This window comes from Mycobacterium sp. IDUB_39, from assembly GCF_055419205.1.
Genome location: NZ_JBVAXF010000001.1, coordinates 917061 through 974731 on the forward strand (window position 1 = coordinate 917061; position 57671 = coordinate 974731).

Genomic DNA, 57671 nt, shown 5'->3' on the forward strand with positions numbered 1-57671 from the left:
TCGACGTGCGCATCCTCGAGACCGGCCGCCGCCTGGCCACGTTGCGCATCGTGGTGTCGCTGGCGCTCGGGCGACTGGTGCGCAGTCCGCTCTATCACGAGATGCGGGTCCCCGAGTTCCGCTTCACCGCCGTCGACGGCCCCACCCCGCTCGCTCACGACGGGGAGGTCGAAATGACCTTGGAGGAGGCCAGTTTCAGCGTTCTCTACCGTGCGCTTCCGGTGTTTCGGCCTCTCCCGTGACAGCCCTGGACCCGCCGGAGAGCACAGGCAGGCAGGCGAGGAACCACAGGTAGCCGAGCGCCCATCCCGCCACCACGTCGGAGGGGTGGTGCACGTTCAGCGCGACACGGCCCACACCGACCGCGATGACCACGATCACGCCCGCGACGACGAGCCACGGCCACAGTCCCCGTCGCACGTAGGGGGCGAGGACCACCGCGAGCGCCAGCACGCTGACCATCACTCCGAGCGCGTGGCCGGACGGGAAGGACGTCGACAGCGCGTGGACCATCGCCGTGGCGGGCCGGGGTCGGTCCGCCAGGTACTTCGCCGCCTCGGTCAGCACGCCCGACAGCTCGATGCTGAGGATCAGGAACACCGCGATTCGGCGCTGCCGTCGCATGAACGCGTACACGATCAGGCCAACTGTGACGAGCCGGAACACCAACGGGGAGAACACCGTGCACACGGTGTTCCAGAACGTCACCCACATGTGGTTCTCGACGCCGGCCCGGTGCGCGGCGGCAAGTGCGGACGCATCGACATCGGCGACCCACGCCCACGGCGTCGTCCATCCGATCCACATCGCGACGTATGTCGCGGCGGCCAGAACCGCGAGGCCCAGCAGCACGGGCTTGCTCTTCGTCACTCGCCGCCTCCTAGCCGCACGTTTTCGCCTCTGCTCGCAGCGACGGCGTTAGTCTGCGCGAATGGCCGTATTTCTGCGCAGGCTACTAGGTATCGGCAAACTGCCCGACGACGTGCGCGGCGCGGTCGAGTCCGAGGGCGTGATTCACCTCGCCGAGTTCGTCCCCGTGACGTTCCGGTTCTCGGGGCGGATCCCCGGCAAGACCGCCCGGGGCAACCTTCGCAGCGACGTCGGCGCGCTGGCGCTCACCAATCGTCGCGTGCTCGGCACGTTGTCGACGGGGCCGAAGAAGGCGGGCCGCTCCGTCGACCACCAGTGGAACGACCCGGCCGGTTCGATGGTGCACGCCACCCTCGACGAGAGCGGGTTGACGCTGGATCTGCCCGATATCTCGACGGTGGACCCGACCCTCACCGGTTCGGTGTCGCTGCACTACAAGTCACCGCTGACGCAGGATGTTCTGCTGCGCCTGCCGGAGCGGTCCTTCACCTTCGACGTGCCGCCCAAGTTCGTCTACTCGATGTGCGGTGTGCCGCGCGGCTAGTCGCCGACGTCACCGTCGGTGTAGAACCACCGGCCGGCGCGACGTTCGAACTGGCTGCGCTCGTGCATCGCGGCCGCCCGGCCGTCGACGTTGTAGTGGGCGGTGAACTCCACCTCCCCACGATCGTCGCCAACCCCGCCGGCCGCGGTATCGGTCACCTCGAGACCGCGCCAGACGATGTCGGCGTCGATGCTGACGTCCGTCGGGCGCGTACGCGGGTGCCAGGTGCGGAAGACGTAGTCGGCATCACCACGCGCGTAGGCCGCGTATCGCGACCTCATCAACTCCTCGGCGGTCGCCGCATCGCGCCGGCCGTCGTGCAGTGGTTCACAGCAGGCCTCATAGTCGGCGCCGCTGCCGCACGGGCAGATCACGTCACGGGAGCAGGATGTAGGTCATCGTGGGCACGTGCTTGACGTCACGGGTGTGCCAAGCGCCGACGCCGCCGTATTGGGCGTTGTTCATCTCGGTGATGTTGAGGTAGAGGCCGTCGGGGCGTTGGCTCGTCGAGTTCACCCACGCGACGTGTCCATAGTCGGAAGCACCCTGCACACCTGGCTGGAACACGACCAACGAGCGGGGTTGGGCATCGTCGGTCACAGTCCACCCGCTGGCTCGTGCGGATGCCGGCCAGTCCTTGGCATTACCGCTCAAGGCCGGATAGCTGCCGGCCGCCTGGAACCATTTCTGCATCGCGCCGTCGGTGCATTGACCGGGCGTCGCACGGTTGACGTTGGTCGTCCGCCCTGTTGTTGGCCCATTGGTCGATGCGGGTTCCGATTCGAGTACCGGTTCGCCGTCGCCACAGTCGGGTGCGACGACACCGAGTGCGCCGGTATCGATGTATACCTCGGGGACGAAACTGCCGTCAGAGGTCTTGTACCACAAGTCATTCCACCCACCGGTGGGGACGCTGGGATTGAGGTGCCCTGTGACGGACTGCCCTCGCTGCGAACACACCAGCGTGAGCTGATCCCCCTGGTCGTACCAGGCATTCTGCGCGACGTTCAGGTTGGCATCCGCCATACGCTGCGTGTGCACCTTCACCGTGGCCGAGGTCTCGGCCTGCGCAGGCGCTGTGGTCATCGCCGCACACACCACGAACACACCGCCCAGCGCCGCCCCCGTCATAACTGTCCTGCCGGCGACCATTGTCCAGCCCCTTCCCGCTCGCGACGGATCGCGCGAGATCGTTGCCCCGGCTGGATGCCCCAAGGTCACGCCGACTCGCCCGTACCCAGGGCATATAGACGTCCGTATCCAAAACGTTACAAACGGGTCAGAAGTGACCATCGCGGCGTCAGAACGGTGGCGGGTGAGCTTGGATTCGCGCCCGGTTGACCCCGCGTTCCCAGGCGATCCGTGCGGCGCGCTCGGCCGCGCGGAGGCGTCGGCGCCGCGGCATATTGGCACCCCGCGGCCCGTTCGTCGGCGGTGGTTCACCGAGCGGCACGTGCCTGCCAGTGGGCACTGCCAGCTGCGGGAAGAACAGTGACCCGAGCGGCTTGGTCCGGTATCGGCGCCCACTCGGCGAGTCGAACTCGATGGTCCCGTCCGCGAGCTGAGTGTCGCGCCATCCGCCGGGCCCGCTCCAGAACGTCTTGAGCAGGTGATGGTGACGGCAGTACTGCTTCGCGTTCGACGGGTGGGTGCGCCCTCGGGGCCACGCGATCGTGTGGTCGGTGTCGCAGCGTTCGGCGGGATGGCAGCAGCCGGGGAACCGGCAGATCAGGTCACGGCACAACAGGAAGTCGGCCAGCCTCCGCGACGGCCGGTAGCGCGGTTCGGCGCCCAGTACGTCCGGGTCCGCGACAGGCCGGGCCTTGGCGCGGCCGGAGCCGATCAGCGTGCGCACCGTGCTGGCGGCGATGGGCCCCTGGCCGGGAAGGTATGCGGGCTTGTCGCTCTGTCCGGTGACCGCGGACTGTTCTGCGAGCACGTGCACGATCACCTGGCTCGGCGGTGCCACGGCGTCGTCGCCGGTGACGACTGGGCAGTCGGAACCACCGCACGCGCAGATCAGGGCGACACGACCCTCGACGAGGGCGATCACCGCATCGGCACGACGCTGGGCCTTGGTGCGGGGATCGTGGCGGCACACGGTGTCGGCCATCTGGTCGAGTCGCTTGTCGAGGGTGGCGGCATCGACGGCCGGCAGCCGGCCCGACACCTCGCTCAGTCCGTCCCGGTCGCCGGTGATGTCGATGTGGCGGTCACCGTTGCGTTCGCGGGCGACGCGACGTGCTTCGGGGTCCAACTCGATGACCAGCCAGTCGATGACGTCCTTCAGCTTCTCCTGCGATAGCGCGTTCCAGCTCGCCGCATTCTCGGCGAGGGCATCGTCGAGGCGGGCCAGGATGTCGGGGTCTTGGACCAGCGCGGTGCGAGTATCGATCGCCGTGACCACGCGCACGTCGAGGTCACCGGCGAGGAATCGTCGGGCCAGCTTGGGCAGGCGCGCGACCAGCGTCTGCCCCAGCGACATGTTCGCCGACGCCCGGAAGCGGCTCAGACCCAGCTCTGCGCCAACCTCGGCAGCCGCGACATCCCAGTCCTCCACACACCACATCCGGGTCTCCGCATCGGCTGCGCTCTCGCGGCGGACAGCGAACACACCCGCAGCCACGATCCGGCGGGCGGCCGCAGCGCGCTCAACCCGCAGCGCCTCGCTCATCGCCGCGAGCAGACTCGCGTCGTCGAGGCCAACCAGATCTTCGAACACACATTCGATATTGCTCGATCCGTCGTCTATCCGCCATGGGCCCAGAGCAATCTGTGGATGAATTTCGGACTGTGGATAACCGGGCTCGCGATGAACGCAACGGTTGCCGATCTGTCGCCCGACGTGTTGGGTGGACCCCCGATGAGAGACGACCGGTGAGCGGACCCGAACCCGACAACATCCTGTTGATGCACTGGCACGACCTGGGCCGCCACCTCGGGGCCTACGGTCACGCCGACGTCTCCAGCCCCCGGCTGGACCAGCTCGCCGCCGAGGGCATCCTGTTCACGAGGGCGCATGCAACAGCCCCGCTGTGCTCGCCGTCGCGCGGGTCGCTGTTCACCGGCCGGTACCCGCAGAGCAACGGCCTCGTCGGCCTCGCCCACCACGGCTGGGAGTACCGCTCGGGAGTTCGCACCCTGCCACACCGCTTGGCCGAATCTGGTTGGCACACTGCACTATTCGGCATGCAGCATGAGACGTCCTACCCGCCGACCCTGGGATTCGACACCTACGACGTGTCGAACTCGTACTGCGAGTACGTGGTCGAGCACGCGACGACCTGGTTGACACAAGCGCCCGAGGATCCGTTCCTACTCGTCACCGGCTTCTTCGAGACCCACCGCCCCTATCCCCCCGAGCGCTACGAACCCGCCGATCCCGATGCCGTCACCCTGCCGGACTACCTGCCCGATCTGCCCGACGTGCGCCAGGACCTGGCCGACTTCTACGGTTCGATATCGGTGGCCGATGCCGCCGTCGGTCGACTCCTGGACACGCTTGCCGAGACCGGACTGGACCACTCGACCTGGGTGGTGTTCCTCACCGATCACGGGCCGGCCCTGCCGCGCGCGAAGTCGACGCTGTACGACGCGGGCACCGGCATCGCGATGATCGTGCGGCCTCCGACGCGCTATCGGGCGCCCGGTCGCGTGTACGACGAACTGTTCAGTGGCGTGGATCTGATGCCCACGCTGCTCGAATTAATGGGCCTGCCGGTCCCCGAGGATGTCGAGGGACTCTCACACGCCACGACACTTCTCGAGCCCATTACGCATTCCACGCCCGTGCGTGACGCAATTTATACGATGAAGAACTATCACGATTCCTTCGATCCCATTCGAGCGATCAGAAAAAAGGAATTCAGCTACATTGAGAATTACGCGAATCGACCCATTCTGGAACTCCCCCTCGATATCGAGGAGAGCGCCCCGGGAAAGGTGATGGGCCCCTTGAATGCCGCGCCGCGCCCGGCACGCGAGCTCTACGATCTGCGCACCGACCCCACCGAGCGAGACAATCTGCTGACCGGCACCGTAACGCCGGATGTCGAGGCCATCGCCAGCGAGATGGCCCTGCTGCTCAACGACTGGCGCGAGAAGATGAACGACGTCATCCCCTCCGATTTCGCCGGCTCCCGCATTTCGGCCAGGTACACAGAGACATACCTGAGAATAAAGGGAATGGACCTACCCAGCCGTTCGGCAATCGCGACCGAACGCGGCGTCGACGACGCGCTCGGAACAAATCAATAGTTCGGCTCACCACGAATTAAAATTCAGCTCCGCTGGTGGACATGCGGGGTCATTTCGATGGCGTTAGGCTCACGCGCATGTCAGCCCCGCCTGCGTATCTGGTGCTCGCTTCACAGCGCAGTGGCAGCACGCTGCTCGTCGAATCTCTTCGGGCGACCGGCGTCGCCGGTGAGCCCGGCGAGTTCTTCCAGTACCTACCGAGCACCAGCCAGTCGCCGCAGCCGCGGGAGTGGTTCGCCGGTGTCGAGGACGAGTCGATCCTGCGTCTGCTCGACCCACTGGACGAGGGCCGGCTCGACCTCGCACCGCCCGAGATCTGGCGCGACTACATCCGCACCGTCGGCCGTACACCGAACGGCGTGTGGGGCGGCAAGCTGATGTGGAACCAGACGCCGCTGCTACTGCAACGTGCCGAGGGACTTCCGAACCGTTCGGGCACCGGCCTGCTGTCGGCGATCCGCGACGTCATCGGCGTCGATCCCGTGCTGGTGCACGTGCACCGTCCCGACGTTGTCTCCCAAGCGGTCTCGTTCTGGCGCGCGGTGCAGACCCGGGTGTGGCGGGGGCGATTGGACCCGGTCCGCGATGCGCGTGCCGAGTACCACGCGGGCGCCATCGCGCATGTCATCAGGATGCTGCAGACCCAGGAAGTGGGCTGGCGCAATTGGTTTGTCGAGGAGAACGTCGAGCCGATCGAGGTGCCCTACCCCCTGTTGTGGCGCAATCTCACCGAGATCGTCGGCACCGTGCTCGACGCGCTCGGCCTCGACCCCCGACTGGCCCCGGAACCGGTGCTGGAACGCCAGGCCGACCGCCGATCCGACGAATGGGTGGTCCGGTACCGCGCCGACGCGCAACGCGAGGGACTGCCGCTGTGACAGGCGAACCCGGCTCTAACCGCCCACCCGGGCGACCACGAAGACGCGGCGGAACGGGAAGAACGTGGTGCCGTCAGGACGCTGCGGGTAGGCCTCGGCCAGCAGCGGGGTGATATCCCGCAGATACTGCTGCCACAGGTTCTCGGGCAGCCGGCTCCTCACCTGGGTCAGCGCCGTGCCCATGATCCAGTCCAGAACCGGTGTCTGGCCAGTCAATTGATGGACATAGGTGGTCTCCCAGGCATCAACGGCGCAGCCCGCCTCGGTCAGGATGTCGGCGTAACCCGCGGGTGTGTTCACCACTTTCTCATCGCGGAACGGCATGTCCCGCAAGGGCTCGGCGAACGGTTCGGTGCGCGCGAGCGCCTTGACGGCCTCGTGCGAGGGGGCATTGAAGTTCCCCGGCACCTGCATCGCGATCCACGACCCGGGCGCCAACTGCCCCGCCCACCGCACCATCAGATCCGTGTGGCCGGGTACCCACTGCAGCGCCGCGTTCGACACGACCACGTCGGTGTCGGGTTGCGGTGACCACTCCTCGAGGTCCCCGACGACGGCGCCCAGGCCCCGATCGCGCGCAGCGGCCACCATCTCCGGTGAGGAGTCGACGGCCTCGATCGCAGCGTCGGGCCACCGCTTCGGCAGGCTGAGCGTGAGGTTGCCCGGCCCGCAGCCGAGGTCGACGACACGGCGTGGGTTCGTCGCTCCAACCCGCGCCAGCAGGTCGAAGAACGGGCGTCCACGATCGTCTGCGAAGGCCAGGTACACGTCGGGATTCCACATCATGCCATCCTCTCTGATGATGGAAACCTCAGACGCCGTACGTTCGATCTGGACATCGCTCGGGTTGCCCGGCATCGTCGACGTCCACACCCACTTCATGCCAAAGCCGGTGATGGACAAGGTGTGGCGGTACTTCGACGACGTGGGGCCGCTGGTTGGGCGGCCCTGGCCGATCACCTACCGCACTGACGAGGCCAACCGCCTGGCCACGCTGCGCGACTTCGGCGTGCGGGCCTTCACATCCCTGGTCTATCCGCACAAACCGCAGATGGCAGCCTGGCTGAATCAGTGGGCCACCCAGTTCGCGGCGGACACCCCGGACTGCCTGTCCACCGCCACGCTGTTCCCAGAACCCGGCGTGAGCGGTTACGTCGCTGAGGCGATCGACCGTGGCACCCGTGTGTTCAAGGTCCACGTCCAGGTCGGACAGTTCGACCCCAGCGATCCCCTGTTGGACGACGCATGGGGCGTGATTGCCGACGCCGGCGTCCCCGTCGTCATCCACTGCGGTTCGGGGCCGGCCCCCGGCGATCACACCGGGCCCGGGCCCATCCAGGCGTTGCTCGCGCGCCACCCGCGGCTGCGGCTGATCGTGGCGCACATGGGCATGCCCGAGTACACCGACTTCCTCGATATCTGCGACAGGTACGACGGGGTGCACCTCGACACCACCATGGCGTTCACCCCGTTCGTCGAGGAGAACATGCCCTTCCCCGCCGACGCATATCCACGCCTGCGCGACCTGGGTGATCGCATTCTGTTCGGTAGCGACTTCCCCAACATCCCGTACGGCTACGCCGACGCGCTCACCGCGGTGACCCGGCTGGACGATTTCGACGATGACTGGCGTCGCGACGTGCTGTACGACAACGGCGCCCGATTGTTCGACCTCGACCGCCAGGACAGTTTGCCGGGATAGCATCACGTGTGGCCAGTGTCGCCCCGATCGATCCGCCGATTCCGGTTCCCGATGTCGAGGGTGCCGACGCCTCGGCCCGCGGCTTACCGAGTCGGGACGACCTGAGCTGGCATCAGAAGCTCATCGTCGACTCCTCGGCCGTAGCCGACCTGGGCCTGCGCACGGCCATTGCGTCCGTGATCGGTACCGCCATGTTGCCTCGCGTCGCGGCGGCGACACTGCGCCCGTCGCAGACCAGAGCCGAACGCGAGGCACTCGAGTTCTACGCCGAACTCGGTGCGGCGAGCGATCCCGTCGCGTCGTTTCCGGCACCCACCGAGATGCCGCGCGTCTCGACGCGCGCGGCGAACCCGTTCGCCGAGTGGATGGCACACGGGCGGGTGGAGAACATCCGCTTCACCAGTAGTCATCGGGCGATCAACCCGGCTATGCGGGAGCGGAGGAGCGCCTACACGCGCAACAACATCGTCCACGCACAGCATTGGCTCCACGATGACGGTCCTCGTCCCACCCTGTGTCTGATTCACGGTTTCATGGGATCGGCGTATCTGTTCAACGGGTTGTTCTTCTCGCTGCCGTGGTTCTACCGGTCGGGTTACGACGTGCTGCTCTACACGCTGCCCTTCCACGGTCAGCGCGCCGAGAAGCACTCCCCCTTCAGCGGTTACGGCTACTTCGCCGACGGTCTGGGCGGCTTCGCCGAGGCAATGTCACAGGCCGTGCACGACTTCCGCTCGGTGCTGGACTATCTCGAGCACACCGGTGTGGACCGAATCGCCCTGACAGGAATGTCGTTGGGCGGCTACACCTCGGCACTCATCGCAAGCGTCGATGACCGGGTTCAGGCGGTCATCCCCAACGTTCCGGTGGTGACGCCGGACGCCGCGTTCGACGACTGGTTCCCGGCGAGCCTGCTGGTCAAGCTGGGTAACCGAATGGCGGGAACCGACCGCGACCTGATGTCGGCCGCGTCGGCCTACCACTCACCGCTGAACTACACCCCGCTGGTGCCGAGGGATCGCCGTCTCATCATCACCGGCCTCGGCGATCGTCTCGCACCGCCCGAGCAAGCCGAAATGCTCTGGGAGCACTGGGATCGCTGCGCGTTTCACTGGTTCCCCGGCAATCACATCCTGCACGTAAGCCAGCCCGACTACCTGCGCAGGATGACCCGCTTCATGCGGGGGTTCATGTTCGGCTAGGCCCGGCTCCGCTACACCCGCGCGTGCGCGCCCACCCTCAAACCATCCGAACCGACCGGCCAGGTCACCTGATCGAGCACATCCGCGCGCAACGGGGCGGCATCGATGTCGAGGCGATCGACCGACCGGGGGTCCAGTGCGCTCAGAAGCGGCTTGTGGCGGCCGTTCTGGGACTTCAGTCCCGCGACCGGCGGACCCGCGGGGGCTTCGCCGGTGCGGAACGCGGCCACTGCGACGACGCGGGGATTCGCTGCGGTGCCAGTGAACTCGAGGGCGGTCCAGATCTCCCCCTGGTCCTGTGACCAGACCTCGGCCAGGCGTTCCGACAGCCCCGCGTCGGCGGGTATCGCGTAGGCGGCCAGATACCCCTGCTCGTCGCGCATTCCGCGCCACGTCTCCTTGGCCTTCGGCGTCCACGGTGCGTCGGCGGTGTCGACGATCGTCGTCTCGAGTCCGAGTTCACGGAGGTGATCCGCCAGCCGCCGCCCGACGACCTCGGCGGTGTCATACAGCGGCAGCTGCGGTGAGCGCGCCTGCAGCGCAGCAAGGTTGTCGCTGGCCGCCAGCGTCACGCTGATCCAGGTGCGTCGCGTGCCGGCGCCGTCCAGGTTGGTGAGACGGACCTTGGCACTGCGGATTCCATATCGCTCGACGTATCCGGCGACCGCCGCCAGCGGCGCCGTGGCTCCCGTGGGTGCCTTGACCGACAGCAGCATCGCCACCTCATCGGATGGCGTCCGCGGGGACCGGCCGCGGTTGCGGCGCCATATCGCCAGCCTCCGCCCGAGCGTGGTGGTGAGGAACTCGCCACGCCACCAGGCGAACACGACGAGCACGACGACAATCGCGACGCCGAGTACCCAGCGCTCGAAGGTTGTCTGGAACGGGTAGGACATCGCGGCCGAGATGATGGCCAACAGTGCCAGGGTGATTCGGGCCGTCATCGGGCCTCCCTCCGATCTGCGGCCTCAGCCGTGTTGTCCTTGCGACGTTGCGTGGCATAGGCCGCGGTGGCCACGGCGACCAGCATGAGGACGCCGGTGCCGATGAACGCAATCGTGCGGGGGGTGTTGTCGGTGGCGCTGGGTTCTGCCGGTGCGGCGACAGGTGTGGCGGGGGTCTGTGCGGCGTCACCCAACTCGGCGACGTCCCACGTCAGAGCGGCCACCGGATCCACGAGACCGGCGCCGACGAGGTTCGAGGGTGACCGGGCCGCGCCATGTGAACTCGCGGTGATCCGATGGACCACCTCGGCAGCACTGAGGTCGGGGAATCTGCTGCGGACCAGCGCGGCGATCCCGGACACATACGCCGACGCGTAACTGCTCCCGCTGATGCCGAACAGCTGGCCCTGATCATTGGGCAACGCATTGGCCAGTCCGCCACCATCGGCGTTGCTCACCGAGGAGACGTTCTCGCCAGGCGCCGCGACGCCAACCCACGGACCCGCGGTGGTGAACGCCGACGGTTGACCGTCGGGGGTCAACGAGCCGACGGACAGCACGTACGGCTGCCACCACGACGGTATCGACACCGACGTCACACCCGACCAGTTGCGGGGGTCCTCGGGGCGCGCGAGATCCGACAGCGGGTTGGACGGGCAGTCCGACCCGGCGTTCAGACCGGTGCGGCTGTTACCCGCCGCGGCCACGATGACGACGTCCTTGTCGACGGCCGCATAGCGCAGCGCCGCACCGAGTTCCGCCTGGTCGGCGATCTTGTCGGCCGGCAAGCATGTCACGGCGGAGATGTTGATGACCCGGGCACCCAGGTCCGCTGCGCGCACGACGGCGCGAGCCAGCGTTGCGACGTCCAGCGCCGCCCGGGCTGCGACCGGGTCCTCGCCGGGACTGCGCGGGGCGAACCTAGCCGAGGTCTGGCGGATCGAGATGAGGCGGGCCGCGGGTGCGACACCCGAGAACCCATCCTCACCTGGCTGACCGGCGATGAGACCGGCGACCAGCGTGCCGTGGCCGTCACAGTCGGTGAGGCCGTCGGTGCTCTCGACGTAGTCACCGCCTCCTTCAACGTTGGGCAGCCGAGGTCCGGGCCGTACCCCCGTGTCGATCACCGCGACCGTCTGGCCCTCGCCGCGGCTGTAACCCCAGGCGCCGCTCAGATTCAGTAGCGACGTGTTCGGGTTCACCGCACCGGGATTCGTGCCGGGGAACACGCCGGAGGTGATGCAATCGCCGCGCTGCGTCATCGGCGCAACAGGTCCCGCCGTACCCGGTGGCGGCGTCACGTCGGGGGGAACCGTCGGCGGTGTGATGGCCCCTGCCGCAGGACAACTCGTCACCGCGACGGCAACAGAGACCGCCAGCGCCGAGATGCCGGTACGCAGTCGCGTGCGAGTCACCGATTCAGCACCCAGGCGAACAGACCGACGAGGTAGGCCAGGACCGGGATCAGCGAGGCGTCCAGAGCCGAGGCCAGGAAGCCCGTGAGCCGCCGCATCGGCAGCGAGTAGGTGTCCGGCGACGCGACCACCGGGTTCAGCGCGGCGATCGCCCACACCACGGCCAGGATCGCCAGCGCGATCAACGCCCACCACGCGGCGGTGTAGCGCTCGTCGAGCAGGAACACCACGGCCAGCGCCACGGTGACCAGGTAGGGCTGGCTGAGCAGCCACGCCTTGCAGGGTGCGGAGTCCCACACCCGGGCGCGCAGTGCGGTACCGAGTGCTGCGGCGCCGAGCACGTACCACGCCCACGGCGAAACACCCTGGGGCACGACCAGTGTCAGCGATCCGGCCACGGACAGCAGGACGCCAGCGGCGATGAATCCGGTCTGGTGCGAGTCGCTGACTCGGACGCGTCGCGGCAGGTCCTCGAGAAGCCGCTGCGAGGGTGCCGACGGCGCGGGGTCACCCGGTGCGGGAAGGACGGGTACCGGGAAGCGGGCCCACAGCGCGGACAGCGAGGCGGCCTGCACGGTGACGATCAGGGCAAGCACGATGAGGACGGCGGCGATCGCCACGGAGTTCAGGCCCCAGATGGCGGCAGCGCCCGCGGTCAGGACCGCGGCCCCACCAACGGCGACGACGGCGGTGAACAGCGCGATCGCCCGCTCACCGATGGTGATGCTGATGATGGACCACGCCGTGACACCCGCGGCTGCGAGCAGGATCTGCGCTGCCCCGAACTCGCCTGGCACGGAGAGCGCGAAGGCCGCCGCAACTGGCACGAGGGCGCTCACCGACAGCGCCGTCGAGAGACGCGGTGAACGAGAGCGGGTCACGAGCGCACCCAGCACCGTCAATGCGGCGAGGCCGCTCACGGTGAACAGGCCGGCGTACTCACCGGTGACGACGCGATGCACGCTGGCCACGGCCGTGGCCAGCAAGATCACACCGATCACCGCGATGGCAGCGGCCCGCTCGACGTGCGCAGCACCCCAGGGCCTTTCGCGCGCCGCGGAGAAGATCACCGCAGCGTCGGCGATATCCTCGACGATGCGCGGAGCCGGGGTTCCGACGGGCACGGGCTGCAGTGCGAGCAGATCACCGTCGACGACGCCCACGGTGTCCAGGGTGGCGTCGAGGCTGAACGACGCACCGCCGACCGGCGCTAGCGACAGCACGACGGGCGTGCCGCCGTCGTCGTTGACCTCGGCCTGGTGCGCCATGCGACGCACCGCGGGCAGGATCTCGCGCAGCGGCAGCTCGGTCGGCAGGGCCATATCGGTGATGCGGCCGCCGCTCTCGCCGGTGGCAAGCACCGCGACGCGGACGATCGGCATCACCGACGATCCGGAGGGGGCGGTCACGCCCGGTGTGATGGTGTCGGACATTGCTGATCTTCCGTTCTCTGGTCGAAGTCTCTAATGAGGTGGGCCTCGGGGAACCACTCCCCGTCCGGCAGTGTCGCGGTGAGTCGCTCGACGGCGGCGGCGATGGCCAGCGGGGTGCCCGGCGCGAACGTTGACACCCATTCGCCGTCGAATGCCTTTGTGGGGCTCACGACTACGCGCCCCGCGGAGGTGTCGACGACGCTGACGCCGACGTCGGTGCTGACCCGATGACCGTCGCGGTGGTCACCGGCCACGATCTCCACGTAGGTCCGGTCGGGCGCATACGCCGCCTCCACCACGTGCCGCGCCCCGGGTGGGATGCCCAGGAACTCGACGACGTCGGCCAGCGCGGCGCCGTCGCGCAACTGCGCGTCGGCCTTGGCACCGATCCGGACCGGGATGGTGAACTGGTCGAACTGGGCCGGCGAACGCCCGGACAGGCCTGCGGTCAGAACCGGCACCAGTGCCTCCGGGTGGTCGACGTCGAGTTCGGTGAACGTCACCAGCTGACCGTTGCGCAGCGCCACCACCGTGTGGCCGTCACGCCGAGCGACCAAGCCGCGCAGCACGTCTCCGCGCGCGGACACGAATCGCAGCTCGAGCCAGCGCCGCGCTCGGCATGCCGTCGTGACCCACCGGGCGACCGGCGGGATGACGCCGTCGCCGACCAGCACACCCAGCTCGCTCAGCTCGGCGCGGCGGTCCGCGTCGAACACTGTGCGCTCGGATGGGTCGGCATACGGCGGCGTGATGGCAAGTACCCACGGAAAGCTCCCGGCACCAACCGTTTCCGCGATGAACCAGGCCTGCTCGACGGTCAGCTCGACCGCGTTAACGCCCACAGCTCATCAGGCGCCGACCCACTTGGCGCCCTGGGCCGCGTCGCGTGCGCTCATCGACATGGTGTTCATCTCATGGGTGCTGGCCATCGCCCGGTAGGCACGGACCAGTTCCTCGAGCGAGGTGTTCCACTGGGCCTGCCATGCCTGGTAGGTCATTCCGGTGTCACCCTGCCAGCCGGCGGACAGTGCCGCCTGCTCGCTCGCGACGTCGGCTCCCACGGCGTGCAGCGCACCCGAGTACGTGTTCATCTCGGCGGACAGTGCCATCATCGCCGGGTAGTTGTACATGATCTGAGACATCAGATGTTCCCTTCAGCTCTGCTCGGCGATTCAGATGGCGGTGTAGCTGCTGGACGCGGCGGCATCCTCGGCGACGTAGGTGGAGGCGGCGTCGCCGATGTTGGCCTGCGCGACGTCGAGCAGTGCGTTCACGCGTGCCGACACCTCGATGAAGCGTGCGTGCGCGGCCTGGAACGCGGCTGCCGACTCACCCATGTGGAAGGCCTGCGACGCCTGGGCCGCCTGCTCGGCCTGGGCGATGGTGCTGCGCATCAGACCGGCCTTCGCCGCGAACGCGCCCTCCGAGGCGATGAGTTGTGGGATGTGAGCATCAAGGAGGCTCATGCTGGTTCCTTTCGGATCGTGGATTGTGCTTCAGGTGACGTGCGATTGCGTTGTGGCCCTGTTTTATTCAGATGCGTGGTTGCGGTCAGCTGCGTGATCCCCCCTCCGGATCCCAGTTGCCCGGAAGCATCGGGTCGACCGGGCCGCCGCCGTAGCGGTCCTCGGGCAGCTGGGCCAGACCCGCGGCCGCCGACTGGTCGGCGTCCTGCGTACCGAAGGTGCCCCCGAACCCCATCGCCCCCGCACCGCGCGATGACGCGGACACACGCGGTTCGGGCTGGGGTGCGGGCTCCGGCGCATCGGGTTCGGGTTCGTAGTCCATGTACGCGTCGGCGTGTCCGCGTTCCTTCACCGAGGCTCCGCGCTTGCGACGCGCCTTGCGCTTGGCCAACGACGACGCCGCGGCGGCCGCGACTGCCGACGCAGCTATGTCCGAGGCGGCCGCCTTCGCACCGGTGCCCTCCCGAAGCGTCGGCGAGGCACCGGGTCCGGGATCCCCGCCGGGAACGATGTAGGGCACCACGGGCGCGGCGGCAGCCGCCGCAGATCCGACACCGGGTGCGGTGCCGCCCGGCACGGACGCCACCGACGTCGCGGGCGTGGTGGGCACGGTCGGCGCTACCGTCGCCACCGGCATCTGGCTCTGCACATCGACTCTCGGTGCCGGCGCCTGCGCGGGGACGGCAGCCTCGGCGGGAACATACGGGGGGAAGTTCAGCAGATCCATGATCTGCCGCAGGTAGGGCACCGCGATACCCAGGCCTATCGCCAACAGGGGCTGCAGCAGCAGCTGCGGGTAGGTCGATAACGCGCCCACCCACGAGATCGCCTGGTAGGCGAGGGCGAACAGGAACGGCCCGTACTGGACGAGCGTCGGACCCGGGTTGGTGAGCAGCCCGGTGATCAGGTTGACCGTGTTGCCAATCGGGTCCTGGAAGAACTCGGTGATCGGCGCGAACAGCGAGTTAGTGAAGTCGGTGTAGGTCTGAAAGATCTGCTGGATGAACTTCAGCAGCTGCGAGAGGATGTCCGAGTTGTTCAGCGCGGCACCGGCATCGGTCGCCTGAGCCTGTGCCATGACCTGCTGGGCGCTGGCCGCTGACGAACCGGCCTCACCGACCCCCGGGGCCAGCAGCATGGGCGCGGGTGCCATCGTCGGCGTCGCGGCCACCGATGCGCCCGCCACAGCCTGATAGGTACTCATCGCGGTGGCGGCCTGAATCCACATCCGCACGTAGTCGGCTTCATTCAACGCGATCGGAATCGTGTTGAGGCCAAGGAAGTTGGTGGCCAGCAGCACACCATGCGTGGCGTGGTTGAGCGCCAACTCCGGCAGCGTGGGCATCATCGCCAGCGCCGTCGTGTAGGAGGCGGCCGCGGTCTCGTGCTGCACCGCGGCGGCCGCACTGTTGGCGCTGGCCTGGGCCAGCCACGCCAGATAGGGCGCGTGGGACGCGATGTACTGCTCGGCGCTGGGCCCCTCCCAGGCGCCGGACTGAACCCCCGCCAGCAGCGCGGTCAGTTCAGCCGCCGCCGTGGAGTACTCGACGCTGAGTGCCTGCCATGCCCCTGCGGCAGCGAGCAACGGCCCGGGGCCGGGGCCGCTGCTGAGCAGCCCCGAATGCACCTCGGGCGGTAGCGCCATCCAGACGGGGGCGGTCATGATCGGTCAGCTACCTGCAATGAGGTAGGACGAGGCAGCCATGGCATCACCCGTCGCGTAACTCGTGCCGGACTCGCCGACGCCGATACCCGCGCGGCCGAGCTCTTCCGCGCCCTGTGCCGCGATGGCGTTGTGCGTACTGCCGTGGGCGCTGAACGCCGCGGCGGTCTGCAGCGAGACCGGGTCTGCCGCGGGCGGCAGCACCGCGGAGATCATGGGTGCCGCCGCCGCGTGAGCGGCGGCGAGCTTCGCCGTCAGCGCCTCCACCTGGGCACTTGCCGCGGTGAGACCTTCGGGAACCACGCGCAGAGTCATCAGCTGAACTCCCTTCCTCGGTTAGTGGGTGCCGCCTCGTTGGCGAACGGATTCACCAGTTGAACGAACGTTGCCTCATCACCATCGTCGAGCAGGATTCCGCGTCCTGCCGGCTGACGGCCGAATCGGTGCCCTCGGATCTTCCCGCTGTCCTGCGGGCTGCCCGACAGCATGACCGTTGTCGCCTGCAGTTCGTTGAGCCTTCTCAGCAAAGGTGCCGTCATGATGGCGTGAGCAGAGCCCGTGGCCCGAGCGGTGACGATGACGCGCAGTCCCAGTTCAGCGGCTTGAGACAGCAGACCGATGAGGCCGGTCCACGGACGCTGTCCCACATAGGGACCGCTGACCGCGGGCGCGTCGGGGATCTGATCGAGATCGTCGATGATCAGGTAATGCGTGTGCCCCTCATAGGTCCAGCCGCTGAGCTGCGCCGCAGTGAGTCCGGCCGGCGGCCGACGCTTCTCGAGCAGTGCGGCCAGCCCCAGCATCGCAGGCGTCACGCGGTCAATGTTGGGCGTGTACTCGTTGTCGGGGAACAACGGTTCGTCGACGAGGTGAAGCCTGCGGTCGATCACCGTGAACGCGACGCGGTCCGAGCTGGAGTTCACCCGGATCGTCCGAATCAGGTGACGCAGCAGCGTCGTCTTGCCGGACTTGGAGTCGCCGAACACCATCAGCAACGGGTTCTCCGCGAAGTCGACCGACACCGGCGCCAGGTCCTGCTCGCGCTGGCCGATGACGATCCGCTCCGGCGGCGAGTACAGCGGTCCGAGGACCTCCGGCGCGAGGTCCGCGGGTAGCAGCCGCACCCGCGGTGCGGACAGGCCCGGGTACCGCGAGTTGACCATTCCGATGGTCTCCAGCGCAGGCTTGGCGAACAGGAAATGCTCGGCGGCCATGGTGAGGCCCCGGCCCGGCTGGTCGGCAGGCACACCGTCGGCCGCCCGGCGCAGGGCCCCGACGACACGAACGTTGCTGTCCTGTGAGTCCGACAGCTTGAGCTCCAGCCGCAGCCCGAGGCCGTCACGCATGGCCAGCGGCACCTCGAGCCAGTTGGGCGTGGTGATGATGACGTGGATGCCGTAGGACAGGCCCGTGTTGGCCAACTCGGTAACCCTGGCCAACAACGGATTACGCGTGTTGAAGGTGTCGGTGTTGTCCCTGCTGAACGCGTACAGGTTGTCGATGACGAGGAACACCTCGCCGTAGCCGTCGCCGTCATTGCCGTTGGAGTTGCCAGCCCCATTGCCATTGCCGTTGACGGCGCGGGCCTGGCGGGCGCGCAGCAGCTGCTCCAGCTCGCCGAACGTCCTGCGAATGCGCTCGGGTTCCAGCGGTGACGCCACGCTGCCGACATGCGCCAGATCGGCCATCTCACGCAGCTGACCGCCGCCGTAGTCCAGGCAGTAGAACGTCACGTCACGCGGCGAGTGCAGCGCGGCCGCCGACAGGATGAACGTCTGCAACGCGGTGGTCTTGCCCGATTTGGGTCCACCGTGGATCAGCACGTTGGCGCCCGCCGACGTGGCGTCGAACACCAGTGGGTCGCGGCGCATCTGGAACGGCCGGTCGATCTCACCGAGCGGCCAGCGCCACTCACGTTCCGGCACACCGGCACGTTGCAGCAGCTCCGACAGCGCGATGGGTTCATCAAGGGGCGGCAGCCACAGTGGCGGCGCCTTGGGCCCGTAGTGCGCCAACTGATCCCCGACTGTCGCGACGAGCTTGCGCGGTGGCAATGCGTCGTGGTCGCCGCCACCGGTGACCACGATCGTGTCGGGGGCGGCCTCGGCGTGGCCGGCGGTGAACGGTTGTGGTGTCGGAACAGCTGACACCACAACCGATGTGGGTGTGCGCGGCGGGTCGTAGATGCCGTCGACGTAGGTGCTGCGGAACTTCTGCGGCATGGCACCCGGTGTCGGCACCAGGAAGCCCTCACCCTTGTGATCCGGTCCGGACTCGAGGTGGAAGGCATCCTCCACGCCGATGATCTGGCGGCTGATACTGGGGCTGGCCACCTTCAGACCGATCCGGTACGAGGTGTTCTTGTCGATGTCCTTGATACGTCCGACATCCAGCGTCTGGGACGCGAACAGGATGTGGATACGGAACGAACGGCCCTTGCGCGCAACGTAGTCGAACAGCTCGGCGTACTCGGGGTGGTCGGCCAACATGAGCGAGAACTCGTCGGCGACCACCAGCAGCGTCGGCATCGGCGGCAGGTCATGGCCCGCGTCGATCGCCGCCTCGTACTCCAGCACGGAGTTGAAGGCACTGCCCTGAACCCGGCGGCCGGCCTCCATCAGGATCTTCTCGCGGCGAGCCACCTCACCACGGAGCGTGTCGGCGAACCGGTCGGCCAGTGACTTCTTCTCGGCCATGTTGGAGATCACGGCGACGACCTGCGGGAAGTTGCGGAAGATGTCCGCGCCCGCCTCGCCCTTGAAGTCGGCGTAGATGACGATCAGGCGTTCGGCCGAGTGAGTGGTCAACAGCGCCAACAGAATCGACATCAACGTCTGCGACTTGCCCGAGCCGGTCATACCGATCATCAGCCCGTGCGGACCCATACCGCCCTCGGCCTCGTCCTTGAGGTCGAAGATCAGCGGTTCACCCGAGGGCGTGACACCGATCGGCACCCGCAGCTCGTCGTACCTGCTGCGCGGCGCCCACAGGTCGGCGACGTCCAGCGCTGCGGCATCCGGGATCCCGAGCAGCGTGGTGAAGGTCGCGAGTCCCGCGCTGGTGGTCCTGGCGTGGCGAGGATTGGAGTCCCACCTCGACAGCCGGCGCGCGAAGTGTTGTGCGTCGGCCGTGCCGAACTGATCGGCGGCCTCGACGTAGGTCTGCCATCCGCCAGACTGCCAGCGCTCGATGCGTCCACCGCTGACGCGCAGAATGGGGCGCTCCGGATCCGCGTACTGCTCGCGGTGCGGCTCCTCGGTGGTCCTGTGCACGATGGTGACACCGGCCAGACCCGACCTGGGCACCAGGATCTCGGGGTCCGCATCCGGGTCGTCAACGATGATCAGCAGGTGCTTGTTGGCCGAGGCCGCGTCGTCGGACCCAAAGGTCTCGCGGTCGTCCAGTGCGGGCGCCAGCACATCATTCAGTCGGGTGACGCTGGTGGCCAGGTAACGGGCCGGCCCGACGCCGTCGACCATGGCGGGACCGCCGGTGGAGACATCAGCGTGCGGCAACCACTTCAACCATGACCAGGCATCGTCCTCGAGGTCCGGGGTGGCAAGAGCGACACCGAGCACGGCGGGGTCGTGCCATGCGGCCGCCTGCGCGACCCACGCCCGTAGCGCCCCGCGAACCTCGTCGGCCTCGCCGAGCACCGTGATCCGGGAGACCTTGGGCAGATCGATTCCGGTGGGGACGGCTCGAACGGTGCGCTGCACCTCGAGCAGGCTGCGTAGTGCGCTGTGCGACACCGGCTCCAGGTCGATCTCGTCGGCCGCATCCTTCACTCGCAGCGATGCGCTCAACGGTGCGTCATGCAATCCGGCGCGCAGCACCAGGAAGTCGGGATCGTGGGGATCGCGTTCCCACTGCCGACGGGTGCCGGGCACCTCCGCGAGCAGCGCGGGGTCGGGGTGCGACCACTCGAGTGCGGCCCGCTGTTCGGCTGCGTGTGCGCGAACGTTGTCCCGCACCACCGAGAGGTAGCGCAGGTAGTCGGCGCGTTCGGCGTCGACCTCCTCGGTCCGCATCTTGTTGTCGGAGCCGCGATAGAGCGCGGTGGCCGCCAGCAGCAACACGAACGGGAAGAACAGTGTCGTCGGCGAGATCAGCCTCATACCCGTGGCCACCAGCGCGACGATCATGCCGACGATGAGGATGACGATCAGGTACGGCAGCACACGTCGAAGCAGCGACGGCGGAATAACCCGCGGCAGCTCCGGAGGTGGCTCGATGGCAATGGTGCCCTTGCGGGTGGCCGGCACCGGAATGCGGCGGCGGGCCTCAAAAATCAAGCGGCTCATGCGCGATACCGTTCCGTCTCTCGCTTGGTCACGGTGCCTCTCTCAAAACTGCGGGACGGGGATCGGGTGCCAGTCCGTCGTGCGCGAGCAGCGCGTCACCACGTGACAGCGTCGGCCCTGCGGCAAACTGGCTCAGCATCGCCCACGGAATGGGCAGGGCTGGCGGTGTGAGACCAAGTGCGGCAACGGTGTTCTGATCGCCGTCCTGGTCGATGCCATAGCGCACGCCGGTGTCGCTGACCCAGAACAGCGATCCCGCTGCCGGGGAGGCGGGCTGCTGACGCACATCCTGGCCGACGGTCTGCACCAGGAACCCGGTGCCCGGCGCCAGGATCACGCGGTTGGCGGTCGCACCGGCACCGCCGCCGACGAGTTGCACGGCGCGCAGTCCGTCGGTGACCGGAAGCGCTGCGCCAGAGAGCAGTTCCAGCGTGCCACCGGTGGCGTCGACGGGATGCGACCAGTGCGCGCAGGCCAGCGGAGCGGATCCGGCGTCGACGATGGTGATTGGTTCGCTTGGGAACGCGTCGACGTCGATGGCCTGGGCCACTGGCAGGCGTGCCACGTCATCGGCACCGATCTGGGGCGCCTGGCTCAGACCAAACGAGTTGGTGTTGCGCAGGATTGCGGCCACCACCGGGGAGACGGGCTGCAGGCCATCCATCAAGACGGCGTAGTGCCGCAGCGTGTTATCGGTGTCGAACGCCGTGACAACCGATCCCACGGGCGCGGACACCGGCAGGTCGAAGGCCGGCGGCTCGCCCGCACCGACGATGACGGGTGGTGTGAGCGCGGGGCCCTCGGGCACCGCGTTGAACAGACCGGGTGCGACGGCACGCGGTTGCGGCAGTTCGGAGTTCAGGCCCAGCGCGCCGGTGACGGCACGGTCGTTGAGGTCGACCAGGCTGCGTCGCCCGTCCCACAGCAGCCAGGTACCCGCGTCATTGCGGACCAGCACGGCGTCGGTGTCCGGAAGAGCGGAGGCGCGTTCGCCGCCTGCCTCAATCGGGCCCGCGATGACCGTGACACCGGCGGACGCACCGGACGCGGCGTCACACACCGTCCAGTCGGCGTTGCGAGCACTGTTCTGCACCATGCGTTCCGGTGCTCCGGGGATGCCCACCAGGTTCCCGCGGGCGAACTTGTCCAGCTCGCTGCTCTTCACGGTGGTCGGGTTCTCGGCGCGGTTGGCGATCAGGCGCGCAGAGGTCAGGTTCAGCACGGGGTGCAGCTGCTCACCGAGACGCACGTAGAGCGCCGAGGTCTCGCGGTCGGCCAGGATGGCGCTGTCGCCTGCCACGCCCGCGGGCCGGATCAGCGAGAAGATGAAGCATCCGATCACACCGGTGATGAGCACCAGTGCGCCGACGAGTACCGAGCGCGACTGGGTGCGCAGCGGGTCGACGAGCATGCGGGTGTCGTGCAGTGCGACTCCGGATGCGATGCGCCGCATGATGAATCGCCAGCCCGACACCTGATGCCGGGTGACGAAGCCGCGTCGGTACTCCACCCGCTCGGGGTTGTCGTTGGCCGGTGTGCGGGATGTGAACGTCCTGCGATCCGGATTCTCTGGATTGCTCATTCGGGCACCGCCAGGCCCAGGCCGCGCAGCAGCGGAATGGCGGAGTTGTTCACGTCCTGGTCGATGATCGTCATCAACTCGTCGTCGGTGAACTCTTCGACGTCGGAGTGATCGAGCCTGTACTCCCGCTCCTCCTCGGAGCGTTCGACGAGGTTACGTACGAAACGGCCGTTGCCCGCGATGTCCAGGCTGCGCCGGGCGACCCCGGCTGCGTCCGGCGTGGTCGCCGTCGCGAGATGGCCGAACAGGCTCTCCATGTGTGTCAGTGCTGCCTTCTCGAAGACGCTGTCGCGCTTCTCGGCCATCCTCGTCGCGATCTCGACGAGTTCATGCGACGAGTAGGACGGGAAGTCGATACTGCGGGTGAAGCGGGACCGCAGGCCTTCGTTGGTGTCGAGGAAGTTGTCGAGGTCGGCGCGGTAGCCGGCCACGATGACGACCAGCCGGTTGCGGTCGTTCTCCATGCGTGCCAGGAGTGTGTCGATGGCGACCAGGCCGAAGTCGTTCTTGGCTCCGGTGGACACCAGGGCGTAGGCCTCGTCGAGGAACAGCACGCCGTCCAGTGCGCTGTCGATGATGGCGTTGGTCTTGGCCTCGGTCTCGCCGATGTGCTGGCCGATGAGGTCGGCGCGGTGGACCTCGCGGACGGTCTCCTTCTTGAGGATGCCCAGGCCGCAGTAGATCTTCGCGACGACGCGCGCGATGGTGGTCTTGCCCGTTCCCGGCGGGCCGGCGAACACCAGGTGGTTGGTCCGCTGCGCGACGGTCAGGCCGCGTTCCTGGCGGCGAATGGCCATCGCCACTGAGGACTTCAGCCTGGCCACCTGGTACTTGACCTCTTCGAGGCCGATGAACTCAGCGAGTTCGGCCTCGGCCTCGATCAGCAGGTGGGCCTTGCGCTCCTTGGCACCGGGATCGACGAAATCGGTCTCGCCCGGCTCGGTCTCGGGATCCCACGGGTCGGTGCGTGCATCGATGCGGGCGGCGGTGGTGGGCACGATGCCGTAGGACGTGTCCAACAGGGCCTGCTCGACCTGCTCGTGCTCGGGGTTGGCGGCGTAGAGCTCGGCCAGCGTGTCGGTGGCGTCGAGATCCTCGCCCTGTGCGCGCAGGCACAGCGCCTTGGCCAGGGTGCCGTCAACGACAGCGACCTTGACCGGCCCGGCGGACTCCTCCAGGTATGACAGCGCGGGCGCGAACATGCCCAGCCGGGCCAGCGCGGTGCCCAGCGCGATACGCGCGGCGTGCGCGTAGGTCTCGTCGAGCTTCGGGTCGTTGACCACTGGGGTCAGCAGCCGCACGACGTCCTGCCACCGCTCGGTGCGGTAACACATCGCGACCCGCACCCACCGGGCGTTCAGCCAGCTGGGCCGACGGCCGATCAGTTGCTCGACCAGGACGTCGGCCCCGGCGTGGTCTCCTGCGGCGGACAGCGCTGCCGCGTAGGCCAGCTGGAAGTCGTCGGACGTGGTGGCGCGGAACTGCAGATAGAGCCCGGTGTCGTAGTCGAATCCGAGGTCGCCCGGTGCCATCTCGAGTTGGCGCTGCAGCACGCCGGCGGTGCCGACCGTGCGCCACACCGACTCGATGACACGGGCACTGGTGTCACCTGCGGCCGCAAGACCGGTCCAGGCGTCGCAGTGCTCGTGTGCGATGCGGGTCAACTCGACGAACCCGGTGCGTGCCGCCGCGATATCGGCGGGTCGCCGACGTTCGTGAACGGTCAGACCGAGCGCCAGACAACCCGTGGCGAATCGACTCAGAACTTCGCGGTCTATCCGCGCTCCCGCAAGAGTGTCACTACCCATATGCCTCACGGAAGCAACACGCCCCCGACATCTCCTTATGTATGCCTAAGCTAACCCCGCGAAGTTAGCATTGCATAACTTAACTGTCGAGATGCACGGTCCTCTTTGCTCGGGTGACCCAGCTCACCGCTTCGTCGCGCGCACCAGACTGATCGAGCCCGCCATCGGGCCGGCCTCCCGATCATCGAGCGGGATGGGTCGGCCGACTTTTTCGAGATAGGCAGGTAGAGGCGTCGCTTCGGCGGTCCAGCCGCGGTCGCCGAACCACCGCTCGGCGGGGGCGTGCTGCTCGTTGTAGACCAGGGTGAAGAACGTCCCCTCCTCACCGCCGTCGCGTTCCTCAGCCTGCTTTGCTGCGAATACCTCAGCAGGCATCGGGGCGCCCTCCTCCACGGCAACCCAGCTGCCAGAATCGGCCAGTTCGTCAATTCCGGTGAACAGTTGCTCCTGCGCCTTGGCGGGCAGGTAGATGAGCAGCCCCTCCGCGATCCAGGCCGACGGCCGGGACGGGTCGAAGCCGGCCGCCCGCAGCGCGCCGGGCCAGTCGTCGCGAAGATCGATCGCCACCTCGCGACGTTCTGCCATCGGGGTATCGCCGTGCCGTTCCAGCGCTTCACGCTTGAACTCGAGCACCTGCGGCTGGTCCAGTTCGTACACCACGGTGCCATCGGGCCACGGCAGGCGGTACGCCCGTGAGTCGAGGCCCGCAGCCAGCAGGACGATCTGGCGCACGCCCGCGTCCGATGCCGCGGCGAAGTACTCGTCGAAGTACTTGGTGCGCGCCGCTTGGAACGACACGAAGTGCCCACCGAAGTCGCTCATCAGCTTGTGCTCGGCCGCATTTCCGTCGAGGAGGTCGGCCCACTCCCCACCGACGGCGCGACAGAAGACCTCGGCATACGGGTCGAGCGAGAGTGGCCGCTCCTTCTGCGCTTCGAGTGCCCGTGCGGCGGCGACAAATAATGCCGTCGACCCGACGCTCGTCGTGATGTCCCAGGTGTCGCGTTCGTTTTCCTCAGGCCGCATGGCCGCGAGATTACGCGTGCAACCTGACAGCTTTCAGACCAGCGAAGAGACACAAGTGGGAACGCCAAGCAGCGCGTCGAGATTGAACTCAGATAACACAACTGCGAGTGAGATGTTCCCTGACTTCAATCTCGAGCTGGGCGCTGGGCTCTGTGTTTTCAGACCAGTGGTTTGCCCTGTCGTACGCGGCGATCCAGGTCCTTGAGCAAGACGTTGAACGGGAACTGCCGGACAAAGCTGGGCAGCATGTGGTTCACGGTGCTCAGCACCCTGATCACACGGTCGAACCGGCGCTGCCGCTCGTCATCCCAGGGCAGCCGCATCTCGTCACGGAACCGCTGCGGCAGGAAACCCGTGGTGATGAGCAACGCGAACTCGTCGGACTTGCGCTGCAGTGCGCCAGGCAGTTTCACGCCGCGCATGCGGTTGGCGGCGATCGGGTACAGGTAGTCGCGCACCGCATCGTCGATGTGCACCTGCTCCAGCGATCGCTGCCAGTACTCGTCGAACGCGGCCCTGTCGGCCGGCCACATCTCCGGCGGCACCTGCAGCGTGGTGCCCAGGGTCATCCCCTCGGCGTAGTGCTGGTCGGCCGTCTGCTCATCGAACTCGCCGATGAAGAGCCGGTAGACGTCGACACCACCCTTGTAGAGACACGCGGCGACCCACATCTGCAGGTCCTTGTCGAAGGCGTTGTAGCTCACCGGGCTCTCATCGGTGGAGTACACCTGCGCATGCGCCTTGTTGACCGCGCGGCGGTAGGCGGCCTTCTGCGCATCGTTGCCCTTGGCGGCCACCGCGAGATAGGTGAACGTCGTGCGGGCCCGCTTGATCGGATGCCGGTCGACACGGCCGCTCTCGACGCGGCTCTCCTTCACGCCGTAGCCGACACCGGGCCTGGCCAGCTGCATGATGACGTTCGCCGGGCCGGCCAGCAGTGCCACTCCCATGAGGCCGTCCTCGAATGTCGCGCCGCGGCGCCGGGCGCGGGGGGCGCGGGTCCTGGCCGGTGCGCTGACCGCACGTTCGACATGGCTATCGCTGACCGTCATTGGCCGACTCCTTCACCCGAAATGTGAGAACGCGTGTTTCCTGATATTGCAGCGCGGAGTCGGCGGGTGTCAAGATGGAGCGATGGCTCAAGTCCGGCCCTATCGGGGCGTCGAGGCGGCACAGCGTCTCGCCGACCGCCGACGGCAGTTCATCGAGGCCGGCCTCGACCTGCTCGGCGCTCCGGCGGAGAACGGCGCACCCCCCGAGCTGACCGTGCGCGCAGCGTGCAAGCAGGCCGGTGTCGCGACGCGCTACTTCTATGAGGGCTTCACCGACAAGGATCAATTCGTCGGCGCGGTGTTCGACACCGTGATCGCCGAACTCGCGGCGACGACGCAGGCCGCCGTCGCCGCCGCTCCGGTCGCCGAGCAGAACCGGGCCGGTATGGCCAATATCGTCCACACCATCGCCGCCGACGCCCGGATCGGCCGGCTGCTGTTCAGCGCCCAGCTGTCCAACGCCGTCGTGGCGGCCAAGCGCGCGGAGTCAGGCGTGCTGCTGGCGACGCTCTACAGCCACGAGATCGGCACCGCACTGCACATCAACCACGGAGAACGGACCAGCCAGAAGGGGATGGGGACAGCGCACTTCGCCGTCGGCGGTGTGGGCCAGACCATCAGCGCCTGGCTCGCGGGTGACTTCACCCTGGAGCCCGAGGAGCTGATCGATCAGCTCGCCGCCGTCCTCGACGCGATCACCGATCCGCGCCTGCACGGCTAGGACTCGATCTCCTGTTGAATTTCAAAGTTGCCCGGGCGAAAGCCATTCCGCCGGCGAAATGCAGCTCCGTCGAGCCGTGGCGTCAGAGTCGAATCACGTCCGCTGTTATAAAACCCTGCTGCGCAGCGACTCTCGACCACTTCTATGTCAATAGTGCAGGCATTAGATTTCGTCACCACCAGCGATGGCCGCGATCACGGTGTCGACACTCTCCACCACCCGACAGTGATTGAAGGCGAGCGCCCGTAGCGACGCTTCGTGTGCGGCCTCGTCATAGTCGGCAGTTCCGTCGCTGACCACGACACAGCCGTAACCTCTTTCAGCTGCATCCCGGACTGTGCCCTCCACGCAGCAATTCGTCGAGATACCAACCGCGATCAAGCTCTGAACGCCCCGCTCTTTGAGGACAGAGTCGAGATTACTGCCGTTGAACGCCCCGAAGGTGGTCTTTGGCACCACCGGCTCTCCGGCGAGCGGCGCCAACTCCTCGCGGATCCGATGGTCGGGGTTACCACACCAGAAGATCTCCACAATGCCCGTGCGCTCTTCCACCGTCTGGATCCATCGCCGCTGCCGGGGATCCATGTCTCGGTAGTCGGCATACGCTGACCCCAGCGTCAGATGGACGACGGTTAGTCCGTGTGCGCGGGCCGCGGCGAGCAGCTCCCGAATCGCAGGAACCGTTACGGCCTCGGTTCGGTTGTTGAAGTAGTTCATCGACCCGGGAAGCAGTTTGTCCATGGCGACGTTGAACGAACCCTCTGGGTGTGCATCGTGGTACTGCATGTCGACGATGAGAAGTGCAGTGTGTGCCGGATCAACAGAAACAGGCGGCACGAGAGATTCCTGGATATCGAGGAACAAACTCGAATCGGACATGTGCGTCTCCTTCACTAGTGGGCTGCCGCGTAGATGGGCCGGCGCGATCGATCGCGGGCGACAGGGCAATCCCGCGACATCAGCGGGCTTCTTCCAGAAAGAACTCGTCGGCATTCGTGATTGACGAGGGGCGTGTCCGCCGAAGGACCGCGAGCACAACGATTCCCGCGACAATCCAAAGAACGTAGACGTAGGGCAAGACCGCGTACGCGCCGGGTTGCAGGGGCCACACGGTCTTGTACAGCGGGTAGAGGAAGACGATCGCGCCGAAGCCGCCAAGGACACCGTGCCGGAACCACTTGAACTCTCCGATGCGGCGCATGAACACGATAAGCCCGACGTTGGTGATCGTGTAGGACACCATGAACGCGATAGAAATGAGGAAGCCGTAGTAGCCCCAGACCGCGAACGGCCCGACCGCGAAGGCGAGTGGCAGGCCCAGAATCAGAGTTGCGGCCAACATGACCACGATGCCATTCCGAGGTGTCCGGCGTTCCGAGACAGAGCCGACCCACCGCGGGAGGACGCCGGTGCGACCGAGCGTGTAGAGCACACGTGAACCGGAGATGAAGACGGTCTGACTGAAGGCCAGGATGCTGATTCCGGTGGCAAGGACGACCAGAGCCAAACCGATCTCACCCCAGTATCGGATCGCGATGGTCTGTAGTGGTGCCGAGTCGGCGCCGAATGCCTCCATCGCGTCGATACCGTAGCCATAGACGATGAAATAGGCGACGGTGATGTAGAAGACGGGTAGTACGACCGCCGCGATGAACAGGCCACGGGGGATAGCACTCTTCGCGTCTTCGGTCTCCGCACCGAGGGTTGCCCCCTCCTCGATGCCGACGTGTGCGAGGACCGCGAACACCATCGCCAGGGCAAGGCCTGACATCCCCACCGCCTCGGCCTGGAAGGGTGCAAAGCCGAAGCTGACATTCCCCGTGGGACCATCAATCAGGATTGTGGCGGCAAGCGCAACCAGGATGATGATCTCCAGGGCCAACAGCGCGAGCGCTGCGTGCATGGACTGGGCGAGCCCTCGAAGTGCGAAGAACACGACGTAGCAGATCGCCGCAATGGTGAATGCCCACCAGGGCACGCCAATGTTGAGATCATTGGTGAACCACTGGCTCATCCAGCCCCCGAACACGACGAAACCTGCCGCCGACAACACCATGTAAGAGCCGACGAAGGTCCAGCCGTAGACGAATCCGACGTTTTTACCCCAGGCGCGGGAATTCCAGGTGTACAGCCCCCCAGAGCTCTGAATGCGGCGAGCGAACTCGGCGAACGTGTTCGCCAACAGCAGGATTGCCGGCCACACCAGAACGAATGCCAGGACCAAGGCCGTGCCCGCGAACTGGCCCATGAACTGCAGATTCAGCGCGATAACCGAGGCGGGTCCGCACCCTGCTACTGACAACACCGCGACGTGCGGCCACCTGATGGTGTTGCGACGCAACCCGGCGTCTTCGATCGAGTTCAAGGCGTCGTCCGCTGTTGGAACGAAATCATCCGGATCTGTCACGGTGTCACCTCGTGAGCACCGATGCGAGCTGATGGTTCGGTGATGAGCCGACCACCGAGGACCTGGTGTGCGTGAAGTTTCATGAGTCCGTCCACATGCCGGGCACCGGATAGTGCGTGAAGACACTCGCGCCAGACGACGCGATTCCCAATCAATCGATTGACTGAGTGTGAACCTATGCGGACTCCTCGACCTCGTCAATACAAATCCAGTAAATTGCAGCTCAGTGGGTATCGGTATGCGGAACTTTGACTCGACTGCCGTTCCGTGGTTGTCTTTAAACCAATCAATCGATGGAGTGATATGCGCACACAAAAGCGAGACGTCCAACGCGCCGCGGTGACCTTGTTTGCGCAGAAGGGCTTCGCCGCGACCGGGATCAGAGAGCTGGGAACTGCCGCCGGGATCAACTCCGCCACGTTGTACCACCACATCGGAGGCGGCAAAGAAGAGCTGCTAGCAGAGATCATGCAGACCTGCCTGGACGCACTGCTGCACGGCGGCCGTGAGGCTCTTGCCGTGTCCTCGGAGGCCACTGAGCAGTTCGTTGCGCTGATCGCGTCCCATGTCGGAATCTCAGCCGTCAACCCACTGACCGCCCGGGTAACCGACCAGGAAATGCGCGCCCTGTCGCCACAGAGGTTTGACGCCTTAGTAGGACTCCGCGACGACTACGAGTCGATGTTCTCGGCAGTGCTGGAGCGCGGTGTCCGAACCGGCTTGTTTCATGTCAGCGACGTGCGCCTGACCCGGCTGGCGATTCTGGAGATGTGCAACGGTGTCGCGCACTGGTACCGCCCGGACGGACGGCTCACCGTGGAGCAAGTGCAGGGGCAATTCGTCGAGTTCGGTTGCAGGCTAGTGGGAACCGCCACTGAAGCAATCGACCGGATGGATGGGTTCGCCGCCCCGATCAGGCTCGACATCGAACCGCGTTCCGTTGCCACGGAGCAGAAAGACCCAGATATGGAGACTGCAGCCCAATGATCATCGACGCCCGTGTCCGCCTCCCTCAGGAACTGCGCCCCAATCCAAGCTATTCGGCTCCGGCCCTCCAAACCGATCAATACGACAAGGTGCTTGGTCTACGAGAGAAGATGAACACCGGAACCATGGCTGCGTTGTTGTCGGCCATGAATGACCACGGCATCGGCGCGGCCGTGATGCACGCCGAGTCTGAAGGTGGCGAAGACGCCGATGCGCTCAACGCGGCTCTGGCAAAAGTCCTTGTGGAGTATCCGAACATATTTCGGGGAATCGGAACGGTGGACCTGCTCGCCGGTCCCGGCCGCATTGCCTCACAAACTGCCCGCGTAGCCGATGACGGACTGCTCGGGATCACATTGCAACCGGCGTTTTTCGGCATGGACATCGACGAACGCAAGCTCTACCCGATGTATGCCCGCGCCGAGGAACTCGGCATGATCGTGGCGATCCATACCGGGATCAACTACTCGCGTCTGCACCCGATGCGGCACGAACGTCCCGATATGTTCGACCAAATCGCCTGTGACTTCCCCGACCTCAAACTGATCGCATGTCACGCAGGCTGGCCGTGGGCTACAGAATATGCCGCAGTCGCACGCCGGCATCCCACCGTGTATCTCGAATTCGGCGCGATTGCGCCAAGATACATCGCCCGACCAGGCACCGGTTGGGATGCGATGTTCTCGATGATGCCCAACCTTCTCCATGGCCAGGTTCTCTACGGTAGCGACTGGCCCATGATGGACCCCGCTAGAGCATTGGCCGAATGGCGGGAGTCGGGACTTCCTGAAGCAACGCTATCGAACCTCTTCCACGACAACGCCGCTGAGCTGTTCGGCTTCGAGGCGGGATCCACGCAGACGCCATGACCGCACGCCCAACAGCCGAGTCGGGACGGCTTGACACCTGCGCGACCATCACAGAATTGCTGACCGCGCGGGCAGAGATCGATGCCACTCAAGTGTTTCTCCGCACCGACACCGGCGATCTAACCTACCGCCAGGTGCATGACAAATCATCGAAACTTGCTGCCGCGCTCGCAGACATCGGTATTGGTGCGGGCGATGCGGTGGCTCTGCTCATGCGCAACTGCGCCGAGCAGGTGCTGCTTTGGTTCGCCCTGGCGCGGTTGGGCGCGGTACATGTCCCGATCAACACAGCGCTCAAGGGCGATCTACTCGCCCACGCGTTACGGGTGACAGGTACTCACATTGCCGTCGCGGACGAAGACCTACTCGACCAGCTGTACTCAGCCACCGGCGACGACGATTTGCTGCAAACCGTCGTCGTGCGCACAGCCAGCGGCAGCGCTGGCACGTCAGTTCACCAATCCACGGCGGATCTGAATGAGCTCATCACCAGAGGTGAGCTACGCCCAGCTCACCCCATCGATCCGTTGGATGACGCAACCATGCTGTTCACATCGGGCACCACTGGGCCGTCCAAGGCATGCGTGCTATCGCATCGGTACCTGTTGCGGCAGGGCCAACTTCATGCCTCAAGTTTCGATCTCCGCCGTGATGACGTGCTCTATTCGCCTTTTCCGCTGTTCCACATCGATGCCGCCACTCTCACCGTCGTTGCAGCCTTGGCCGTGGGAGCCACCGCAGCGATCGGCAGCCGGTTCAGCGTCTCGGGCTTCTGGGAAGAGGTGCGCAGCTTTGACGTATCGGTGTTCAATTTCATGGGCGCCACGCTGACGTTGCTCTGGAAACAGGATCCCATCCCTCAGGACCGCGACCATCGCGTTCGCCTGGCATGGGGTGTGCCGATGCCAGACTGGAAGGCGGGGTTCGAGCAGCGCTTCGGATTCCCGCTGTACCAGGTCTACGGACTAACTGATGCCGGTGTGCCTGTTTATGACCCGATCGATCATCCTCAGCGCCCCGGGGCCTGCGGACGCGTCATCGACGAGTTCGAGGTGCGTATCTCCGATGGAGATGACAACCCCGGTGTGTCGAGGCCCGGCCGCGTGGGTGAGATCCTGGTGCGTGGGCGCGAGCCGGGGTTGACCATGACGCGCTATCACGGCATGCCCGAAGCCACAGCCGGGACAATCGACAGGGCCGGATGGGTTCATACCGGCGATCTGGGCAGTTTCGACGAGGACGGCTATCTGACGTTCCATGGGCGGCTTTCCGACTCGATCAGGCGCCGCGGGGAGAACATCTCGGCATACGAAGTCGAGCAACTCGTCGAGAGTCATCCTGCGGTGGTGGAGGCAGCGGCCATCGGGGTGCCCAGCGAGTTCACCGAGGAAGAGATCAAGGTTTGTGTGGTGCGCCGCGTCGGTGCCGAGATAACCCCTGAGGCCCTCTACCGATACTGCCGTGAGCAGACTGCGCCGTTCATGGTGCCGCGCTACATCGAATTCGTCGATCAGCTGCCGAAGACGCCAACCCAAAAAGTGGAGAAGTTCATCCTCAGACAGCTGGGCATCACCAAGGCTACGTGGGACGGTGGCGAATCTCGTCGTCACGCCAGAGACGACAGCCGGGATGACAACGACGCGATCACCGATCCGCGCCTGCACGGCTAGGGCTCAGGACGCCGCCACGGGTGGCCGGCGGTCGGCCTCCGTACGCGGCACCGTCGTCGTGTCCGCGGGAGTGAACTCCTTGGTCCAGCAGGCGAACTCGAGGGTTATGCCGTCCGGATCCTGGAAATAGAACGACCGCACGTAGACACCGGGGTGCAGCGTCGCCGAGACCTGCATGGGGCTCTCATCGTGGTTGAGGATGGGCCCGACCCGAACGCCCTTGTCCTTGAGTCGCTGCCGATACTCGTCGAACTTCTCGGCCGGGACGTGGAAGGCGAGGTGGTTGAGCGACCCAACGGCGCTGACGATCTCGCCGATACCGGGGATGGCAGCGGGCGCGGTCACGCCCGGCACCCCGTCCGGCGCCTCGGCGAACCAGAAGAAGGCGACGCAGTCGCCGTTGCCCGCATCGAAGAAGAAGTGCTGCCCCATACCGTTCGGGAGATCGAGCGACTTGACCAGGGGCATACCGAGAATGCCCGAGTAGAAGTCGACGGTCTTGCTCATATCGGCACAGACCATGGCCACATGGTTGATACCGCCGAACTCGAACTCGGCGTTGGGATTGGCCGGCTTGATCATCGCGCGCCTCCTCGATGGGCTCTGAGGTCTGGTCAAGATCAGAATCTGAATCTAACATCAGATTCAGATGCGATCAATGGATCTCAGATCCGATCCGTGATCGCGGGAAGGCCACCCTTGACCGTCACACCCCGCGAACAGCTGCCCACCATCCGCGGGCGGCAGACGCAGGCTGCGATCGACGCGGCCGCGCGAACAGTAATCGCGCGCAAGGGGATCCTCGCGACCACCATCGCGGATATCGCCACCGAGGCGGGTCGCTCCACGGCGTCGTTCTACAACTATTACGACTCCAAGGAGGCGATGGTCCGCGAATGGGCGGTCCGCTTCCGCGACGAGGCCCGCGACCGCGCCCGCTCCGCCGCCGAGCCCGACCTGAGCAACCGGGAGCGGGCGCACCGGGCGGCCGCCGCGCACTGGCACACCTACCGACACCGCCTTGCCGAGAGCATCAGCGTGTCGCAGCTGGCGATGGTCAGCGACGACTTCGCCCAGTACTGGGCCGAGATCTGCGAACTGCCGATCAGCCTGGTCACCTCGATGGTGCAGAGCGCCCAGCAGCAGGGCTTCTGTCGCGACGACGACGCCCACCTCGTCGCCGTCGCCCTGGTGTCGATGTTGAACCAGTTCTGCTACACACAACTCAGTGGCGATGGCGCCGAAAAAGTCGATAACGAAGCCTGCATAACCACGCTGGCGAACGTCTTCTACCGCACGATCTATTACAAGGGGACCAGCCACTACCAGGGGGACATGGATAGATGACGAAGACATCGGGGGTGACGCCCGGCGTCACACGGGACTTCATCGGAGTCGACTCGCCGTCGGCTCGCCGGGCCGGCTCGGGTGGACATCCCTGCCAGGGCATCTACTACCGCGGCGTCGGCCGCAAGCCGAAGGTGGCCATGATCGCCACCCACTATCAGATCGACTTCTCCGAGCACTACCTCGCGGACTACATGGCCACCCGCGGGATCGGCTTCCTCGGCTGGAACACCCGATTCCGCGGCTTCGAGAGCAGCTTCCTGCTCGACCACGCGCTGGTCGACATCGGCGTGGGCGTGCGCTGGCTCCGCGAGGTCGCCGGGGTGGAAACCGTTGTGCTCCTGGGCAACTCTGGCGGCGGCTCCCTGATGGCCGCGTACCAGGCGCAGGCCGTCGACCCCCACGTCGTACCGCTGAGTGGTATGCGACCGGCCGCGGGACTGACCGAACTCCTGCCCGCGGACGGCTATGTGGCGAGCGCGGCACATCCGGGCAGACCCGAGGTCCTCACGGCATGGATGGACGGCTCCGTCGTCGACGAGGCCGATCCAGTCGCAACCGACCCCGAACTGGACCTGTTCGCCAAGCGCAACGGTCCGCCCTACTCGGCCGAGTTCGTCGACCGCTACCGCACCGCGCAGATCGCGCGCAACCACGCCATCACCGACTGGGTCGAGACTGAACTCAAACGCGTACGCGCGGCTGGCTTCTCGGATCGCCCCTTCACGGTGCACCGCACCTGGGCCGACCCCCGCATGGTGGATCCCACCCTCGAGCCCACCAAGCGTCCGCACAACTCGTGCTACGCCGGAGAACCCGTGCGGGCGAATCGCTCGGCGCACGGCATCGCCGGGGCCTGCACTCTGCGGGGCTGGCTGGGAATGTGGAGCCTTCGACACGCCCAGACGCGCGCCGAACCGCACCTCGCGCGCATCAAGAGCCCCGCGCTCGTCATCAACGCCGAACAGGACACCGGCGTGTACCCCTCCGACGCACAACGCATTCACGACGCGCTGGCCGGCACGGACAAGGCGTTGCACGCCATCGACTCGGACCACTACTTCACCACACCGGGTGCACGCAGCGAGCAGGCCGACTTCATCGCCAAATGGATCGCAAAACGGTGGCACTGAGAGTACTGGCCCACTTCACCCCGGGTGAGCGGGTGCTTGAGTACATTGCACCGCAGTCTGATTGGATCGACGTCCGGTTCTGCGCCGAGGACGACGATGACACCTTCTATCGCGAGCTACCCGAGGCCGAGGTGATCTGGCACGTCCTACGCCCCCTCTCGGGCCCAGACGTCGAGCGCGCCGGGCGATGCAAGCTGATCCACAAACTGGGCGCGGGCGTCAACACCATCGACGTCGACACCGCCACGCGCAACGGCATCGCGGTGGCCAATATGCCGGGAGCCAACGCGCCGTCGGTCGCCGAGGGCGCCGTACTTCTCATGCTCGCGGCGCTGCGTCGGCTCCCCGAGCTCGACCGCCGCACCCGCGAGGGCCGCGGCTGGCCCTCGGACCCGACGCTAGGTGAGACGGTGCGCGATATCGGCAGCTGCACCGTGGGCCTCGTCGGCTACGGCAACGTCGCCAAGCGGGTCGAGACGATCGTGACGGCAATGGGCGCCGACGTCCTGCACACCAGCACGCGCGATGACGGGCAGCCCAGGTGGCGTCCGGTTCGCGAGCTGCTAGCTGAAAGCGACATCGTCTCGCTGCACCTGCCCCTGACCGATCAGACCAAGGGGCTGATCGGCGCGGAGGCGCTGACCGCGATGAAGTCAGACGCCGTGCTGGTCAACACATCACGCGGGCCCATCGTCGATGAGGAGGCACTGGTGGACGCGCTTGCTGGCAATCGGATCGCCGCGGCGGGCCTCGACGTCTTCACCGACGAACCGGTCTCAGCCGGCAACCCGCTTCTCGCGCTGCCCAATGTGGTGGCGACGCCACACGTCGCCTGGTACACGGCCGACACGATGCGGCGTTACCTGGCCGAGGCGGTCGACAACTGTGCCCGTCTGCGCGATGGCCGCGACTTGGTGAACCTGGTTAACGACCATCCCGTCCGCCGCTCCTGAGCGCCCGAGTACCCTCGTTCCCAACCGACCGGTTAATAGAGGAGGCAATGAATGCCCATCGCGATCCTGTCCGAGCACACTGACCTGGCCGAATCGGTACGTTCGTTCATCGAACGAGTGGCACCGTCTGAGGTGCTACATGAGGCGTTGGAGACTCCCATCTCCAACCCGCCCTCCTTCTGGTCCGCCGCCGCCGAACAGGGTCTGCAGGGTGTCCATCTGTCCGAGGCCGTCGGCGGCCAGGGCTTCGGCATCCTCGAACTCGCCATCGTGCTCGCCGAGTTCGGCTACGGCGCCGTCCCGGGTCCGTTCGTGCCGTCGGCCATCGCCAGCGCACTGATCGCGGCCAACGACCCCGAGGACAAGCGCCTCGAGGGGCTGGCCTCCGGCGAGGTCATCGCCGCCTACGCCATCGACTCCGGCCTGACCGCCACCCGCCAGGGCGAGAGCCTGATCATCCGCGGCGAGGTGCGGGCCGTGCCCGCCGCCGCGCAGGCATCCCTTCTGGTCCTGCCCGTCGCGATCGACGGTGGCGAGGAGTGGCTGCTGCTCGACGCCGACCAGGTCGGCATCGAACCCGTTGAGAGCGTCGACCCGCTGCGCCCGCTCGCACACGTGCGGGCCGACGCCGTTGAGATCGGCGACGATCGCGTGCTGTCCAACCTCAGCCGTGTCCAGGCGCGCGCACTGATGTCGACGCTGCTGTCGGCCGAATGTGTCGGCGTCGCCCGGTGGGCCACCGACACCGCCGCCGAGTACGCCAAGATTCGCGAGCAGTTCGGGCGTCCCATCGGCCAGTTCCAGGCCATCAAGCACAAGTGTGCCGGGATGATCGCCGAGACCGAGCGCGCCACCGCCGCGGTGTGGGACGCGGCGCGCGCCATCGACGAGTTCAGTGGCGGAAACGCCGACAGCGCCTACGAGTTCGCCGCCGCCGTCGCCGCCACGCTGGCGCCCGTCGCGGCCCAGCACTGCACCCAGGACTGCATCCAGGTGCACGGTGGCATTGGCTTCACCTGGGAGCACGACACCAACGTCTTCTACCGGCGCGCGATCGTGCTGGCCGCCAGCTTCGGCCGCGCCGCCGACTACCCCCAGCAGGTCGTCGACGTCGCGACGAGCGCCGGCATGCGTTCGATCGACATCGACCTGGATCCCGACACCGAGAAGCTCCGCGCCGAGATCCGTGCGGAAGTTGCTGCGCTGAAGGAGATTCCGAGTCAGGAGCGCACAACCGCGATCGCCGAGGGCGGCTGGGTGCAGCCGCACCTGCCCAAGCCGTGGGGCCGGGCGGCCGCGCCGATCGAGCAGATCATCATCGCGCAGGAGTTCTCCAGCGGGCGGGTCAAGCGACCGCAGATGGGCATCGCCGCCTGGATCATCCCGTCGATCGTGGCGTACGGCACCGACGAGCAGCAGCAGCGCTTCCTGCCGCCGACATTCCGCGGCGAGATGATCTGGTGCCAGCTGTTCTCCGAGCCGGGCGCGGGCTCTGACCTCGCCAGCCTGACCACCAAGGCGACCAAGGTCGACGGTGGCTGGCGCATCACCGGACAGAAGATCTGGACCACCGGCGCGCAGTACAGCCAGTGGGGCGCCCTGCTGGCCCGTACCAACCCGTCGGCGCCGAAACACGCTGGTATCACCTACTTCCTGCTCGATATGAAGTCCGAGGGCGTCGAGGTCAAGCCGCTACGGGAGCTGACCGGCAATGCGATGTTCAACACCGTCTTCATCGACGATGTGTTCGTCCCCGACTCCATGGTGCTCGGCGAGGTGGACCGCGGATGGGAGGTCAGCCGCAACACGCTGACCAACGAGCGGGTGTCGATCGGCAGCAGCGAGCCGCCGTTCCTGGCCAGCCTCGACCAGTTCGTCGAGTTCCTCAAAGAGGACCACTTCGACCAGATCGAGCAGAACCACGCGGGCCGGCTGATCGCCGAGGGCCATGCCGCCAAGCTGCTCAACATGCGCTCGACACTGCTGACGCTCGCCGGTGGCGACCCGATGCCCGCTGCCGCGATCTCCAAGCTGCTGTCGATGAAGACCGGCCAGGGCTACGCCGAGTTCGGGGTGTCCTCATTCGGCACCGACGCGGCGATCGGCGATAAGGAGCAGCCGGCAGGCAAGTGGGCCGAGTACCTGCTGGCCGGCCGCGCGACGACGATCTACGGCGGCACGTCCGAGGTGCAGCTCAACATCATCGCCGAGCGTCTGCTGGGCCTGCCCCGCGATCCGTAGACGCGGGACTCCCCCGTCGAGTTCTGCACCATCGTCGTTGTTGGACGACCCAGATCGCGACAGTGGTGCAGAATTCGGGGGAATCACTGCCGGGAGGTGACCCACGAGCGCCGAGGTGACACTGCGCCAGTTGCGGTACTTCGCCGTGCTCGGCGAGGAACTCAACTACCGACGCGCGGCCGAGTGTCTGTTCATCACGCAGCCCGCGCTGTCGACGGCGATCAAAGCACTGGAGAACCACTTCGGCGTCGTGCTGTTCACCCGCAACACCCGCGAGGTCGCGCTGACCGACCTCGGCGCCGCCTGGCTGCCCCAGGTGCAGCAGGCCCTCGGTGGAGTGGACGCCGTCGTCGAGAACCTCGTCACCCTCTCCGGCACGCGCCAGGGCCGGTTGCGACTCGGCTACCTCATCGGCACCGGGGCCGACCTCCTGTTCCGGGTGGTGCGGCATTTCGAGTCCGCATACCCCGATATCACCGTCGCGCCCATTGAGTTCGACTTCGCCGATCCCACAGCGGGTTTGGCCAGCGGCAGCACCGACGTCGCTCTCATTCGGCCGCCCGTGGATCTCCCCGACCACCGCATGCTGATCCTGGACTCCGAGACGTGGATGGCATGCTTGCCGCGCGATCACAGGCTGGCCGACCGCACCGAGATCGCGATCACCGAACTGCTCGACGACCCGATCGTCTGCGCGCCGCTGACCGCGGGAACCTGGCGTGACTACTGGTTGGCGATGGACGTGCGCGGGCACCGCCCACCTTCCATCGCCGCGGTCGCCGCCACATATGAGGCCGAGACGACGTCCATCGCGCGCGGCCTCGGCATCAGCTTCACCACCTCGTCGGTGGCGCGGTTCTACGACCGCCCCGGCATCGTTTACGTGCCAATCACAGATCGGCCGCCGAGCTACACGGCGCTGGCGTGGAACCCCGCGGGGCTGAGTCCGCAGGCGGATGCGCTGGTCAGACACGTGCAGGAGCATTGGAACTTCGGCGATGCGCAGCATCGGGACGCACCGGCCACCTACTTCTGAGACGACGGTGACAACGATTGATAAACCGAGCTTATGAGTAGATCAAAACATTGAACTTCCGGTGTGCGCGCAATCCGGCTTTCCTGGCATCACTCGTTATCCGGCAACGCATGACCTGGAGTGACCGTGACCGATACCCCCGTACGACACGTTGATTCACCGCCATCCGCGCTCAACACCGAGGACGCCAAGCTCGCCGAACTCGGCTACGAGCAGAAGCTCGACCGCTCGGTCGGAACACTGGCGTCCTTCGCGATCGGCTTCGCCACCATCAGCGCGACCACGGCGGTGTTCACCGGCTTCGGCGCCGGCTACTTCACGGCGGGCGCACCGTTCGTGTGGACGCTGCTACTGGCCGGCGTGGTGTTCGCCCTGTGGACGTTCATCGCCGCCGACCTGACCGCCAAGCTGCCGCTGGCCGGCTATTCCTACCAGTGGATCAGCCGCATCAACGGACCCGACCTCGCCTGGTTCACCGGATTCATCGCCCTCATGGGATGGGTGTGCGGCATGACCGGCGTCGGCTTCATCCTGTCCGGCTACCTCGGCGGGCTGTTCGGCTGGACCATGACCCAGAGCGCCCAGATCCTGCTGGCCATCGGCGTGGTTGCGGTGTGTGTGCTGATCAACATCTACGGTGTCCGCTTCGCCACCATGGTCAACAACATCGGCGTCAGCCTCGAACTCGTCATCACGGTCGGCGCCACTGCCCTGATCGCGATCATCGCGTTCTCCGCACCCGAGAACCACCAGCCGATCTCGGTGCTGTTCACCGGCGGCGAAGCCGGAGACAAGGACTCCTACATGCTGGCCTGGCTGGCCGCCGCGCTCGGACCGTTCTTCGGCCTGATCGGTGTCGAGTCCGGTGCCGATGTCGCCGAGGAGACCAAGGATGCGCGACGGGTCGTCCCGAAAACGATGTTCTACGCCCTGGTCACCTCAATCGTCATCGAGCTGCTGATGTACATCGTCTACGTGCTCGCCATCAAGGACGTCGCCGCCGTCGAGGCCAATTCCGCTGCGCCCATTGAGGAGATCATCACGCAACAGGCCGGCCCCCTCGTCACGAAGATCATCGTGGCCGTCGCGCTGACGAACATCCTGGCGTGCCTGCTGGCCAACATCCTGGTGGCCACGCGGCTCAGCTACTCGATGGCGCGCGACAACATGCTGCCGTTCTCACACATCTGGCGGCACGTCTCCCCAACCCGCAAGACGCCCACCTACTCGATCATCGGCCTTGGCTGCCTGTCGACCCTGCTGCTGCTCTCGGCGCTGGTCAACGAGAAGGCGTTCAACTTCATCATCGGCATCGCGTCGCTGCTGTTCTTCTTCGTCTACATCCTGCAGACCATCGGCCTGCTGGTCGGCGTCCGCAAGGGCACCATCCCCGAGCCCGAACCCGGCACGTTCGACCTCGGCAGGTTCCGTCTGCCGCTCTACATCACGGCGCTGGTTGTCTTCCTGGGCGTCGCGGTGGCGCTGCTGTTCCTGCCGCAGTTCACCAGCAACAAATGGGTGTTCCTCGGCGTCGTCGTCATCGCCGCGCTCTGGTGGGCCACCGGCTTGAAGGCAAGGTTGCGCCGCGGCGAGGCCGGCGTCAACTACGTCAAGACCCACTCTGTCTGAGCCAGACTCAATCTCCAGAAGGGACAACATTTCTCATGACCGTCACATTGGGAACCAGCAACCTGGTCGCCGTCGAACCCGGCGCCATCCGCGAGGACACCCCGCCCGGATCGGTGATCCAGTACAGCGACTACGAGCTCGACACATCCAGCCCGTTCGCGGGTGGCGTGGCGTGGATCGAGGGTGAGTACATGCCCGCCGAGGAGGCGAAGATCTCGATCTTCGACACCGGTTTCGGTCACTCCGACCTGACCTACACAGTGGCGCACGTATGGCACGGCAACGTCTTTCGGCTGGGCGATCACCTGGACCGCCTGCTGGACGGCGCGCGCAAGCTCCGCCTGGATGCGGGCATGAGCAAGGAGGAACTCGCCGAGATCACCCGCAAGTGCATCTCGATGTCGCAGCTACGCGAGTCCTTCGTCAACCTGACCGTCACGCGCGGATACGGAAAACGCAAGGGCGAGAAGGACCTGACGAAACTCACCCACCAGGTCTACATCTATGCGATCCCGTATCTGTGGGCCTTCCCGCCCGCCGAACAGATCTTCGGCACCACCGCGATCGTGCCGCGCCACGTCCGCAGGGCTGGCCGCAACACCGTCGACCCCACCATCAAGAACTACCAGTGGGGCGATCTGACCGCGGCGAGCTTCGAGGCCAAGGACCGCGGTGCGCGTACGGCGATCCTGCTGGACTCTGACAACTGCGTGGCCGAGGGGCCCGGCTTCAACGTCTGCATCGTCAAGGACGGCAAGCTGGCGTCCCCGTCGCGAAACGCCCTGCCCGGGATCACCCGCAAGACCGTGTTCGAGCTGGCCGACGCCATGGGCATCGAGGCAACCCTGCGCGACGTCACCAGCCATGAGCTGTACGACGCCGATGAGCTGATGGCCGTCACCACCGCGGGAGGGGTCACCCCGATCAACACACTCGACGGCGAGCCGATCGGAAACGGCGAGCCGGGACCGATGACCGTCGCGATCCGCGACCGGTTCTGGGCGCTCATGGACGAGCCCGGTCCGCTGATCGAGGCGATCGAGTACTAGATCAGGCCCTCAGTCATCGGGTGATATCAGCGGCCGCCACGCGGCCAGCGCCGACCGCGCGATGGTCTCCAGGGTCGCCCGGTCGGCGCCGTCGCGCGCCTGGATCGACATGCCCTGCTGCACCGTGACGTAGAAGCGAGCGATCGCGGAAACGTCTGCTGTCGAAGGGATCTCCCCGGTGTCAACGCCGCGTGACAGAAGTTCGGCCAGCTCGGCGGTGTTCGCCTCGCGTTTGTCGACGAGGTCGGCCCGAAGCGCCTCCGTCGCGCCGTTGACGTGCAACGCCGACAGCACGATCAGGCAACCCGTTGGACAGTCACCACGGGTGAAGGCGCGCGCCGTCGTCATCAGGTAGCTCTCGACCGCACCGTAGGCGGTGTCGGCGGCGGTCACCGCTTCCCAGATCTCCGTGCCTGCGCTCTGCCCGTAATGCTCCACCGCCTCGCGAAACAGATCGTCCTTGCACCCGAAGGCCGCGTACAGGCTCGTCGACCCGATGCCCATGGCCGACGTCAGGTCGGCCATCGACGTGCCCTCGAAACCCTTCTCCCAGAACAGCTCCATGGCACGTTCGAGCGCTGCCGTCCTGTCGAACTCCCTCGGCCGTCCACGTGTCGCCACCGGTACCACCCTTCACGCAATTCTGCATCGAATAATACAGAAACTCTTGACGGGACGGTTGGCCGCTCATACATTTGCATCGATCACTACAGAAATGGAGCAGCGATGCAGAAGCTCGACGGAAAGAGAGCCTTCGTGACCGGCGCCAGCCGGGGAATCGGTGCGGCCATCGCCCGCCGGTTGGCCGACGACGGCGCCGCCGTGGCCGTGGGTTACGAACACTCATCAGACGCGGCGCGGGCCGTTGTCGACGCCATCACCGACGACGGTGGACGCGCCGTTGCGGTCCAGATGTCGGCGGACGATCCCGCGGCGGTCCGTCGGGCGGTGGATGAGGCGGCCGAAGCTCTTGGCGGACTGGACATCCTGGTGAACAACGCGGGCATCTACCGCGATGGTCCCGTCGAGGAGATGACGCTGGAGGATGTCGACGCGACGTTGAACGTCAACGTGCGCGCGGTGATGCTCGCATCGCAGGCCGCACTGGCGCACCTGCCGGAGGGCGGTCGGATCATCTCCACCGGCAGCAACCTGGCGACCCGCGTGCCCGGGGCGGGCATGGCGCTGTACTCGGCGAGCAAGGCGGCGCTGATCGGGTGGACGCAGGGACTGGCCCGCGATCTCGGTCCCCGCGGAATCACCGTGAACGTCGTGCATCCGGGTTCCACCGACACCGACATGAACCCGGCCGACGGTCCACATTCGGCGGATCAGCTGGCGCTCATGGCGATTCCGCGCTATGGCACGCCCGCGGATGTTGCCGCGCTCGTCGCATTCGTCGCAGGCCCGGAAGCCGGTTCGATCAACGGAACCGGCCTGACCGTGGACGGCGGCGCCAACGCGTGACCTCCGTCGACGCGGACGCCGACCGGGCCCTGCGTCGGGTGCTCCTGCTGCTCACGCCCGCGATCATGCTGGCCGTCGCCACCGAGTTCATCGTCGTCGGGCTGCTGCCGCCGATCGCCAGCGAGTTCGATGTGCCGCTCTCTACTGCTGGGCAGCTGACCGCGGTGTTCGCGATCGCCGCGGCGGTGATCGGACCACTCGTCACACTTGTCGTGAGTCGTGTCCCGCCGCAAACGCTGCTCACGGCGGCGCTCGTGCTGTTCGGGGTGGGAAACGGCGTCATCGCCGTTGCCTCGGACTTCACTCTCATGCTGGTGGTGCGGGGCGTGCAGGGGGCGTTTCTACCGGCCCTCATCGGTGTCGGGACGGCGGAGGTCCTGCGGCATGCCCCTGCGGTATCGCGTGGCCGCGCGCTGGCCCGGGCCAATCTCGGCTTCGTGCTCGGCGTGCTGCTCGCGCTGCCCGCGGGTATCGCGCTGGCGCAGGGTGGCGACTGGCGTCTGCCGTTCGTCGTGCTGGCGATCGCTTCCCTGCCTGTCGCGGCAGCAGTGGCATTACTGTTCCCGCGCGACCACCACGTGCCCGACCGGCCGTCACCCCGTATCGCCGACGACCTCGCCCTGCTGCGCCGGCCCCGGTTCCTCGGTCACCTCGCTCTGTCGGTCGCGATCTTCGCCGCCATGTTCTCGGCCTACACCTATCTGGGTGCGTGGTTCGAGGACGTCATGGGACTCGACGCCGGCCGTCTCGCGCTCGCATTTCTCCTGTTCGGCGCTGTCGGAGTCGCGGGCAATTTCATCGCAGAACGTATCGCCGACCGGTTCCCGCTAGCGGCAACCGCATTCACTGCGGTCGCACTCACCGTCGCCGTGAACCTGGCAGCCTGGACCGGAGACTCGATTCTTGCGGCCGTCATTCCACTGGCCGTCTGGGGCGTGATGCACACCGCGGGTGTCACGCTCAGCCAGGTTCGGGTGACGTTGGCCGGTGCCACCGCGCCGGCCTTCGCCATGACCTTGAACATCTCGACGGCCAACCTCGGCATCGCCGTGGGAGCACTCGTCGGCGGGTGGGCCGTAGACCACTTGGGTCTGGCCGGGCTCGGCGTAATGCCCGCCGCGCTCACCGTGGTGGCGCTCCTGATCATCATGCCGTTACGGGCGAAACACCCTGTGTCACGGCAGAATCGAGTCGACGTAGCCGCCGTCCACCCGGACCGCGGCTCCCGTCGTCGCCGACGCCAGCGGGGACGCCAGGTAGATCACCATGTTGGCGACCTCGGCAGGCTCGATCAGCCTCTGTAGCAACGACTGTGGACGGTGCTTGCGCATGAACTCGCGCTGCGCCTGGTCCCACGGAAGGGACTTGTCGACCAGCTCGTAGACGAAGTCCTCGACGCCGCCGGTGTGGGTGGGGCCGACGATCACCGAGTTCACCGTGACACCGGTGCCTGCGGCGTCCTTGGCGAATCCGCGCGACACCGCCAGCAGCGCGGTCTTGGAGACGCCGTAGTGGATCATCTCGGCGGGGATGACGATCGCCGAGTCACTCGCGATCTGTAGGACCCGCCCCCAGCCCCGTTCCGTCATCGCGGGCAGATACGTCCGGATCAGCCGGACGGCCGTCAGCACGTTGACGTCGAAGTACGTGCGCCACTGCTCGTCGGTGATCTGGCGGGCTGGTACGGCACCGAAGATGCCGAGGTTGTTGACCAGCACGTCGACGGTCGGCAGGGCAGCCACCAGCTCGGCGACGCCGTCGTCGGTGGTGACGTCGGCCGCAACGCCGATGACGTCGGCTCCGGTCGCCCTGCGCAGATCGGCGACGGCGGCGTCGACCCGCTCCGCCGATCGGCCGTTCACCGCGACGCGGGCGCCGCTGGCGGCCAGCCCCTCGGCGATCGCGTAGCCGATCCCCTGGGTCGAGCCGGTGACGAGTGCGGTCTTACCAGTCAGGTCGATGTTCACGATTTCGTACTACCACCGGAGGCCGTGAACTATTCCGAAGTGGGGCAAGCTGACGGGATTCGTCCCGAATTCGCCCCATCGACGGACCAGGCACGCCGATCGGTCCGCAGGGAATTTCGCCTGTCTCGCGGAACTCCACGCGGGGGCTCGCTCCTCCGGCCGCAGTGGGACTTAGACCGGTGGGCACAGAAACGGTTTGGCAGATCGCCGTGGGTAGGGTTCGCTTGAGAGCGTGGCCCACCTCAACATCGCCGACGTCGACTACTTCCTCCCCGATGGTCGACAGTTGCTCAACGGTGTGAGCTTTCGGGTCGGCAGTGGTGCCAAAACGGCACTGATCGGCCCGAATGGGGCCGGCAAAACGACGTTGCTCCGCATCATCGCCGGGGATGCGGTGGCAGACGAGGGCGCTATCACACGATCCGGAACACTAGGCGTCATGCGCCAATTCGTCGGACAGGTCCGCGACGACTCCACGGTGCGCGATCTGCTGCTGTCGGTGTCCCCAGCACCGATTCGCGACGCAGCGCTGGCGCTCGACACCGCAGAGAACGCGATGATCGAGCGCGACGAAGAATCAACCCAGATGAGGTATTCACACGCGCTGGCCGATTGGGCAGACGTGGGTGGCTACGAGGCCGAGGACTTCTGGGACAAGGTCACTGTCTCGGCTCTCGGTGTCGCGTACGACCGTGCGAAGTGGCGAAAGGCCAACTCCCTCAGTGGCGGCGAGCAGAAGCGGTTGGTTCTCGAAGCCCTGTTCGCCGGGTCTGACGACGCTCTTCTTCTGGACGAGCCGGACAACTACCTCGACGTGCCGGGTAAGAGATGGTTGGAAAAGACGATCTCGGAGTCGACGAAGGTGGTCCTGTTCGTCAGCCACGACCGCGAACTGATCGCCAACGCCGCGACCCACATCGTCACGCTGGAACCGGGGATCAGCGGCGCGACGTCGTGGACCCACGGCGGCGGGTTGGCCAGCTACCACCAGGCACGTGAGGATCGGAACACGCGCTTCGAAGAACTACGCCGACGCTGGGACGAAGAGCACGCGAAACTGCGTGCCCTGGTTCTGCGATTGCGGGAGAAGGCGAAGTTCAACGACGGTGTCGCCGCTCGCTATCACGCTTCGCAGACCAGGTTGGCGAAGTTCGAGGAAGCCGGACCACCCGAGGCGATTCCGCTTCAGCAAAAGGTGACCGTCCGACTTGCCGGTGGACGAACTGCCAAGCGCGCCTTGGTATGCCAGGAACTCGAGTTGACCGGGTTGATGAAGCCGTTCAACACCGAGATCTGGTACGGAGATCGAGTTGCCGTGCTGGGCTCCAACGGGTCAGGGAAGTCTCACTTCCTCCGGCTCTTGGCGGGCGGAGGAAGTGATCCCGGGACCGAGCACCTACCCGTCGAGGCGCTCGACATCGCGCCGGTCGAGCACGGTGGCACCGCGACGCTCGGCGCTCGCGTCCGCCCCGGATTGTTCGCCCAGACGCATTCCCGACCAGACCTCACCGGCAACACACTGCTCGAGATTTTGCACATGGGCGACGAGCACCGCGACGGGATGGGACGCGAAGCGGCGAGCCGCACTCTCGATCGCTATGGACTGTCGCAATCTTCGGAGCAAAAGTACGACGACCTGTCCGGTGGTCAGCAGGCACGTCTGCAGATCCTGCTCCTGGAACTCTCCGGCGCCACGCTGCTGTTGCTCGACGAGCCGACCGACAACCTCGACCTCCACTCGGCGGATGCGCTGGAGCAAGGGATCGCGCAGTTTGCCGGTACGGTCATCTCGGTCACCCACGATCGTTGGTTCGCTCGCGGGTTCGACAGGTTCCTGGTCTTCGGTTCAGACGGGAATGTGTACGAGAGCGAATCTCCGGTATGGGACGAATCGAGGGTCGAACGCGTCCGCTGAGGCATCAGGACTCGGTAATGCTCAGGCCGCGAGGTGACTCCACGCCCGCGCGAGGTCTGTCCAGGGCCCCATTGCGGCGATCTCACCATTGACGAGGACTACCACGCGGTCAGCCTTCGACAGTGCCGCTCGCTTGGAGCTAGCACCAAGCACCGTCATGCCGCGGGCACGAAGTCCGGCCCACACCTCCACCTCGGTGGCCGCGTCGAGAGCGCTGGAGATATCGTCGGCGAGAAGCAGTTCCGGCTCCACCGCGAGTGCCCTGGCGAGCGCCAGACGCTGAACCTGTCCACCGGACAGGCGGACCCCGCGATGACCGACGATCGCGTCGATGCCACCCGCGGCCGCGATGTCCGGCGCGAGGCGCGCATCGGTGACGGCCCGATCGATCTCGCGATCATGATCGAGGCGCACGTTGTCGGCGAACGTCCCCGACAGCACCCGCGGGACCTGTGCGACGTGCGCAACTTGGCCCGGCCGCAAGAACGTCTGCGCATCCGCGACCTCGACTCCATTCCAGCGGATCTCGCCGGTGTGGCCCACCAGACCGCACAGCACCGACAGCAGGCTCGACTTTCCCGATCCGACCTGGCCGAGCAGTAGGACCAGCTCGCCGGCGTCGACGGTGAGATCGACCCCGGCGATGCCACGAGTACCATCGTCGTGAACCGCCGTCACATTGCGAAGTTCGATGCGTTGCAACGGAGTTCGCGGCTGCAGGGTCGGACGCGGTGCCGTTCCGGCCACGACGTCGATGCCCGGTGGGATATCCATCAGGTCGGCACCGCCAGCGAAGCGGCTGGTCGCCTGCTGCCACGCGCGGGTTCCCGGCGCCTCGGTGACCACCGCCCCGGCGACGCTACCGAAGTAGTCGAAGCCAGCGACCGCACCCGAGACGAGCAGCGCAACCGCCAGATCCCAACCGTTGAGCAGATAGACGATCCACGCCGCGACAACACCCAGCTGCACCATCACGACGGGGACTCCGAAGAGTGCCGACTCGACTCGGTGCTCACGTACGGCAGCGCCGACGCGGCCCCTGTCGACGCGGTCGAGGTGTGCGCGCACGTCGCCGGTGGCGGCGGCGAGCTTGACGGTGCGCATGCACTCCAGCGCCGAGACCAGCGACCGGCCGAAGTCCGCGCGGGTCGCGGAGGCCGCTGCCGCCGACCGTCCCGCGATCGGTCGACCGGCCACCGAAGCCACTGCCGCAGCGACCATTACGGCCAAGAGAATGGCTCCCGCGATCACCGTCCCACCGAGGAAGGACGCAATGACCACGATGACAAGCCCGCTGACGACGTCGACCCAGCGATCGGCGTATCGAAGGAATCGGTCCGAGTCGAGTACTCGCGACACCACCTCGCCCGGTGGGGTTCGGACCAGCCGGTGTTGTCGGGTCTGAGCATCGAGCACCGTCATCCGAATGCGCAGCGAGCATGCGGACCACCACGGCATGAACCGACGCATCGCCCAGGCCAAGACAAAGGGCTCAGCCACGATGCTCAGCACGACGACGACGGTGAGCAGCACCGGCGTCCTGCCTTCGGTCAAGTTCTGGACGAGTTGGCCCCAAACGAACCCGCTGATGGCGCCGGTCGCGCCGAGCAGACCCGTCAGCAAGAACAGCAACGCCCCGAGGAGCCCCCAGGTGGGGTAAACCCGCACCATGTGGGCGATCCCGCGGGCCAGGCTCGGTCCGCCATCGACGTCGGGTTGCTGCGGAGGCGTCCCCTGACGTCGGACACCTCCGATCGCCGTGCTGACGTCTTCGAACGCCGGTTCTGGCGTCACCTCAGCGGTTCCGACTTCAACGGCACCGGACGCGTCGAGAAGTTCACGGAACGGACCTGGTCGTGATTCGAGTTCGGCGCGCGGCCCCTGGTCGATGATCTGGCCACGGTCGAGTACGGCTACCTGGTCGGCGCGCGCGACGGTCGAAAGGCGGTGCGCAATGAGGATTCCGGTGCGATCGGCCAGTAGTCGATCCGCCGCGCGGACTACCAGGTCCTCCGTGACCGGATCCATGCGCGCCGTCGCCTCGTCGAGTACCACGACACGGACGGCGCGGACCAGCAGTCGGGCGAAGGCGACGAGTTGTTCTTCCCCCGCCGACAGCGTCGTGCCGCCAGGACCGAGGATCGTGTCGAGACCGTCAGGCAGGCTGTCGACCCAATCCGTCAGATCGAGCTCGGTGACCGCGTCCTGCACACGCTCCCGGGGCAGAGCGCCGAACAGCGCGATGTTCTCGGCCAGTGTTCCGGCGAGGATCTCGGTGCGTTGGGTGACCACCCCGATCGACGCCCGCAACTGTTGCAGGTCGAGATCGAGGACGTCGACCCCGCCGACGAACAGCGAGCCGCGTTCGGGGTTGACGGCACGCGACACGAGCGACGCGAGCGTCGACTTGCCGGAGCCGCTCCGACCAACGAGTGCGCAGGTAGTGCCTTCCTTCACGTGCAGGTCGATGCCGCGAAGGGCGAAGGTGCCCTCGGTGTAGGAGAAGTGCAGATCGTTGAACTCGATGTCGACGGAGCTGCCTGAAATAGCTTCTCCGCCATGGGGTTCGGACTCGCTGGCGAGGAGCTGTCGAAGTCGGATGATGGCACCCATACCCGCCTGCAGCTCGGGTAGCTGTCGTGCAAGCTGGGCTATCTCACCGACGAGGGTGGCGCTGACGAGGAAGAGTGTGATCAATTGAGCGACGTCGAGGTCGCCGCCGGTGACCAACGCGACACCCGCAATCACCACACCGCCCAGAAGGGCATGCAGCAGCCCGCCGGCACGGAGGGTCATCCGCGATTCCACGCTCACCACGGCACGAAAGCGTCGTTGGATGTTGCCCGACAGCTCGGCGCATCGTCGCAGGACATGTGCCTGACCAAGGCTGGTGCGCATGTCATCTCGAGCGGCGATGCCCTCTTCCATGGCCGCGGCGTGGTCGGTCCAGGCGATCTCCTCGGCGACCTTGCGCTTACTCAGTTCGTGCAGCAGTGGCCGGATCACCATCAGGGTCAGTGGGCCGACGACGGGGAAGATGATCCATGCTGGCCACCATGTGAGGCCGGCGACGATCCACATCGGCAGGGTAGAGAAGACGGTGCGCATCGTGTCCCACAGCTGCAGCCGGACGAGCGATCCGACTTCGTGGGTGTCGTCGTCGACACGGTCGAGCACCTCGCCAACGGCCTGCTCCGACAACTGCTCAAGCGGCTGGTTCAACGCGGCCGTGAGCAGATCACGCCGCAGTTTCCCCTCGGCGCGGTCGGCGATGGCGGCCCAGATGGTGCGTCCCGCGGTGTCGAACAAGGCATAACCCAACAGGCATCCGGCAAGAACCGCGATAGTGGTCCACACCGGGTTCGCGGCGAGCCGACCGATGACGACCGTGCCCAACGATTGCAGGATCGCGGCGATGGCCATGGCGACCAGTGCCAAGCTGGTGCCCGGCCTCCACAGCCGGCGCCAGTTGACGGTGCGGTCGAGTTCAACGGCATCGCCGGCGGACCACGTTGACGTGCTCGCGCCCGGCCGCGCTGTCGTAGTGGTCATAGTTTGGTGGTGGTCATGGTTCCTGAAGCTACGCATTGGCATTGCCGATGCGCATCCCATTTTCGCGGGCACCGCAGACAGGTGCTACCCAGGCCGATGAGCCACTATCGGTCGCCTGTAGTGAAATACCTTGAGTACCAACGACTTTTAGTCGTCGGCGCCGCTTCTACTCCGAGCTGTCCTCGCCGTGCTTGGCGAGTTCGCGCTTGAGGATCTTGCCCGTCGGGTTGCGCGGCAGCTCGGCGAGGAAGATCACCTCGCGCGGCACCTTGTATCGGGCCAGGTTGTCCTTGACGTAGGCCTTGATGGCGTCCTCGTCGACGCTCGCGCCCTCAACCCTGACGACGAAGGCCCGAAGTCGGTGACCCCACTCCTTGTCCTCGACACCGAGCGCGGTGGCCTCGATGACGTCGGGGTGTCCGCTGATCAGATCCTCGACCTCGGCGGGGAAGACGTTCTCCCCGCCGGAGACGATCATCTCGTCGTCGCGGCCGCTGACGTAGAGCAGGTCGTGCTCGTCGAAGTAGCCGACGTCACCGGATGACATGAGCCCATCGATGATCGCCTTGTGGCCACCACCGGTGTAACCCTCGAACGGGAACGTGTTGCCGACGAAGATGCGGCCCACCTCGCCGCGGGGGACCTCGTTGCCGTTGTCGTCGAAGAGCTTGACCTTCACACCCTTGATCACCGGTCCGACGGTCGACGGGTTGATCGACAGATCCTTTGGCCGCGCGATGGTGACGAACGCGATCTCGGTCGACCCGTAGAGGTTGTAGATGACCGGCCCGAGATCCCGCAGCGCGCGGGTGGCCAGCTCACCGCCGAGCTGCGATCCGGAGACGAAGACGATGCGCAGGCTCGACAGGTTGGGCTTGGGGCTGGTCTTGTCCAGCTCATCGAGGATGCGTGACAACATCACCGGCACCACGACCATCGCCGTCACGCGGTTCTTCTCGATGTCGGCGAGGACGTCGGCAGGCCTGAATCGCCGGCGCAGAACCAACGTGCTGCCCAGCATCATCGCGATGGTGGCGTGCAGGAAGCCGAGTGCGTGGAACATCGGCGCGGGTAGCGAGGTCACCTCACCGGCCTTGAACGGCACGTGCGACAGCACGCCACCGATCGGTGCCAGCGACGGCGGGGCACTGCGGTTGGCGCCCTTGGGAGTACCGGTGGTGCCGCTGGTGAGGATGATGATCTTGGAGTGGCGGGTGGCCTTCGGCGGGGTCTCACTCTTGCTCCGCGCGATCAGGTCGGCCAGCGTCTCGTCGGTGCTCTCCGACGGCGCGTTCTTATCCGGGTTGGTCGGCAACGCCCGCAGCCTGCCAAGCGGCGGGTCGGCCGACGCGACGGCGCTGGTGTACTCGTCGTCGAAGATGATCAGCTTGGCTCCCTCGCGCTCGGAGACCTCCTTGATCTGCGGGCCGGAGAACTCGCTGTTGAGCAGGATCAGCCGGGCACCGACCTTGGCAGCGCCGTAGAGCGCGACGAGGAACCACCGGTGGTTGCGGATCAGCATCGCGACCCCGTCACCACCCCGCACACCCATCGCCAGAAGTCCGTTGGCAACGGCGTTGGCGGCGTCGTCGAGTTCCTTGAATGTCATCTCACCGTCGTCGTCGACGACGGCGGCCCGGTTCGGCGTGCGACGAGCGTTGAGTGCGGGAATCATGCCGATCTCGCCCCACCTGCGGATATCGGCCAGCATCGCGGCGATGTTCTGCGGAGCTTCCAGCTTCAGTGCGCCGGCCTCGAACATCTTGCGGGCGTAGTGCAGTTCAGCAGCACCGCGCTCCGCATACTGCTGCACCTTCGCCGGCAGGTCAGAGAGGTTCACCATGCAACCACCCTATGTGACGCACATCGCACGAGGTCCAGAACTGCACGGCGCTCACGCCTACGATGGCGAGATGCCCGCGCCGCTCTCCCTGGAGGTGGGCGGACGCACGCTTTCGGTCACCAACCCGGACAAGGTGGTCTTTCCAGACGCGGGGGTCACCAAGCGCGATCTGGTCGAGTACTACCTGTCGGTGGCCGAGGGTGCGCTGCGCGGCGTGACGGGTCGGCCGATGATCCTCAAGCGGTTCGTCAAGGGCATCTCCGAGGAGGCCATCTTCCAGAAGCGCGCTCCAGAGAAGCGGCCCGACTGGATCGAGGTCGCCGAGCTGAAGTACGCCTCGGGCACCTCGGCCAAGGAGGCCGTGATCCGCGAGACCGCCGGGCTGGTGTGGGCGGTCAACCTGGGCTGCGTCGACCTCAATCCGCACCCGGTGCAGGCCGAGGACCTCGACCATCCCGATGAGCTGCGCGTCGACCTCGACCCGATGCCCGGCGTCGAGTGGCCGCAGATAGTCGAGGTAGCCCTGGTGGTGCGTGACGTGCTCGCCGACTACGGGCTGACCGCCTGGCCCAAGACGTCGGGGTCGCGGGGTTTCCACATCTACGCGCGCATCCACCCGCACTGGCCGTACAAGCAGGTGAGGCTGGCCGCCGAGACCATCGCCCGCGAGGTCGAACTGCGCGCGCCCCACCTGGCCACCAGTCGCTGGTGGAAGGAGGAGCGCGAGGGCGTGTTCGTCGACTTCAACCAGAACGCCAAGGACCGGACGGTCGCCTCGGCGTACTCGGTGCGTTCACGGCCCGACGCCAGGGTGTCCACTCCCCTGTTGTGGGACGAGGTGCCCGACTGCCGTCCCGAGGCGTTCACGGTCGCGACGGTGCCTGCCCGCTTCGCGGAGATGGGCGATCCGTGGGAGGGCATGGACGACGCGCCCGGTGGACTCGACGCCCTGTTGGAGCGCGCCGCGGAACTGGGCCCGGCCGAGAAGGCGCCCAAGGGGGCCCGACGGTCGAAGGACGGCCGCCGGGAATCGACGATGCCGCTCATCGAGATCGCCCGGACGAAGACCAAGGACGAGGCCATGTCCGCGCTGGGGGTGTGGAAGTCCAAGTTCCCCGAGGCCGCCGAACACCTCGAGGCGATCGACGTTCTCGTCGACGGTATGCGGGGGCCGAGTTCCATCTGGTACCGCATCCGGATCAACCTGCAGCACGTACCCGAGGTACTACGCCCGCCGCAGGAGGACCTCATCGCCGACTACTCGCCGTGGGTGAACTACTCGGGCCCGCAGGGACGACCCTGAGTATCCGCTGAGGATTTGCTGCCTCTCGGCGCGACTTCTTAGCAACTGTTTAGGGCTAACTCCCCAGTACCTTAACTTCGCTCAATAACTTGGGCAGTACGTCGAAGACAGCAGCCACCTTTGACAAGGCATCGAAGGGAGACTGAACATGGGAACCACAACCCACGTGTCGGCTTCGAAATCACCGTTCCGGTACGGCAATCCATCGATCGACTGCGCGGGCGCCGAAGTGCACACGTTGTGCAGGCAGCTCGCCTCGATCATGTCGATCACCGGCGACGTCGATGGGATCAACGTCGATTGCCTGAGTGACCGTGCACGGCACTGCGTCATTCCGGAGAAGGCGTTCGTCCTCGATCTCAGTGGCGTCACATCGTTCGCCAGTCAAGGAGTCGCTCTGCTCGATGCCATCGATCAGGCCTGCTCCGACGCAGGCGTCGAGTGGTCGCTGGTCGCCCACGAGCCCATCGCCGATGCGCTGCGCGTGCATGCCGAGGATCCCCGCCTGCCGATTGCCGAGTCGATTCCCGAAGCACTGCAGCATTTCTCGGACGTCGCCTTTGAACGCCGGCGCCTCCTACCCCTGCTCACCAAGTCCGCCTAGCCGAGAGGATTGAACACATGTTGCTCGACATCCGTTGGCTTGCACACCTGCTGCGTAACCGCCGCAGGCACGTGACGCCCTAAGAGTCGACTCACTAAGAGTCGATGGCCGCCACCGCGGCCGGTATGGCGGTCCGTCCGCCGATCAGTTCAAAGGTTCGCCCCGCCGTACTCGGCGCGTCCAGGACCTCTACCAGCACTGCCGCCACGTCCTGACGGGGAATGCTTCCCCGCCCTGTGGCCGCAGCGATGGTGACCAGGCCCGTTCCCACCTCATCGGTGAGCAGGCCTGGTCGGACGATCGTCGTGGCGAGTTCGCCGCGCGCCCGCACGGCGTTATCCGCATCGGCCTTGGCCCGCAGGTACGCCGCGAAGACGGGATCGACTCCACTCTCATCGGCGCGTGTCTCGTCGGCGCGGGAGTCCGCGCCCATCGCGGAGATCATGACGTAGCGGGGCACTCCTGCGGCGACCGCCGCGTCAGCGAGCAGGATCGCGGCATCGCGGTCGACGGTCTCCTTGCGCGCGGCGCCACTGCCTGGTCCCGCCCCAGCCGCGAACACCACGGCGTCGGCGCCCCGCAGATGCTCCGCCACATCGGCGACCGACGAGTTCTCCAGGTCGACAACAGCGGCCTCGGCACCCACCGCCTCGAGGTCGGCGACGTGCGCCGGGTTGCGGACGAGACCCACCACGGAGTCGCCGCGGTCGGCAAGGAGGCGTTCGAGGAGCAACGCGATCTTTCCGTGTCCGCCTGCGATGACGATGCGCCTACTCATGACGCGAACACCTGGTCGTCATCGGCGAATGCCTTGAATTCCAATGCGTTTCCCGCAGGGTCGTGAAGGAACATGGTCCACTGCTCTCCCGGTTGGCCCTCGAAGCGCACATAGGGTTCGATGACGAACTCGATACCAGCGGTGCGTAGCCGGTCGGCGAGCTCGTGAAACCTCGGCACGCTCAGGATGAGGCCGAAGTGCGGTACCGGCACGTCGTGTCCGTCGACCGGATTGTGAATCGGGACGACACGCTCAGGGGCGAGATGCGTGACGAGCTGGTGGCCGTGCAGATTCCAGTCCACCCACGTCTCTGCGCTGCGGCCCTGCTCGAGGCCGAGGACATCGCCGTAGAACCGCCTCGCGTCCGACAGGTCGTCGACGGGCATGGCCAGGTGAAACCGAGGAATCGGCGAGGAGAGGACGGTCATGGGGGCTCACAGACTGTTGACGGGGCTACTCGACCAACGCCCCACCTGATTGCCCTGTTCCGGATGCGCCGTTGTACGGACGTGCCGTATGGCTTACCGTTGGGCTGACCGTTAGCGGATTCGACGGAGGGTTTCGGGCCGATGAACAACCAGGACGCGGTATGAGCACCCTTCCTGCGGGTGACAGCCCCGAACGTGGCCGACGCGGTCCGATCGGCAGGCGGCTTGATGTTCGACCGGGCCAGGCTGGGGTGGCGGGTGATTGTCTCGGTGTCCGAGAACCCGCAGGACACCCGCGCCCTGCGGGTTCTCGGTGCCGAGTTCGACCAACCGACGGGCGATCCACTCCCGGCCAGCTCACGCCCGGCCGATTCACGCGACGGACCGGCGGCATTGACGGCGGAGTCCACCGAGGTCACGGTGTGGGGGGCGGCGCTACCCGTCGACAACGACAGCTCGGTGGTGAGCTACCGCCTCAGCCGCGCCGCCCAGGTCTTCAAGGCCCAGGCGCTCATCGCGGCGGGTCTGGCCGAGTCGGTCGACCCGACGGAGACGTTCTCGACGCCGTGCCCGCCGCACGTCATCGCGTCGGATCTCACAGTCGCGGGATAACTCGCGGGACCCGCCCAACGTGACGCCACTGCGAAGAATCGGCGAGCCCTTCGCAGTGGCCGCACACTCGGCGTATTGAACGACTCGGACTCCCTCTTGAGCCCCTCCCGCACCACGGTGACCAGCCCCTCGCCGCAAACTGTCATGGGTCGCGACCTCGACCAGGCCTTTGTTACTGGAGTGAATTCTGAGATAATTGGGTACTCAGTGGCCCAGCCCACTCAGCAGATGTCTCCAGGCCGAGGGAGAGACCGTGCCACCCACACGCCGGCGCGCGCGCCAGGTCGCGGCCTTCGTCGCGTCAGTGGTCGCTGTCGCGTCAGTGGTGGCCGTCCTCAGCACCGCGACCACGCTCGGAACGCCCCCGGCTTCCGCCGCCCCCAAGTGCACCGACATCGAGGTGATCTTCGCGCGCGGCACCGATGAGCCAGCGGGTATAGGCGTGGTGGGCGAAGCCCTGGTCGACACGCTGCGGCCGATGGTGAAGGGCAAGTCGATCGGCACATACGCGGTGAAGTACCCGGCGACCTGGGACTTCCTTCAGGCCGCCGCCGGCGCCAACGACGCGAGCAAGCGCATTCAGTCCACGGTCGCCAAATGCCCCGACACCAAGATCGTCCTCGGCGGCTACTCGCAGGGCGCCGCCGTCATGGACATCGTCACCACATCCCCGATCGCGGGACTCGGATACACCTCACCGCTGCCCGCGGCCGTCATCCCGCATGTCGCCGCTATCGCTGTCTTCGGCAACCCCTCAGCACGGCTCGGCAGGCCGTTGACGACGCTGAGCCCCGACTTCGGCGCGCGTACCGCGGACCTGTGCAACACCAACGACCCGATCTGCTCGCTCGGACGCGACTTCGACGCACACACCTCCTATGAGGAGTCCGGTCTGGTTAAGCTCGCCGCCCAGTGGATCACCAAGCATGTCCAGGAACGGGATTAGCAGCCAATGAACGGTTTCGACGGCAAGGGCGTACTCGTCACCGGGGCCGCATCGGGTATCGGCCTGTC

51 protein-coding genes and 1 pseudogene (2 of these 52 cut by a window edge) are annotated in these 57671 nt (G+C 66.5%); 25 read left to right on the forward strand and 27 right to left on the reverse strand.

All coding sequences use genetic code 11. From position 1 onward, the window contains the following. A protein-coding gene (locus ACZY0X_RS04375; RefSeq protein ID WP_463768357.1) for a diacylglycerol kinase family protein crosses the window boundary here: on the forward strand, nucleotides 1-242 show its final stretch. The gene continues 1243 nt to the left of window position 1, outside the view; only the last 242 of its 1485 coding nucleotides appear in the window; its start codon lies beyond the left edge, outside the window; its stop codon occupies nucleotides 240-242. On the opposite strand, the gene ACZY0X_RS04380 is transcribed toward ACZY0X_RS04375, so the two are convergent. Then, nucleotides 196-870 (reverse strand): phosphatase PAP2 family protein, encoded by a 675-nt coding sequence (locus tag ACZY0X_RS04380; protein ID WP_463768359.1) that lies wholly within the window; start codon nucleotides 868-870, stop codon nucleotides 196-198. The two genes, ACZY0X_RS04375 and ACZY0X_RS04380, sit on opposite strands and share 47 nt — an antisense overlap. A gap of 61 nt (nucleotides 871-931) precedes the next feature. On the opposite strand from ACZY0X_RS04380, the gene ACZY0X_RS04385 reads away from it, so the two are divergent. Further along, complete coding sequence (locus ACZY0X_RS04385; protein ID WP_463768360.1) at nucleotides 932-1414, forward strand: hypothetical protein; 483 nt, start codon at nucleotides 932-934, stop codon at nucleotides 1412-1414. Here the strand turns inward: ACZY0X_RS04385 and ACZY0X_RS04390 are convergent. The 3 genes from ACZY0X_RS04390 to ACZY0X_RS04400 all read right to left on the reverse strand — a co-directional run bounded on the left by ACZY0X_RS04390 (nucleotide 1411) and on the right by ACZY0X_RS04400 (nucleotide 4136). Further along, entirely contained in the window at nucleotides 1411-1788 is a 378-nt protein-coding gene (locus ACZY0X_RS04390) for a YchJ family protein (RefSeq protein WP_463768362.1), read from the reverse strand. The two genes, ACZY0X_RS04385 and ACZY0X_RS04390, sit on opposite strands and share 4 nt — an antisense overlap. 1 nt (nucleotide 1789) lies before the next feature. Beyond that, nucleotides 1790-2566 (reverse strand): CHAP domain-containing protein, encoded by a 777-nt coding sequence (locus tag ACZY0X_RS04395; RefSeq protein WP_463768363.1) that lies wholly within the window; start codon nucleotides 2564-2566, stop codon nucleotides 1790-1792. A 148-nt stretch (nucleotides 2567-2714) separates the two neighbouring features. Then, complete coding sequence (locus ACZY0X_RS04400; RefSeq protein ID WP_463768364.1) at nucleotides 2715-4136, reverse strand: HNH endonuclease signature motif containing protein; 1422 nt, start codon at nucleotides 4134-4136, stop codon at nucleotides 2715-2717. A gap of 188 nt (nucleotides 4137-4324) precedes the next feature. On the opposite strand from ACZY0X_RS04400, the gene ACZY0X_RS04405 reads away from it, so the two are divergent. Together ACZY0X_RS04405 and stf0 are read left to right on the forward strand one after the other, a co-directional pair. Further along, nucleotides 4325-5671 carry a sulfatase family protein gene (locus ACZY0X_RS04405; protein WP_463768769.1) on the forward strand — a complete coding sequence of 449 codons (1347 nt, stop codon included), beginning with the start codon at nucleotides 4325-4327 and terminating at the stop codon, nucleotides 5669-5671. A 77-nt stretch (nucleotides 5672-5748) separates the two neighbouring features. Continuing rightward, entirely contained in the window at nucleotides 5749-6549 is an 801-nt protein-coding gene (stf0, locus tag ACZY0X_RS04410; RefSeq protein ID WP_463768365.1) for a trehalose 2-sulfotransferase, read from the forward strand. 15 nt (nucleotides 6550-6564) lie between these two features. On the opposite strand, the gene ACZY0X_RS04415 is transcribed toward stf0, so the two are convergent. Further along, complete coding sequence (locus ACZY0X_RS04415; protein ID WP_463768366.1) at nucleotides 6565-7332, reverse strand: trans-aconitate 2-methyltransferase; 768 nt, start codon at nucleotides 7330-7332, stop codon at nucleotides 6565-6567. Nucleotides 7333-7348: 16 nt separating this feature from the next. Between ACZY0X_RS04415 and ACZY0X_RS04420 the strand changes: the two genes are divergently transcribed. Then, the gene (locus tag ACZY0X_RS04420; protein ID WP_463768770.1) at nucleotides 7349-8251 is read left to right on the forward strand and encodes an amidohydrolase family protein; all 903 of its coding nucleotides are present in this window, start codon (nucleotides 7349-7351) and stop codon (nucleotides 8249-8251) included. Nucleotides 8252-8259: 8 nt separating this feature from the next. Beyond that, entirely contained in the window at nucleotides 8260-9453 is a 1194-nt protein-coding gene (locus tag ACZY0X_RS04425) for an alpha/beta hydrolase family protein (protein ID WP_463768367.1), read from the forward strand. An 11-nt stretch (nucleotides 9454-9464) separates the two neighbouring features. Here ACZY0X_RS04425 and eccE read toward each other — a convergent pair whose 3' ends face one another. The 13 genes from eccE to ACZY0X_RS04490 all read right to left on the reverse strand — a co-directional run bounded on the left by eccE (nucleotide 9465) and on the right by ACZY0X_RS04490 (nucleotide 26146). Continuing rightward, a complete protein-coding gene (eccE, locus tag ACZY0X_RS04430) occupies nucleotides 9465-10397 on the reverse strand; it encodes a type VII secretion protein EccE (RefSeq protein ID WP_463768368.1) in 933 nt (310 codons plus the stop codon). Beyond that, the gene (gene mycP, locus ACZY0X_RS04435; protein ID WP_463768369.1) at nucleotides 10394-11812 is read right to left on the reverse strand and encodes a type VII secretion-associated serine protease mycosin; all 1419 of its coding nucleotides are present in this window, start codon (nucleotides 11810-11812) and stop codon (nucleotides 10394-10396) included. Before mycP ends, eccE begins: the two co-directional genes overlap by 4 nt. Beyond that, nucleotides 11809-13245, reverse strand: a complete 1437-nt coding sequence (eccD, locus tag ACZY0X_RS04440) for a type VII secretion integral membrane protein EccD (RefSeq protein ID WP_463768370.1) — start codon at nucleotides 13243-13245, stop codon at nucleotides 11809-11811. Before eccD ends, mycP begins: the two co-directional genes overlap by 4 nt. Further along, nucleotides 13218-14087 (reverse strand): ESX secretion-associated protein EspG, encoded by an 870-nt coding sequence (locus ACZY0X_RS04445; protein ID WP_463768372.1) that lies wholly within the window; start codon nucleotides 14085-14087, stop codon nucleotides 13218-13220. Before ACZY0X_RS04445 ends, eccD begins: the two co-directional genes overlap by 28 nt. A gap of 6 nt (nucleotides 14088-14093) precedes the next feature. Then, the gene (locus ACZY0X_RS04450) at nucleotides 14094-14387 is read right to left on the reverse strand and encodes a WXG100 family type VII secretion target (RefSeq protein WP_463768373.1); all 294 of its coding nucleotides are present in this window, start codon (nucleotides 14385-14387) and stop codon (nucleotides 14094-14096) included. 30 nt (nucleotides 14388-14417) lie between these two features. After that, nucleotides 14418-14711, reverse strand: coding sequence for a type VII secretion protein EsxS (locus tag ACZY0X_RS04455; RefSeq protein WP_241401428.1), 294 nt, complete (start codon nucleotides 14709-14711; stop codon nucleotides 14418-14420). Between the two features lie 85 nt (nucleotides 14712-14796). Further along, entirely contained in the window at nucleotides 14797-16374 is a 1578-nt protein-coding gene (locus ACZY0X_RS04460; protein WP_463768374.1) for a PPE domain-containing protein, read from the reverse strand. A 6-nt stretch (nucleotides 16375-16380) separates the two neighbouring features. After that, complete coding sequence (locus ACZY0X_RS04465) at nucleotides 16381-16689, reverse strand: PE family protein (protein ID WP_463768375.1); 309 nt, start codon at nucleotides 16687-16689, stop codon at nucleotides 16381-16383. Beyond that, nucleotides 16689-20678: a type VII secretion protein EccCa gene (eccCa, locus tag ACZY0X_RS04470; RefSeq protein WP_463768376.1), complete on the reverse strand. Its 3990-nt coding sequence runs from the start codon at nucleotides 20676-20678 to the stop codon at nucleotides 16689-16691. Before eccCa ends, ACZY0X_RS04465 begins: the two co-directional genes overlap by 1 nt. A gap of 28 nt (nucleotides 20679-20706) precedes the next feature. After that, a complete protein-coding gene (eccB, locus tag ACZY0X_RS04475; RefSeq protein WP_463768377.1) occupies nucleotides 20707-22260 on the reverse strand; it encodes a type VII secretion protein EccB in 1554 nt (517 codons plus the stop codon). Next, entirely contained in the window at nucleotides 22257-24068 is a 1812-nt protein-coding gene (eccA, locus tag ACZY0X_RS04480; RefSeq protein ID WP_463768379.1) for a type VII secretion AAA-ATPase EccA, read from the reverse strand. Before eccA ends, eccB begins: the two co-directional genes overlap by 4 nt. A 123-nt stretch (nucleotides 24069-24191) precedes the next feature. Continuing rightward, nucleotides 24192-25094 carry a class I SAM-dependent methyltransferase gene (locus tag ACZY0X_RS04485; RefSeq protein WP_463768380.1) on the reverse strand — a complete coding sequence of 301 codons (903 nt, stop codon included), beginning with the start codon at nucleotides 25092-25094 and terminating at the stop codon, nucleotides 24192-24194. Between the two features lie 158 nt (nucleotides 25095-25252). Beyond that, complete coding sequence (locus tag ACZY0X_RS04490) at nucleotides 25253-26146, reverse strand: oxygenase MpaB family protein (RefSeq protein ID WP_463768381.1); 894 nt, start codon at nucleotides 26144-26146, stop codon at nucleotides 25253-25255. A gap of 82 nt (nucleotides 26147-26228) precedes the next feature. On the opposite strand from ACZY0X_RS04490, the gene ACZY0X_RS04495 reads away from it, so the two are divergent. Beyond that, nucleotides 26229-26867, forward strand: a complete 639-nt coding sequence (locus ACZY0X_RS04495) for a TetR/AcrR family transcriptional regulator (protein ID WP_463768382.1) — start codon at nucleotides 26229-26231, stop codon at nucleotides 26865-26867. Between the two features lie 162 nt (nucleotides 26868-27029). Here ACZY0X_RS04495 and ACZY0X_RS04500 read toward each other — a convergent pair whose 3' ends face one another. Together ACZY0X_RS04500 and ACZY0X_RS04505 are read right to left on the reverse strand one after the other, a co-directional pair. Continuing rightward, complete coding sequence (locus ACZY0X_RS04500) at nucleotides 27030-27761, reverse strand: cysteine hydrolase family protein (RefSeq protein WP_463768383.1); 732 nt, start codon at nucleotides 27759-27761, stop codon at nucleotides 27030-27032. A 64-nt stretch (nucleotides 27762-27825) separates the two neighbouring features. Next, nucleotides 27826-29274 carry an APC family permease gene (locus tag ACZY0X_RS04505; protein ID WP_463768385.1) on the reverse strand — a complete coding sequence of 483 codons (1449 nt, stop codon included), beginning with the start codon at nucleotides 29272-29274 and terminating at the stop codon, nucleotides 27826-27828. A 339-nt stretch (nucleotides 29275-29613) separates the two neighbouring features. On the opposite strand from ACZY0X_RS04505, the gene ACZY0X_RS04510 reads away from it, so the two are divergent. Genes ACZY0X_RS04510 through ACZY0X_RS04520 form a run of 3 tightly spaced genes read left to right on the forward strand, consistent with a single transcriptional unit; the run spans nucleotide 29614 to nucleotide 32800 of the window. Continuing rightward, the gene (locus ACZY0X_RS04510) at nucleotides 29614-30261 is read left to right on the forward strand and encodes a TetR/AcrR family transcriptional regulator (RefSeq protein WP_463768771.1); all 648 of its coding nucleotides are present in this window, start codon (nucleotides 29614-29616) and stop codon (nucleotides 30259-30261) included. Next, on the forward strand, nucleotides 30258-31130 hold the full coding sequence (locus ACZY0X_RS04515) for an amidohydrolase family protein (protein WP_463768386.1): 873 nt from the start codon (nucleotides 30258-30260) through the stop codon (nucleotides 31128-31130). The genes ACZY0X_RS04510 and ACZY0X_RS04515 overlap by 4 nt, the downstream gene beginning before the upstream one ends. Continuing rightward, nucleotides 31127-32800 (forward strand): AMP-binding protein, encoded by a 1674-nt coding sequence (locus ACZY0X_RS04520; RefSeq protein WP_463768387.1) that lies wholly within the window; start codon nucleotides 31127-31129, stop codon nucleotides 32798-32800. Before ACZY0X_RS04515 ends, ACZY0X_RS04520 begins: the two co-directional genes overlap by 4 nt. 3 nt (nucleotides 32801-32803) lie before the next feature. Here the strand turns inward: ACZY0X_RS04520 and ACZY0X_RS04525 are convergent, their stop codons facing one another. Continuing rightward, on the reverse strand, nucleotides 32804-33382 hold the full coding sequence (locus ACZY0X_RS04525; RefSeq protein WP_463768388.1) for a VOC family protein: 579 nt from the start codon (nucleotides 33380-33382) through the stop codon (nucleotides 32804-32806). Nucleotides 33383-33499: 117 nt separating this feature from the next. Between ACZY0X_RS04525 and ACZY0X_RS04530 the strand changes: the two genes are divergently transcribed. The 7 genes from ACZY0X_RS04530 to ACZY0X_RS04560 all read left to right on the forward strand — a co-directional run bounded on the left by ACZY0X_RS04530 (nucleotide 33500) and on the right by ACZY0X_RS04560 (nucleotide 42188). Beyond that, nucleotides 33500-34147, forward strand: coding sequence for a TetR/AcrR family transcriptional regulator (locus ACZY0X_RS04530; protein ID WP_463768389.1), 648 nt, complete (start codon nucleotides 33500-33502; stop codon nucleotides 34145-34147). Next, nucleotides 34144-35280 (forward strand): alpha/beta hydrolase family protein, encoded by a 1137-nt coding sequence (locus tag ACZY0X_RS04535; protein WP_463768390.1) that lies wholly within the window; start codon nucleotides 34144-34146, stop codon nucleotides 35278-35280. Before ACZY0X_RS04530 ends, ACZY0X_RS04535 begins: the two co-directional genes overlap by 4 nt. After that, nucleotides 35277-36233, forward strand: a complete 957-nt coding sequence (locus ACZY0X_RS04540) for a 2-hydroxyacid dehydrogenase (RefSeq protein ID WP_463768772.1) — start codon at nucleotides 35277-35279, stop codon at nucleotides 36231-36233. The genes ACZY0X_RS04535 and ACZY0X_RS04540 overlap by 4 nt, the downstream gene beginning before the upstream one ends. Nucleotides 36234-36284: 51 nt before the next feature. Then, nucleotides 36285-38474 (forward strand): acyl-CoA dehydrogenase, encoded by a 2190-nt coding sequence (locus tag ACZY0X_RS04545; protein WP_463768392.1) that lies wholly within the window; start codon nucleotides 36285-36287, stop codon nucleotides 38472-38474. Between the two features lie 115 nt (nucleotides 38475-38589). Next, nucleotides 38590-39510: a LysR family transcriptional regulator gene (locus tag ACZY0X_RS04550; protein WP_463768393.1), complete on the forward strand. Its 921-nt coding sequence runs from the start codon at nucleotides 38590-38592 to the stop codon at nucleotides 39508-39510. A 126-nt stretch (nucleotides 39511-39636) separates the two neighbouring features. Beyond that, complete coding sequence (locus tag ACZY0X_RS04555) at nucleotides 39637-41139, forward strand: APC family permease (protein WP_463768394.1); 1503 nt, start codon at nucleotides 39637-39639, stop codon at nucleotides 41137-41139. Between the two features lie 35 nt (nucleotides 41140-41174). Further along, on the forward strand, nucleotides 41175-42188 hold the full coding sequence (locus tag ACZY0X_RS04560) for an aminotransferase class IV (RefSeq protein ID WP_463768395.1): 1014 nt from the start codon (nucleotides 41175-41177) through the stop codon (nucleotides 42186-42188). A gap of 9 nt (nucleotides 42189-42197) precedes the next feature. On the opposite strand, the gene ACZY0X_RS04565 is transcribed toward ACZY0X_RS04560, so the two are convergent. Then, nucleotides 42198-42809, reverse strand: coding sequence for a TetR/AcrR family transcriptional regulator (locus ACZY0X_RS04565; RefSeq protein ID WP_463768396.1), 612 nt, complete (start codon nucleotides 42807-42809; stop codon nucleotides 42198-42200). A 105-nt stretch (nucleotides 42810-42914) separates the two neighbouring features. Here ACZY0X_RS04565 and ACZY0X_RS04570 point away from each other — a divergent pair, with 105 nt between their 5' ends. Continuing rightward, entirely contained in the window at nucleotides 42915-43655 is a 741-nt protein-coding gene (locus tag ACZY0X_RS04570; RefSeq protein WP_463768398.1) for a 3-oxoacyl-ACP reductase family protein, read from the forward strand. A 65-nt stretch (nucleotides 43656-43720) separates the two neighbouring features. Further along, a pseudogene (locus ACZY0X_RS04575) lies at nucleotides 43721-44614 on the forward strand (MFS transporter); the annotation flags it as partial. Between the two features lie 216 nt (nucleotides 44615-44830). Here the strand turns inward: ACZY0X_RS04575 and ACZY0X_RS04580 are convergent. After that, nucleotides 44831-45622, reverse strand: coding sequence for an SDR family NAD(P)-dependent oxidoreductase (locus ACZY0X_RS04580; RefSeq protein ID WP_463768399.1), 792 nt, complete (start codon nucleotides 45620-45622; stop codon nucleotides 44831-44833). A 232-nt stretch (nucleotides 45623-45854) separates the two neighbouring features. On the opposite strand from ACZY0X_RS04580, the gene ACZY0X_RS04585 reads away from it, so the two are divergent. Beyond that, complete coding sequence (locus ACZY0X_RS04585) at nucleotides 45855-47537, forward strand: ABC-F family ATP-binding cassette domain-containing protein (RefSeq protein ID WP_463768400.1); 1683 nt, start codon at nucleotides 45855-45857, stop codon at nucleotides 47535-47537. A gap of 21 nt (nucleotides 47538-47558) precedes the next feature. Here the strand turns inward: ACZY0X_RS04585 and ACZY0X_RS04590 are convergent, their stop codons facing one another. Beyond that, the gene (locus tag ACZY0X_RS04590) at nucleotides 47559-51089 is read right to left on the reverse strand and encodes an ATP-binding cassette domain-containing protein (RefSeq protein ID WP_463768401.1); all 3531 of its coding nucleotides are present in this window, start codon (nucleotides 51087-51089) and stop codon (nucleotides 47559-47561) included. Between the two features lie 166 nt (nucleotides 51090-51255). Beyond that, entirely contained in the window at nucleotides 51256-52932 is a 1677-nt protein-coding gene (gene fadD2, locus ACZY0X_RS04595; protein WP_463768402.1) for a long-chain-fatty-acid--CoA ligase FadD2, read from the reverse strand. 70 nt (nucleotides 52933-53002) lie between these two features. On the opposite strand from fadD2, the gene ligD reads away from it, so the two are divergent. Continuing rightward, the gene (gene ligD, locus ACZY0X_RS04600; protein WP_463768403.1) at nucleotides 53003-54235 is read left to right on the forward strand and encodes a non-homologous end-joining DNA ligase; all 1233 of its coding nucleotides are present in this window, start codon (nucleotides 53003-53005) and stop codon (nucleotides 54233-54235) included. 148 nt (nucleotides 54236-54383) lie between these two features. Next, nucleotides 54384-54839 carry an STAS domain-containing protein gene (locus ACZY0X_RS04605; protein WP_463768404.1) on the forward strand — a complete coding sequence of 152 codons (456 nt, stop codon included), beginning with the start codon at nucleotides 54384-54386 and terminating at the stop codon, nucleotides 54837-54839. A gap of 94 nt (nucleotides 54840-54933) precedes the next feature. On the opposite strand, the gene ACZY0X_RS04610 is transcribed toward ACZY0X_RS04605, so the two are convergent. Together ACZY0X_RS04610 and ACZY0X_RS04615 are read right to left on the reverse strand one after the other, a co-directional pair. Further along, nucleotides 54934-55617 carry an NAD(P)H-binding protein gene (locus ACZY0X_RS04610; protein ID WP_463768406.1) on the reverse strand — a complete coding sequence of 228 codons (684 nt, stop codon included), beginning with the start codon at nucleotides 55615-55617 and terminating at the stop codon, nucleotides 54934-54936. Then, on the reverse strand, nucleotides 55614-56045 hold the full coding sequence (locus ACZY0X_RS04615; RefSeq protein WP_463768407.1) for a VOC family protein: 432 nt from the start codon (nucleotides 56043-56045) through the stop codon (nucleotides 55614-55616). The genes ACZY0X_RS04610 and ACZY0X_RS04615 overlap by 4 nt, the downstream gene beginning before the upstream one ends. 180 nt (nucleotides 56046-56225) lie before the next feature. Here ACZY0X_RS04615 and ACZY0X_RS04620 point away from each other — a divergent pair, with 180 nt between their 5' ends. The 3 genes from ACZY0X_RS04620 to ACZY0X_RS04630 form a co-directional block, all read left to right on the forward strand. Further along, on the forward strand, nucleotides 56226-56657 hold the full coding sequence (locus tag ACZY0X_RS04620; RefSeq protein ID WP_463768408.1) for a hypothetical protein: 432 nt from the start codon (nucleotides 56226-56228) through the stop codon (nucleotides 56655-56657). A 304-nt stretch (nucleotides 56658-56961) separates the two neighbouring features. After that, on the forward strand, nucleotides 56962-57603 hold the full coding sequence (locus ACZY0X_RS04625) for a cutinase family protein (protein ID WP_463768773.1): 642 nt from the start codon (nucleotides 56962-56964) through the stop codon (nucleotides 57601-57603). Between the two features lie 6 nt (nucleotides 57604-57609). Next, nucleotides 57610-57671, forward strand: partial view of an SDR family NAD(P)-dependent oxidoreductase gene (locus tag ACZY0X_RS04630; RefSeq protein WP_463768409.1) — the 5' end (the start) only. Its footprint extends 739 nt past the window's final position; the window shows 62 of its 801 coding nt (coding positions 1-62); it begins with the start codon at nucleotides 57610-57612; its stop codon lies beyond the right edge, outside the window.

Excerpts from the sequence above, each read along its gene's own strand:
- ACZY0X_RS04385 (WP_463768360.1), top strand. The coding sequence starts at position 932 with ATGGCCGTATTTCTGCGCAGGCTACTAGGTATCGGCAAACTGCCCGAC.
- ACZY0X_RS04395 (WP_463768363.1), bottom strand. The coding sequence starts at position 2,566 with ATGGTCGCCGGCAGGACAGTTATGACGGGGGCGGCGCTGGGCGGTGTG.
- ACZY0X_RS04405 (WP_463768769.1), top strand. The coding sequence starts at position 4,325 with ATGCACTGGCACGACCTGGGCCGCCACCTCGGGGCCTACGGTCACGCC.
- stf0 (WP_463768365.1), top strand. The coding sequence starts at position 5,749 with ATGTCAGCCCCGCCTGCGTATCTGGTGCTCGCTTCACAGCGCAGTGGC.
- ACZY0X_RS04415 (WP_463768366.1), bottom strand. The coding sequence starts at position 7,332 with ATGTGGAATCCCGACGTGTACCTGGCCTTCGCAGACGATCGTGGACGC.
- ACZY0X_RS04420 (WP_463768770.1), top strand. The coding sequence starts at position 7,349 with ATGATGGAAACCTCAGACGCCGTACGTTCGATCTGGACATCGCTCGGG.
- eccE (WP_463768368.1), bottom strand. The coding sequence starts at position 10,397 with ATGACGGCCCGAATCACCCTGGCACTGTTGGCCATCATCTCGGCCGCG.
- eccD (WP_463768370.1), bottom strand. The coding sequence starts at position 13,245 with ATGTCCGACACCATCACACCGGGCGTGACCGCCCCCTCCGGATCGTCG.
- ACZY0X_RS04450 (WP_463768373.1), bottom strand. The coding sequence starts at position 14,387 with ATGTCTCAGATCATGTACAACTACCCGGCGATGATGGCACTGTCCGCC.
- ACZY0X_RS04455 (WP_241401428.1), bottom strand. The coding sequence starts at position 14,711 with ATGAGCCTCCTTGATGCTCACATCCCACAACTCATCGCCTCGGAGGGC.
- ACZY0X_RS04460 (WP_463768374.1), bottom strand. The coding sequence starts at position 16,374 with ATGACCGCCCCCGTCTGGATGGCGCTACCGCCCGAGGTGCATTCGGGG.
- ACZY0X_RS04465 (WP_463768375.1), bottom strand. The coding sequence starts at position 16,689 with ATGACTCTGCGCGTGGTTCCCGAAGGTCTCACCGCGGCAAGTGCCCAG.
- eccCa (WP_463768376.1), bottom strand. The coding sequence starts at position 20,678 with ATGAGCCGCTTGATTTTTGAGGCCCGCCGCCGCATTCCGGTGCCGGCC.
- eccB (WP_463768377.1), bottom strand. The coding sequence starts at position 22,260 with ATGAGCAATCCAGAGAATCCGGATCGCAGGACGTTCACATCCCGCACA.
- eccA (WP_463768379.1), bottom strand. The coding sequence starts at position 24,068 with ATGGGTAGTGACACTCTTGCGGGAGCGCGGATAGACCGCGAAGTTCTG.
- ACZY0X_RS04485 (WP_463768380.1), bottom strand. The coding sequence starts at position 25,094 with ATGCGGCCTGAGGAAAACGAACGCGACACCTGGGACATCACGACGAGC.
- ACZY0X_RS04490 (WP_463768381.1), bottom strand. The coding sequence starts at position 26,146 with ATGACGGTCAGCGATAGCCATGTCGAACGTGCGGTCAGCGCACCGGCC.
- ACZY0X_RS04495 (WP_463768382.1), top strand. The coding sequence starts at position 26,229 with ATGGCTCAAGTCCGGCCCTATCGGGGCGTCGAGGCGGCACAGCGTCTC.
- ACZY0X_RS04515 (WP_463768386.1), top strand. The coding sequence starts at position 30,258 with ATGATCATCGACGCCCGTGTCCGCCTCCCTCAGGAACTGCGCCCCAAT.
- ACZY0X_RS04520 (WP_463768387.1), top strand. The coding sequence starts at position 31,127 with ATGACCGCACGCCCAACAGCCGAGTCGGGACGGCTTGACACCTGCGCG.
- ACZY0X_RS04525 (WP_463768388.1), bottom strand. The coding sequence starts at position 33,382 with ATGATCAAGCCGGCCAATCCCAACGCCGAGTTCGAGTTCGGCGGTATC.
- ACZY0X_RS04535 (WP_463768390.1), top strand. The coding sequence starts at position 34,144 with ATGACGAAGACATCGGGGGTGACGCCCGGCGTCACACGGGACTTCATC.
- ACZY0X_RS04545 (WP_463768392.1), top strand. The coding sequence starts at position 36,285 with ATGCCCATCGCGATCCTGTCCGAGCACACTGACCTGGCCGAATCGGTA.
- ACZY0X_RS04560 (WP_463768395.1), top strand. The coding sequence starts at position 41,175 with ATGACCGTCACATTGGGAACCAGCAACCTGGTCGCCGTCGAACCCGGC.
- ACZY0X_RS04570 (WP_463768398.1), top strand. The coding sequence starts at position 42,915 with ATGCAGAAGCTCGACGGAAAGAGAGCCTTCGTGACCGGCGCCAGCCGG.
- ACZY0X_RS04590 (WP_463768401.1), bottom strand. The coding sequence starts at position 51,089 with ATGACCACTACGACAGCGCGGCCGGGCGCGAGCACGTCAACGTGGTCC.
- fadD2 (WP_463768402.1), bottom strand. The coding sequence starts at position 52,932 with ATGGTGAACCTCTCTGACCTGCCGGCGAAGGTGCAGCAGTATGCGGAG.
- ligD (WP_463768403.1), top strand. The coding sequence starts at position 53,003 with ATGCCCGCGCCGCTCTCCCTGGAGGTGGGCGGACGCACGCTTTCGGTC.
- ACZY0X_RS04605 (WP_463768404.1), top strand. The coding sequence starts at position 54,384 with ATGGGAACCACAACCCACGTGTCGGCTTCGAAATCACCGTTCCGGTAC.
- ACZY0X_RS04610 (WP_463768406.1), bottom strand. The coding sequence starts at position 55,617 with ATGAGTAGGCGCATCGTCATCGCAGGCGGACACGGAAAGATCGCGTTG.
- ACZY0X_RS04615 (WP_463768407.1), bottom strand. The coding sequence starts at position 56,045 with ATGACCGTCCTCTCCTCGCCGATTCCTCGGTTTCACCTGGCCATGCCC.